General features: G+C 49.4%; 53 protein-coding genes and 1 pseudogene (2 of these 54 only partly in view). 33 read left to right on the top strand and 21 right to left on the bottom strand.

Translation table 11 applies throughout. The features are described from left to right. The 5 genes from BUA14_RS01745 to BUA14_RS01725 form a co-directional block, all read left to right on the top strand. Window positions 1-120, top strand: the 3' portion of a protein-coding gene (locus tag BUA14_RS01745; protein ID WP_072770994.1) for an ABC transporter ATP-binding protein. Its footprint begins 1698 nt before the window's first position; the window shows 120 of its 1818 coding nt (coding positions 1699-1818); its start codon lies off the left edge, out of view; it ends in the stop codon at window positions 118-120. Next, window positions 117-1877 carry an ABC transporter ATP-binding protein gene (locus BUA14_RS01740; RefSeq protein WP_178371593.1) on the top strand — a complete coding sequence of 587 codons (1761 nt, stop codon included), beginning with the start codon at window positions 117-119 and terminating at the stop codon, window positions 1875-1877. Before BUA14_RS01745 ends, BUA14_RS01740 begins: the two co-directional genes overlap by 4 nt. 392 nt (window positions 1878-2269) lie before the next feature. Then, window positions 2270-3769, top strand: a complete 1500-nt coding sequence (locus BUA14_RS01735; protein WP_072770993.1) for a hypothetical protein — start codon at window positions 2270-2272, stop codon at window positions 3767-3769. Next, entirely contained in the window at window positions 3766-4425 is a 660-nt protein-coding gene (locus BUA14_RS01730) for a hypothetical protein (protein WP_072770992.1), read from the top strand. The genes BUA14_RS01735 and BUA14_RS01730 overlap by 4 nt, the downstream gene beginning before the upstream one ends. After that, complete coding sequence (locus tag BUA14_RS01725; RefSeq protein WP_072770991.1) at window positions 4412-6829, top strand: ATP-binding protein; 2418 nt, start codon at window positions 4412-4414, stop codon at window positions 6827-6829. Before BUA14_RS01730 ends, BUA14_RS01725 begins: the two co-directional genes overlap by 14 nt. Before the next feature lie 169 nt (window positions 6830-6998). Here the strand turns inward: BUA14_RS01725 and BUA14_RS01720 are convergent, their stop codons facing one another. Further along, a complete protein-coding gene (locus tag BUA14_RS01720) occupies window positions 6999-7241 on the bottom strand; it encodes a helix-turn-helix domain-containing protein (RefSeq protein WP_072770990.1) in 243 nt (80 codons plus the stop codon). A gap of 164 nt (window positions 7242-7405) precedes the next feature. On the opposite strand from BUA14_RS01720, the gene BUA14_RS01715 reads away from it, so the two are divergent. From BUA14_RS01715 to BUA14_RS01685, 6 genes are all read left to right on the top strand, one after another. Then, window positions 7406-7609, top strand: a complete 204-nt coding sequence (locus BUA14_RS01715; RefSeq protein WP_072770989.1) for a hypothetical protein — start codon at window positions 7406-7408, stop codon at window positions 7607-7609. Window positions 7610-7729: 120 nt separating this feature from the next. Next, complete coding sequence (locus BUA14_RS01710; RefSeq protein WP_242954521.1) at window positions 7730-9238, top strand: sensor domain-containing diguanylate cyclase; 1509 nt, start codon at window positions 7730-7732, stop codon at window positions 9236-9238. Window positions 9239-9353: 115 nt separating this feature from the next. Further along, window positions 9354-9893 (top strand): PadR family transcriptional regulator, encoded by a 540-nt coding sequence (locus tag BUA14_RS01705; protein WP_072770988.1) that lies wholly within the window; start codon window positions 9354-9356, stop codon window positions 9891-9893. A gap of 86 nt (window positions 9894-9979) precedes the next feature. Beyond that, entirely contained in the window at window positions 9980-10699 is a 720-nt protein-coding gene (locus tag BUA14_RS01700; protein ID WP_072770987.1) for an ABC transporter ATP-binding protein, read from the top strand. Then, window positions 10696-11412 (top strand): ABC transporter permease, encoded by a 717-nt coding sequence (locus BUA14_RS01695; RefSeq protein ID WP_072770986.1) that lies wholly within the window; start codon window positions 10696-10698, stop codon window positions 11410-11412. The genes BUA14_RS01700 and BUA14_RS01695 overlap by 4 nt, the downstream gene beginning before the upstream one ends. A gap of 293 nt (window positions 11413-11705) precedes the next feature. After that, window positions 11706-12593: a DUF3102 domain-containing protein gene (locus tag BUA14_RS01685; RefSeq protein WP_072770985.1), complete on the top strand. Its 888-nt coding sequence runs from the start codon at window positions 11706-11708 to the stop codon at window positions 12591-12593. A gap of 92 nt (window positions 12594-12685) precedes the next feature. On the opposite strand, the gene BUA14_RS01680 is transcribed toward BUA14_RS01685, so the two are convergent. Next, complete coding sequence (locus tag BUA14_RS01680) at window positions 12686-13090, bottom strand: LytR/AlgR family response regulator transcription factor (RefSeq protein WP_072770984.1); 405 nt, start codon at window positions 13088-13090, stop codon at window positions 12686-12688. A 111-nt stretch (window positions 13091-13201) separates the two neighbouring features. On the opposite strand from BUA14_RS01680, the gene BUA14_RS01675 reads away from it, so the two are divergent. Continuing rightward, on the top strand, window positions 13202-13414 hold the full coding sequence (locus BUA14_RS01675) for a helix-turn-helix domain-containing protein (protein ID WP_178371606.1): 213 nt from the start codon (window positions 13202-13204) through the stop codon (window positions 13412-13414). 96 nt (window positions 13415-13510) lie between these two features. Here the strand turns inward: BUA14_RS01675 and BUA14_RS01670 are convergent, their stop codons facing one another. Beyond that, window positions 13511-14674, bottom strand: a complete 1164-nt coding sequence (locus BUA14_RS01670; RefSeq protein WP_072770982.1) for an iron-containing alcohol dehydrogenase — start codon at window positions 14672-14674, stop codon at window positions 13511-13513. 336 nt (window positions 14675-15010) lie between these two features. Between BUA14_RS01670 and BUA14_RS01665 the strand changes: the two genes are divergently transcribed. Together BUA14_RS01665 and BUA14_RS01660 are read left to right on the top strand one after the other, a co-directional pair. After that, a complete protein-coding gene (locus BUA14_RS01665; protein WP_072770981.1) occupies window positions 15011-16882 on the top strand; it encodes a sigma-54-dependent Fis family transcriptional regulator in 1872 nt (623 codons plus the stop codon). Between the two features lie 261 nt (window positions 16883-17143). Next, window positions 17144-19138 (top strand): methyl-accepting chemotaxis protein, encoded by a 1995-nt coding sequence (locus BUA14_RS01660; protein ID WP_072770980.1) that lies wholly within the window; start codon window positions 17144-17146, stop codon window positions 19136-19138. Between the two features lie 216 nt (window positions 19139-19354). On the opposite strand, the gene BUA14_RS01655 is transcribed toward BUA14_RS01660, so the two are convergent. From BUA14_RS01655 to BUA14_RS01640, 4 genes are all read right to left on the bottom strand, one after another. Next, complete coding sequence (locus tag BUA14_RS01655) at window positions 19355-19822, bottom strand: GyrI-like domain-containing protein (protein WP_072770979.1); 468 nt, start codon at window positions 19820-19822, stop codon at window positions 19355-19357. A gap of 15 nt (window positions 19823-19837) precedes the next feature. Continuing rightward, on the bottom strand, window positions 19838-20281 hold the full coding sequence (locus tag BUA14_RS01650) for a hypothetical protein (protein ID WP_143153410.1): 444 nt from the start codon (window positions 20279-20281) through the stop codon (window positions 19838-19840). A gap of 144 nt (window positions 20282-20425) precedes the next feature. After that, window positions 20426-20716, bottom strand: a complete 291-nt coding sequence (locus BUA14_RS01645; RefSeq protein ID WP_072770977.1) for a hypothetical protein — start codon at window positions 20714-20716, stop codon at window positions 20426-20428. A gap of 120 nt (window positions 20717-20836) precedes the next feature. Further along, on the bottom strand, window positions 20837-21220 hold the full coding sequence (locus BUA14_RS01640; RefSeq protein WP_072770976.1) for a winged helix-turn-helix transcriptional regulator: 384 nt from the start codon (window positions 21218-21220) through the stop codon (window positions 20837-20839). Between the two features lie 147 nt (window positions 21221-21367). Here BUA14_RS01640 and BUA14_RS01635 point away from each other — a divergent pair, with 147 nt between their 5' ends. The 8 genes from BUA14_RS01635 (at window position 21368) to BUA14_RS01600 (ending at window position 29650) form a co-directional block, all read left to right on the top strand. After that, on the top strand, window positions 21368-21841 hold the full coding sequence (locus BUA14_RS01635; protein ID WP_072770975.1) for a flavodoxin: 474 nt from the start codon (window positions 21368-21370) through the stop codon (window positions 21839-21841). 128 nt (window positions 21842-21969) lie between these two features. After that, window positions 21970-22641, top strand: a complete 672-nt coding sequence (locus BUA14_RS01630) for a response regulator transcription factor (RefSeq protein ID WP_072770974.1) — start codon at window positions 21970-21972, stop codon at window positions 22639-22641. 82 nt (window positions 22642-22723) lie between these two features. Continuing rightward, window positions 22724-23719 (top strand): sensor histidine kinase, encoded by a 996-nt coding sequence (locus BUA14_RS01625; RefSeq protein ID WP_072770973.1) that lies wholly within the window; start codon window positions 22724-22726, stop codon window positions 23717-23719. A gap of 191 nt (window positions 23720-23910) precedes the next feature. Continuing rightward, window positions 23911-24675 (top strand): ABC transporter ATP-binding protein, encoded by a 765-nt coding sequence (locus tag BUA14_RS01620; protein ID WP_072770972.1) that lies wholly within the window; start codon window positions 23911-23913, stop codon window positions 24673-24675. Further along, entirely contained in the window at window positions 24672-26702 is a 2031-nt protein-coding gene (locus BUA14_RS01615) for an ABC transporter permease (RefSeq protein WP_072770971.1), read from the top strand. Before BUA14_RS01620 ends, BUA14_RS01615 begins: the two co-directional genes overlap by 4 nt. A gap of 204 nt (window positions 26703-26906) precedes the next feature. Beyond that, window positions 26907-27296: a helix-turn-helix transcriptional regulator gene (locus tag BUA14_RS01610; RefSeq protein WP_072770970.1), complete on the top strand. Its 390-nt coding sequence runs from the start codon at window positions 26907-26909 to the stop codon at window positions 27294-27296. Window positions 27297-27303: 7 nt separating this feature from the next. Beyond that, window positions 27304-27897, top strand: a complete 594-nt coding sequence (locus tag BUA14_RS01605; protein ID WP_072770969.1) for an ATP-dependent Clp protease proteolytic subunit — start codon at window positions 27304-27306, stop codon at window positions 27895-27897. A 298-nt stretch (window positions 27898-28195) separates the two neighbouring features. Beyond that, window positions 28196-29650 carry an MDR family MFS transporter gene (locus BUA14_RS01600; protein WP_072770968.1) on the top strand — a complete coding sequence of 485 codons (1455 nt, stop codon included), beginning with the start codon at window positions 28196-28198 and terminating at the stop codon, window positions 29648-29650. A gap of 135 nt (window positions 29651-29785) precedes the next feature. Here BUA14_RS01600 and BUA14_RS01595 read toward each other — a convergent pair whose 3' ends face one another. After that, complete coding sequence (locus BUA14_RS01595; RefSeq protein ID WP_072770967.1) at window positions 29786-31507, bottom strand: methyl-accepting chemotaxis protein; 1722 nt, start codon at window positions 31505-31507, stop codon at window positions 29786-29788. A 390-nt stretch (window positions 31508-31897) separates the two neighbouring features. Here BUA14_RS01595 and BUA14_RS27740 point away from each other — a divergent pair, with 390 nt between their 5' ends. After that, window positions 31898-32041 carry a hypothetical protein gene (locus BUA14_RS27740; RefSeq protein ID WP_178371591.1) on the top strand — a complete coding sequence of 48 codons (144 nt, stop codon included), beginning with the start codon at window positions 31898-31900 and terminating at the stop codon, window positions 32039-32041. Window positions 32042-32132: 91 nt separating this feature from the next. Here BUA14_RS27740 and BUA14_RS01590 read toward each other — a convergent pair whose 3' ends face one another. Continuing rightward, window positions 32133-33338 carry an MFS transporter gene (locus tag BUA14_RS01590; RefSeq protein ID WP_072770966.1) on the bottom strand — a complete coding sequence of 402 codons (1206 nt, stop codon included), beginning with the start codon at window positions 33336-33338 and terminating at the stop codon, window positions 32133-32135. A 217-nt stretch (window positions 33339-33555) separates the two neighbouring features. Here BUA14_RS01590 and BUA14_RS01585 point away from each other — a divergent pair, with 217 nt between their 5' ends. Beyond that, complete coding sequence (locus tag BUA14_RS01585; protein ID WP_072770965.1) at window positions 33556-35655, top strand: sigma-54 interaction domain-containing protein; 2100 nt, start codon at window positions 33556-33558, stop codon at window positions 35653-35655. 14 nt (window positions 35656-35669) lie between these two features. Here the strand turns inward: BUA14_RS01585 and BUA14_RS01580 are convergent, their stop codons facing one another. From BUA14_RS01580 to BUA14_RS01540, 10 genes are all read right to left on the bottom strand, one after another. After that, complete coding sequence (locus BUA14_RS01580; protein WP_084078308.1) at window positions 35670-36530, bottom strand: methyl-accepting chemotaxis protein; 861 nt, start codon at window positions 36528-36530, stop codon at window positions 35670-35672. A gap of 193 nt (window positions 36531-36723) precedes the next feature. Then, entirely contained in the window at window positions 36724-36858 is a 135-nt protein-coding gene (locus BUA14_RS28690) for a hypothetical protein (protein WP_282433316.1), read from the bottom strand. A 17-nt stretch (window positions 36859-36875) separates the two neighbouring features. Continuing rightward, complete coding sequence (locus BUA14_RS01575; RefSeq protein ID WP_242954519.1) at window positions 36876-38057, bottom strand: uroporphyrinogen decarboxylase/cobalamine-independent methonine synthase family protein; 1182 nt, start codon at window positions 38055-38057, stop codon at window positions 36876-36878. Between the two features lie 85 nt (window positions 38058-38142). Then, complete coding sequence (locus tag BUA14_RS01570; protein WP_072770963.1) at window positions 38143-39369, bottom strand: MFS transporter; 1227 nt, start codon at window positions 39367-39369, stop codon at window positions 38143-38145. Window positions 39370-39427: 58 nt separating this feature from the next. Further along, the gene (locus BUA14_RS01565) at window positions 39428-40243 is read right to left on the bottom strand and encodes a 4Fe-4S dicluster domain-containing protein (RefSeq protein ID WP_072770962.1); all 816 of its coding nucleotides are present in this window, start codon (window positions 40241-40243) and stop codon (window positions 39428-39430) included. Between the two features lie 11 nt (window positions 40244-40254). Then, window positions 40255-42828 carry a molybdopterin-dependent oxidoreductase gene (locus BUA14_RS01560; RefSeq protein ID WP_072770961.1) on the bottom strand — a complete coding sequence of 858 codons (2574 nt, stop codon included), beginning with the start codon at window positions 42826-42828 and terminating at the stop codon, window positions 40255-40257. Between the two features lie 52 nt (window positions 42829-42880). Next, complete coding sequence (locus tag BUA14_RS01555) at window positions 42881-43219, bottom strand: oxidoreductase (RefSeq protein ID WP_072770960.1); 339 nt, start codon at window positions 43217-43219, stop codon at window positions 42881-42883. A 15-nt stretch (window positions 43220-43234) separates the two neighbouring features. Beyond that, entirely contained in the window at window positions 43235-43879 is a 645-nt protein-coding gene (locus tag BUA14_RS01550; RefSeq protein WP_072770959.1) for a cobalamin B12-binding domain-containing protein, read from the bottom strand. A 57-nt stretch (window positions 43880-43936) separates the two neighbouring features. Further along, the gene (locus tag BUA14_RS01545) at window positions 43937-44752 is read right to left on the bottom strand and encodes a methyltetrahydrofolate cobalamin methyltransferase (RefSeq protein WP_072770958.1); all 816 of its coding nucleotides are present in this window, start codon (window positions 44750-44752) and stop codon (window positions 43937-43939) included. A 23-nt stretch (window positions 44753-44775) separates the two neighbouring features. Then, window positions 44776-47043 (bottom strand): molybdopterin-dependent oxidoreductase, encoded by a 2268-nt coding sequence (locus BUA14_RS01540; protein WP_072770957.1) that lies wholly within the window; start codon window positions 47041-47043, stop codon window positions 44776-44778. A 538-nt stretch (window positions 47044-47581) separates the two neighbouring features. On the opposite strand from BUA14_RS01540, the gene BUA14_RS01535 reads away from it, so the two are divergent. Next, window positions 47582-49138: a glycosyltransferase family 2 protein gene (locus BUA14_RS01535; RefSeq protein WP_072770956.1), complete on the top strand. Its 1557-nt coding sequence runs from the start codon at window positions 47582-47584 to the stop codon at window positions 49136-49138. Between the two features lie 130 nt (window positions 49139-49268). Here BUA14_RS01535 and BUA14_RS01530 read toward each other — a convergent pair. Beyond that, window positions 49269-49544 (bottom strand): annotated as a pseudogene (locus BUA14_RS01530) (type II toxin-antitoxin system YafQ family toxin). Next, window positions 49537-49821 carry a type II toxin-antitoxin system RelB/DinJ family antitoxin gene (locus BUA14_RS01525; protein ID WP_072770955.1) on the bottom strand — a complete coding sequence of 95 codons (285 nt, stop codon included), beginning with the start codon at window positions 49819-49821 and terminating at the stop codon, window positions 49537-49539. The pseudogene BUA14_RS01530 and the gene BUA14_RS01525 overlap by 8 nt, the downstream one beginning before the upstream one ends. A 193-nt stretch (window positions 49822-50014) precedes the next feature. Between BUA14_RS01525 and BUA14_RS01520 the strand changes: the two genes are divergently transcribed. The 8 genes from BUA14_RS01520 to BUA14_RS01485 form a co-directional block, all read left to right on the top strand. Then, window positions 50015-50230: a helix-turn-helix transcriptional regulator gene (locus BUA14_RS01520; protein WP_072771200.1), complete on the top strand. Its 216-nt coding sequence runs from the start codon at window positions 50015-50017 to the stop codon at window positions 50228-50230. Further along, window positions 50217-50660 carry a hypothetical protein gene (locus BUA14_RS01515; protein WP_072770954.1) on the top strand — a complete coding sequence of 148 codons (444 nt, stop codon included), beginning with the start codon at window positions 50217-50219 and terminating at the stop codon, window positions 50658-50660. The genes BUA14_RS01520 and BUA14_RS01515 overlap by 14 nt, the downstream gene beginning before the upstream one ends. Window positions 50661-50780: 120 nt before the next feature. After that, window positions 50781-52427, top strand: coding sequence for a PucR family transcriptional regulator (locus BUA14_RS01510; protein WP_072770953.1), 1647 nt, complete (start codon window positions 50781-50783; stop codon window positions 52425-52427). 243 nt (window positions 52428-52670) lie between these two features. Continuing rightward, entirely contained in the window at window positions 52671-53336 is a 666-nt protein-coding gene (locus tag BUA14_RS01505) for a molecular chaperone TorD family protein (RefSeq protein WP_072770952.1), read from the top strand. A gap of 43 nt (window positions 53337-53379) precedes the next feature. Further along, window positions 53380-55578 (top strand): molybdopterin-dependent oxidoreductase, encoded by a 2199-nt coding sequence (locus tag BUA14_RS01500; RefSeq protein WP_072770951.1) that lies wholly within the window; start codon window positions 53380-53382, stop codon window positions 55576-55578. Window positions 55579-55592: 14 nt separating this feature from the next. After that, window positions 55593-56162: a 4Fe-4S dicluster domain-containing protein gene (locus BUA14_RS01495; RefSeq protein ID WP_072770950.1), complete on the top strand. Its 570-nt coding sequence runs from the start codon at window positions 55593-55595 to the stop codon at window positions 56160-56162. Next, on the top strand, window positions 56162-57016 hold the full coding sequence (locus tag BUA14_RS01490) for a dimethyl sulfoxide reductase anchor subunit family protein (RefSeq protein ID WP_072770949.1): 855 nt from the start codon (window positions 56162-56164) through the stop codon (window positions 57014-57016). Before BUA14_RS01495 ends, BUA14_RS01490 begins: the two co-directional genes overlap by 1 nt. A 210-nt stretch (window positions 57017-57226) precedes the next feature. Beyond that, on the top strand, window positions 57227-57671 hold the 5' end (the start) of the coding sequence (locus BUA14_RS01485; protein ID WP_072770948.1) for a molybdopterin-dependent oxidoreductase. It continues 1598 nt past the right edge of the window; only the first 445 of its 2043 coding nucleotides appear in the window; its start codon is at window positions 57227-57229; its stop codon lies beyond the right edge, outside the window.

The following is a 57671-nucleotide window of genomic DNA, read 5'->3' as shown; positions in this document are numbered from 1 at the left end:
CTGGTAGGAGAGGGCACCCATACGGAGCTGCTGAGATCCTGCCCCCAGTACGGTGATATGGTGGCCGCCAATGAGCGGAAGGACCGCTGGCGGATTGGGAAAGGAGGAGTGTCGGCATGAACAGTTTCCAAACCTGGTTCCGCACGATTACCTTTGGTGAAACGGGGAAGTATCTAAGGATGACCCTCTGGAATTTTATCGACAGCTTTGTGGCTTCGCTTCCCTATGGGGTGATGCTGCTGGCGATCTACATGCTGCTGATACCGGTGGCGGAACCGGGCTCTCCTTTGCCTGCCAACCGGCTGTGGATGCTGTGCGGCGTCCTGCTGGCCCAGCTGCTCCTATATTATTTTGTACGGCGCAAGACCTATATCGATCTTTGCACCGGCTTTGCAGGCACCACCAGGAATGCCCGGATCGCTATGGGGGAGCGCTTAAGAAGATTGCCCATGGGCTTCTTCGGGCGGCGGGATGCCGGGGATCTTTCCACGGTTCTGCTGCGGGATTATACGGAGGTTGAGCAGCTGGCTTCCGGTCTCATTCCTCAGCTGTCCGTCATCCTGGTGCGTCTCTCTCTGGCATTGATCGTCCTGTCCGCTTTTGATTGGCGCATGATGCTGGGGTTGGTGCTGGTGATTCCTCTGGCCCTGCCCTTTGCCTTGATCAGCTATCGGAAAATGGGGGGGATCAGCGGCGAGCTGATGGCGGCTCAGCAAGGGGCCGCCTCGGGAATACTGGAGTATGTAGGGGGAATTCAGACCCTGCGGGCCTTCAATATGGCGGGGGAACAGTTTCAGTCCCTGAAGAACTCCTTCGCCAAACAACACAGGCATTCCGTAGGCATGGAGCTGGCGGCGGCTCCTGTAGGCATGCTGGGTCGTTTTATCCTCAATTGCGGGAGCGCTGTGATTATGCTCTTGGGGATATGGCTGCTCACCAAAGGTCAGCTGTCCCCCTTCTATTACATCGTCTTTCTGCTCCTCTCCCTGAACATTTATGAGCCGGTGATGATTTTGTTTGGTTTTATTGCGGATTTTGCCCGGACCAACCGGTCGGCGGTGCGCATACAGGAGTTGACAAAAGAGGAGCCTCTGCCGGAGCCTGTCCGGGGCACGGCACCGGAGAACCTGGACATAGAGTTCAACAATGTTTCTTTTTCCTATGGCCATCAGGAGGTGCTCCATGACATCTCCCTGAGTTTCCCCGAAAAAAGCATTACGGCCCTGGTAGGACCTTCAGGCTCAGGAAAGTCCACTATCACCCGCTTGGCCGCCCGCTTCTGGGATGCGGGAAAGGGGGAGATCACCCTGGGCGGCATGCCCTTGGGGCAGATGACCTCGGATGAGCTGCTCTCCCGGATCAGCATCGTCTTTCAGGATGTGTATCTGTTTCATGATACGGTGGAAGCCAATATCCGCATGGGGAGGCCGGGGGCAGCACTGGAGGAGATCATGGAGGCAGCCAAAGCGGCGGCTTGCCACGACTTCATATCTGCTCTGCCCGAAGGATATGAAACCATGGTGGGGGAGGGGGGCTCCACCCTCTCCGGAGGAGAAAAGCAGCGCATTGCCATCGCCCGGGCCCTTTTGAAAAACGCCCCCATCGTTCTGCTGGACGAAGCCACAGCCTCACTGGATCCGGAAAACGAAGTGCTTATTCAGCAGGCTATCAGCGCCCTGGTGGCAGAGAAAACAGTGATCGTCATCGCCCATAGGCTGCAGTCCGTATGCAATGCAGATCAGATCGTGGTGCTGGATAAAGGCAGGGTAAAGGAGCAAGGCACCCATGAGGAACTCCTGGCTGGGAAGGGCCTCTATGCCCGGCTTTGGGAAGAACAGTCCCGGGCGGGAAATTGGCGGATTGCCGGAAACGGGTGAGTGGGCCTGCTACAGATGCCTGAAGACAATTCGGTGATCAAAATATTTTATTTATGGGAATCCAAGATAGGGAGGGGCGGCCCAAGGCCGTCCTTTCAGTGCCTTAGTTAAGGGAGGAGAGTAAGACGTATCCATGATTCTGGTATTCTGCTTGAGTGACCATTGAATTGCCATATATTTAGTAATGAGATCGCTGTTCGGGTGATATTGGCGGTCCTTTTTGTTTGCGTAATCATAATATTCAAAAAACAACAGGATTATTGTCGGTTCGTGGCGAAGTTACCAGGAAGTAGCAAAGAAGAAAGAGTTTAGTATATCTTAAGAAATGACCTTGAATTTGACACGGTCGGATATGATTGTTCATTTATCAACGGAAATGAGGTAAGAAGGAAGTGGCAACTGTAGATCTGGATAGTTATTTACTGAATATGCACATTGGTGAAGGCCGGAGGGATGCTGCTGCAGGGGTGCGAGGCTTTTTGTTTCAGGATCTGTTGGCTATTGAAGAGTTAATCAGAGAGGAAACGGAGTATATTTGCTCTGAATTCATTGAAGATGTCTGCTCAGTAACGAGCAACAGTGTCCGTATTATTCAATCCAAATATACACCGAAGACAGATTTAGATATTAAAACTATTACCAGGGAGCTTTATTATCAGTACATTAAGTTGAAGCGATATGGTTATGGCGGAGAGATTATTCCAGTGCTGGGCTTCCATGCAGATGCTAAGACTAAGCCTGATGAAGAGATGGCTAAGCAATATTTGAACCTTACGGAGGAACGGAGAGAATTTCAAGGGACAGATGATGAGATTAAGGAGGAAGTTACAAGATGTATTATGGCAGGTACAAAGGAGGAAAGAGAAAATAATCTATTTAAGTCATTCTATCAACCTGAAGAGTTAAGCGATTTTCTAAGAATATATCAGATGAACGAAGTGAGCAAAAACATCGGTGATTATCGGAAAGAGTTAGGGGAGAGGCTTGATGAGAGCATTAGAATAGAGTGTTGTCCGATTGAGAATGAGGATGATCGGAAAGATTTGCTAATTGCCCTGGCGGTCAAATTGATTCAAGAACGCTATAATGAACCTGATCAGCCGGCGGATAATCGGGAATTGTTAAAACACCGTAAGGTCAAGCGCGCAGATTTTCTTGCTAAATTGGAAGATTTACTTGCTTTAGAGCCGTCAGTTAGCGTCGTGATACAGAGCTTCGTGGATGAGGCGTACTGTGAGTTTGTTGACGAACCCTTAACACCTCATAATCGGATCCGTTTGAACCTGTTGTATGCTTCCACCAATGAGTGGGTAAAGAGTAATTTGGAGAGCAGTGATGGTGTTATCCAATTACTAAATACGGTTAGTACAGATCGGAATGTACCAAATGGCGGTGACGGAGCGAGTGCATTGCGTAAAGAACTGTATATTTGTAAAGAAAAAATTATGACCTTTTACCATAACATTTGGAAGATTAAACTTAATTTGAAGCAAGCGACCTTTGGAGAATGCTGGTTATCTGAAATCAGAGAGTATATTGCATTTTCTTTTTATGACCAGAAGGACTGTTCAGAACGCAGTATCATTATGGGATCTATTGGCAATGATCGTCCAAGGAAAAAGATTGGATATGTTCAGGCAAGAGTACGTGCCTGGCGCGAGCGACCGAGAAAATGGTATCTCAGAAGTAATAATATACGCGGAGTTGGTGATTATTCGATTGATACTGGGAACATTGCCCCGCTAAGGCTGGACGTTACATTAATTTCTCCTGAGCAGTTTACGGTAGAGTGCATGGAGTGCATTGGTATTGATAAAGGAGAATGGGCAACCGAGGAAAATTGCGAGGAGCACATCTTCTCGAAACAATGCAAATATGGAGGTTTATCATGAATGGACAGGAGGCGTGGCGCACCTATTTTACACAAAATGGTTACCAGCCGCTGATTAAAACGGATACGGATGGTATTAAGAGCCTGACTATGGAGGAATTTTGCACCGAAGATGGAGCAGTTCCGGAGGAACTTAGAGAGATTTACTTATTATGCAACGAATCAGACATTCCTTGTGAGATGCTGCTAGTGTTGGATATCAGAGAGAGCGGGAAAGAAAATGATGAGATAAGAGCTTTGTGTAGAGAATGGGATGAGCGGATTCTAAGTTTTATAAACTTCGGTAGCTTGCCTGACCGAGAAGGGCAGAGTAAGTATCCGCTAAAATACAACGTCATGCAAATCTTGCTTTCTGATACTGTGACGGTACGTTGTGCGGCTGCTATCGCAGAGGAAAAGAGTACGGATATTTCGCGCAAGCTGTTTGTCTCAGTAGAAAATGGTGATGTGGCCGAGTCAGATCGATCTATGCTGCCGTTCTATTTCGAGCAGCTGATACAGGATAGAATTGCAGCGGGATCTGAATCCGAGCTTGCTCAGATACTTCCTGTAGGCGGTGAGTTGATGTTTCTTTATGAAGCACGTGTCAGTGAACAAACTTTTACAGAGAAAGACCTGTCGGCAGTAAGGGAGTGGCTGAGCTATGCTGAGGATTAAGGCGCTTCATATTCATATGTTTCGCATTTATAAAGACAGAAAATTTACATTTATCACTGAAAATGAGGAAGTAGCGCCATTGGTGTTGATTACCGGAGGTAACGGCAAAGGCAAAACGTCCATTATGGACGCTGTAGAATGGTGCTTTACTGGAAATATACAACATTTATACAGACCTTATGACACGCGTACCAAGGGTGATCGGCAGGTAGCACAAAGTCTTGGCCTGTTGCGCTATAAGGATTGCGGAAGTAACGAAGAAACCTGGGTTGAGCTGACTTTTGAAAAAGATGGTAAGGAATCGACTCTCCGGCGAAGCACACTAAACAATGAGCTTGGCTCAACGCACACATCTTTATCCATCACATATGCGGGAGACACACTGGATGCAGAAGCCGCTCAAGACTGGCTCAAAGAGTGTTTTGATTCCGGAGACAGGCCATTTGCGGATCTTTTTTATAAATATTTTATTTGTAATTCTCAAAAAGCAGAAGAGTTCCGCAGTAAGAGCCGCAAGGATATGACGGCGGAATTTGAGGATTTCACGCTCGAACATTCTGAAGCAAAGCAAGTGCTTGTGAACCTGGAACAGATACGTAGCCAACTGAATGAAGAAATAAATGATTTGAGCAGTAAGAGAGTTTCTGAAGACAAGATCATAGAGCTGGAAAAAGAGCAGCAAAAGTTAAAAGAGGCTGGGCAGATTCCGGCTTATGTACAACGGGTGAGCTATCCGGATGAACGGCTGGATGTGGATCAACTGAGTCAGGAAGAACAGGAAGCACAGCTTCAGGAACTTATAGCTGGAGGATATCGTGCTGTCGCTGACTGGTTGAGTGAGCTCATACGATCGAGACGTAAGTTGATGATAAAGGAGCAGTTTGCAGCATATAAAGCAGAGATTCAGCAGGCCATCCGAAAAGAACTCTATGAACCAAATACGCAGCGTGCTTTGGAGGAAAAGAAGAAGAAAATAGTGGAACAACTTCAGAAGCTAAATGATCAGACGTTGGAACAGGTTGGAGAGTTTGCTTCGGGGTTGGAGAACGCGGAACTGACACCGGCAGAATGGCAGAAGCGCTGGGGAGATTATTGCAGCTTAAATGATATTTGGCGTGGGACCGAAGCCAGCTTTGAAGATTCGCAAAAGGGTGATGAATTGCTGATTGCATTTTCACGGTTGGTAGGTGTCCGGGCGCAAATGGTTGAGTACCGCAAAGATTATCAAAAATGCCCATTGTGTGGTGCTGAAGAGCCTTTTGCATCTGCGCCGGCGGAACATCTGGCTTTGGAGGCTGAGAATTATGTCAAAGCTCACGATGTGAAAAAACTGACACTGGAACAACAGCTTAAAGAGGAAAAACAACGTTGGGACGATTTTCGGACTCTATTAAACAAAGACCTAAGGGAAATCTTGAAGGCAGCGGAAGCAAGACTAAGTGATGAACTAGGGCTGAATCAGAAAATCTTAGCTGTGACGGAGAGCTTTTTTAGGCTGATCGCAGCGTTAGAGCTGCTTCCGGAGCAGTTTGCCGACATGGATACCCTTGAAACCTATGACGGATTTGTGGGTATAGATACAGACTCGGTTCAAAAGCAAGCGGAGAAAATTAATGCTCTGCTGACCTTCCTCGGCTATCCAGGCGTAGAGCAGGTTGACACTGAACCGCAGATAGTAAGGGAGGCTATTTCTCCGCTTGCACAGAAGGTTCCGGCTATGTTTGTATTTGATGAACTGGATGTACGAGGGAAAATTGTATCTCTACGATTACGTAAGGGGAACCGACTTTTGGTTGAACTATCAAAAGATCTTGAGGAAAAGCGGAACCAGAATCGTACGCTGGATGAACAAACCCGCGAAAAGATGGCGTTACAAAGCCTAGTCAAGGGAAGGGCAGAAATGCTTCGCAAAAAACTAAACCAGATGAAAAATGATGAGGTACAGGGTGTTGCCCCCTATTTATTTCGCATTTTTAGTAAGTTGGTCAAGCATTCTACCCTTGACGGATTTCAGCTACAAGGTAATGGGGCAAGAGCGACAGAAACTAAATTGGCTTTCACCGATGAAAGTAAAAATCCAATTATGAATTTAATCAGCGATGGGCAGTTGGGCGCGTTTATGATTTCGTATTTACTCGGTAATGCATTCCTACGCAGGGAGACGGGTAGTTTCCGATGTTACTTTGTTGATGATATCACAAATAGCATGGACGATATTAATCTGGTTTCTTTTGTCGATCTTATTAAGTATCAGCTGGCGAAGAGCAGAAAAGGAGATGAAGAAGTGGCAGCGATACAGCAGTTCTTTTTTGCCACTTGCGACGGAAATCTGAAGCGGATGTTCCAATATAAGATGAAGGGGTTTGAGATTCCCGTTGCTTTAATTGATCTCGATATGCTATAACTTTCTCTCAAGAGCATGCTGCGAGGTTATTATCAAACATTAGGATGTTCTGGCGAATGATGGGGGTGCTGGATAATTTGAAGAAATGTATGGAAGAAAAACAAATGATGTAACGACTCATAAGCGGCAAAAAACCAGCGGGGAGATTTTCCGCTGGTTTTCACATACCTCATTTGATTTCCTGCTCCAAATCAGAAAACAGTTCACTGTCAAAAAAGTCCCGGACACTGATACCGAGTCCGTCACACAACTTTTTGATGGTACCTATGCCGGCGTTATAGGTTTTGCCGCTCATAATATCATTGACAGTGGATTGGGTAATGCCTGAAACATTGCTAAGCGCATTGATGCTCAAATGTCTTTCACGGCACAGTTCTTCAAGACGGCGAATCACCGCCTGGGAAATATTCATGCTATCACCCCAAAAAAGAAAACGCTATCCTTATAATTCACAGGATAGCAATTAATATGACAGATAGTTAACGGAATATCGTTGAAATTAATAGGTTGATGACATATACTAACGATATATCGTTAATTGACTGTAACTCTATGGGGAAGTGGGGGAGGCCTACCATGAAAAATGCTCTTCTGAATGAAAAGCTAGAAAGAGAAAGGACGAAGCTCAATAAGCTTGCTGATAAAGCGTGGCGAAGAGGTGTACCGCTCATTCAAGACAAGGAGTTTTTGCTGCAAAATCAAAAGGTGGATGCCTTAGTTTTAAAATATTATGAAAAAAATATAAACCGGCAAGGTAGCGCGGAGAAATCTTTGAACTGAGAGCCCGGCGGCGGTGATTGTTGGACAGAAAGGTGCCCTTGGTTTACAATGAACTGTAATACACTTGCGATCTTGAGACGCTGGGAAATGGGGATGTAGGTTATTAATCGCAAATATACCTTGACCACAATTATAATCGGCAGCATTTTGTGTGCCGTGATGATCCTGTTCTATTTGCTTTCTCTGGATAAAATCAGCGATATTTACATTGGCGAGACTCAGAAAACGGTCTACAGTTTAAAAAAGAGCTTTCTGGCCAACACCGTGGATAACCTGATCGCCATGATTGATCATCGAAGAGAGGCCAGGGCGAAAGCCATGGAGAAATTTGTGAACAGAACGGCGATCGCTATCGATCTGAAAATGGGCCTTGCCGACGCTGAATTCAAAGAGTTCCTGATTTCCTTTTTCAGGGATAACCCGGATTATAGCTTTATGCCTGTCATAGTATGGGATACCAAGGGAGACAAGGTCATTTATGATTCTCAGAATCTGGCGGGATCCACCTGGGAGAGCACTCTTGAGCAGGTAGTTCCCGGTCTGTGCGCCTATAAAGTCCTGACCCATGGGGAGAAAAACATTCTTTTTGGTGTCAGCAAAACCTACATGGAAGAGCTGATTAAGACAGAAATAGCCGATATTATCAGGAACTCAACCTTTGAAGGCAACACCTACATCTGGGTCAATGAGATCCTCAATTACGAAGGGGGGCCCGATTATGCTATCAGGAGGGTTCATCCCAATCTGCTGGAAACGGAGGGCACTTATCTCTCCACGGAGATGAGGGATATTAAAGGCAACCAGCCTTATTTGACCGAGCTTGAGGGGATAAAAAAGGATGGGGAGCTGTATTTTGAGTACTATTTTAAGGAACTGAACAGTGAAAAGGTCTCCCTGAAGCTGACCTATGCCAAACTCTATAAAGATTATGACTGGGTCATCGCCATGGGAGTCTACCAGGATGATATTCAAGCCTATATCAATGAGACCAATGAAAAAAGCCAGTCCCTGGCGTCCCGGCTTACCCTGCTTTTGGTTCTGCTGTTTGTAGCTATTCTTATCCTCAGCTTTTTCCTGATGGTGCTGATTGAGAAGAGGCACTATCGGAAATCGAGAAAACTCCTGGAATCGGAGATGAACCAGGATCCCCTGACCAAGGCCGGCAACCGCAGGAGCGGGACTCAGGAGCTGAATGCGGCCTTTAAGGAGTATCAGGCCAGCGGCTACAGTCCCGGGATTATGATCTATGACCTGGATTCCTTTAAGAGCATCAATGATCAGTATGGGCATTCTGTGGGGGATCTGGTTTTGATCGAGGTCGTCAAGGCTATCAGCGGGATGATCCGGAGTTCGGATAAAATTATCCGCTGGGGCGGGGATGAGTTCGTGGTGATCTTCTACGGGCTCCAGGAGAAAAACGCCTTGGTCTTTGGGGAGAGAATCCTGGACAAGGTGTCCGATCTGAAAATCCTGGCTGCCGAGGGGGAGGAGATCGGGATCACCCTCTCCATCGGATTTTCCTTTTTCAAAGAAACCGATGAGGACTTTGCCGAGGTGCTGAAGCGGGCCGATCAAGCCCTGTATTTATCCAAATCCAAGGGGCGCAATCAGGTCAATATCATCCTTTAGACAAGGATAGGCAGTCAACAGACAAATAATGTGAATTTGGCATGAGAGACCAAAAGCTGGACAAAGTCATTTACTCATGATAAAATACTCAATGTTGAGTAATGGGGGTGAAGAATTGACACGGCTACTTGTACTTGGCATGTTGGACGTTCAGCCAATGTCCGGCTACGATATTCAGCAGGCATTGCAGCTGACAGATGCGGAACGCTGGGGCGGTGTGTTGATTGGTTCTATCTATCATGCGCTGAAAAAAATGGAGCAAGAAGGCTATGTTGCCGTTACCAGCATAGAACAGACAGGGCACCGTCAAAAGGCGGTTTATACAATGACTGAGGCCGGAAAAACCTATCTTCAGGAACTCATTAAAGATGCACTCAAAACGTCTTCCGTACTTTATCCCTCAACCCTTTATTCCGGACTATCCTTTTATGAGAAGCTGGGAAAGGATGAATGTCGGAAAGCCCTGCAACAGCAACGCAACACATTACAAGAAGAGTATGATGCCGTAAAGCAAGGCCTGGCGGCCAAAGACGCAGCCATGGATCATAACATTCCGCCCATGGTCATGCTGGTGATGGATAACATGCTTTCCCTGATCAAGCAGCAGCAGGACTTTGTTGATAAGGCGCTGGAACTTTTAGATGCTGAGAATTAAAACCTCTCCCTCGTCACCGGGGGAGAAAAAAATACTAATATATTCAATGTTGAATAAACAACATTATATAAGAGGAGGTTATGTTTATGAATTTAATTGAGGCGAAAGGTCTACGCAAACGCTTTCGCAACCGCGAAGTTGTGAAAGGGATTGACATGGAGATTCAGCAGGGTGAAATTCTCGCTCTGATCGGCACAAACGGGGCCGACAAATCAACCACCCTGGCCATGCTCCTGGGAATATTGCCAACCGATGCCGGGAAGATCACGCGCTGGAGAGATGATTACCGGGCCCATGTGGGTGTTCAGCTTCAAGCCACCCCTTTTTTTGAGGGTTATACAGCCGAAGAAAATTTGCGGCTGTTTGCGGCATTGTATCATGTAAAGCTTGATAAGAAGCAAATAGACGCAAAATTGGCAGAATGCAATTTGCAGGAGGCCAGAAAAACCCTGGCCTCCCGTTTGTCCGGCGGGCAACAAAAAAGGCTGGCGATTGCTGTCACGACGATCCACAAGCCGGATTTAATCATACTTGACGAACCGGCCTCAGGGCTTGATCCCCGTGCCCGGCAGGAAATAAGAACGATGATTCAGCAACTGGCGAAAAACAAAGTGACTGTGCTTTTTTCTTCTCATGATATGGAGGAAGTATCCCGTATCGCCAACCGGATCATTTTGATGCACGACGGGCGAATCATCGTTCAAGGCCGGCCGGATCGTCTTTTAGAGCAGTATCATGCGGAAAATCTTGATGATTTGTATCTTGAGTTGACGGATACTGTGCCAGGAAAGGAGACACAACTATGAAAACATTATTCAGCCTTACCTTCAAATCGGCAAGCCGGGATCCCTTTTTACTGCTATGGTCGATTTTACTGCCCATCGGGGGCATGGTTGGGTTAGGAATGCTGATAAAATCCCCGGAATATCCCCAGAGCATCGTAACCGGGATGATGGCTGTCAGTATTTTGTTTTACGCTTTCACGACCACCTCTTTTGCCATCCTGGCACAACGCCGGAGAGGTGTCTATCATCTGCTGCGGGTGACGCCCCTGCCCCTTTGGCAATATGTATGCGGCCTATCAGGCGCCTGGACTTTGGTTTCTTTCCTGTGTGCACTGCTTGTATTGCTGTCGGGAGTCTTGGTATTTAAACTGAATGTCTCCCTGCCATCCATCCTGGCGATGGTGCCCATCATTTTGGTGGCAACTCTCAGTTATGTTTTCTTTAGCTTTGTCATTGCCAGTCTGAGCCGGACAGAGAACAATGTCAGTCTTCTGACAAACCTTGTTACTATGCCTCTCTTGTTGAGCAGCAGCGCCTTTTACTCCTTGAATAATGCTCCGGCATTCATTCAAGCCATCAACAGATGGAATCCTTTTCAATGGTTGGTCAATGGTTTGCGCAGTGCTTTTGATTTAGCATGGGCCGACTATTTTGCCTATATGGGCCTGACATCGTTAGTGGCGATGGCAGCGCTGCTGCTGGCCTTGAAAACATTTCGCTATGCCGAGGTTTAAGAAATTTTTGGTTTTCATATACCCTACTTGATTTGCTGCTCTGGATTAGAAAACAGCTCACTGTCAAAAAAGTCCCGAACACTGATGCCGAGTCCGTCACACAACTTTTTTATAGTATGTAAACCGATAAAGGCAGCATCAAGAAACTTGAGGAGATAATTGCAATCTGGGTTTGTCCCAAATACGACCGCGCCGTCGTATTTGGGACAACCTGTATTAAGGAGGCTTTTCACCCCTGGGGGCATGGTTCCATATGCTGAAAGTAAAACAACTAAAGAAAGGATCTGCAGCATATGGATGATTTGACCACAGAGCGGACGCCGCTCTTAATCGCAACTGAAATTAACATGATTAAACAACAGACCGGGAAAATTCTTCTGGCCGGTGCCATTGAGGTCGGCCGCCGTCTGAAGGAAGCCAAGGAGCTGCTTCCCCACGGGGAATGGCTGAAGTGGCTGGAGGAGTCCGTAAGCTACACAGACAGAAGGGCTCAGAAGTTGATGCGTATCTTCGATGCCTATGGGAGTCAGCAGAGCCCTCCTGCCAGTGCGGTTTCTCCGAAGGCCGGTGCTCTTAATTCTATTTCTGCCACCTCTGAGGACCAAATTCAAAAACAGGGGTCCCCTAATCTGAACTATACTCAGGCCCTCCTTCTTCTGGGTGTTCCGGAAGAGGAACGGTTCCAGCTTATGGAGGAGCTGGATCTGGAGAGCATGACCACCCGCGAGCTGGAAAAGGCAATCCAGGAGCGGAAGCAGGCGGCTGCGGAACGGGACCAGGCCTTACAGGCAAATGCAGAGCTCCAGAAAACCGTGGAGGATCGGGATAGTCGGGTTACCCACCTGACCAAGGAGCGGGATGGCCTGAAGGAGAAGAACGAGGAGTTAAGCAGGGAGAAGGCAAAGGATGCGGCAAAAATTGAAAAGTTGAACATGGATCTGGAAGGTCAAAGACAGAGTACTTCTGCCAAGGCTATAGAGAGAATGGGCAATAAACTTGATGCCGCCTATCACAAGGCTAAGGCTAATCGCATCGCTTTTTTATATGAAAGTATGGTGCAGAATTTCCGGGTGCTGTCTTATGAACTGAAAGAATTCGCAGCCAAGGATCCGGAGACCTATGAAGTGTATAGAGATAAGGTCGTGGACTTTTTAACGAAAGGAATGAAGGAGAAACTGTGAGCCGGACAGATGGAATTCTGCTTTAGTTAAATACCTGCTTATACCGGCAAAAGCCAGCGGGAAGCTTGATTGATAAGCTCTTCCGCTGGCTTTTATAGTATCCTATCACAATGACCCCTTTCAGCCAGAACCTTATCTAATATAGTATTGATACACTCCCGGGTAGCCGGCTTGCTTATCACGTGGAGAGGCTGGGCCGTCATGAATTGCTCATGCTCATCATCAGCGGTTACAAACACGATGCCGCATGTTGGCATGGAATCGGACTGTCGTATTCGTTGAGCGGTTTCGAGGCCGGTTAGGTTTTTCATGCTGTTATCAAGAAAAAGGAGGTCAAGAACCAGAGCATGCCTGTTAAGTTCGTTGAGAAGCGCTTCACCACTGTCAAACTGGTGGATATCAAATATAATCCCAGTTTCTTCTTCATATAAACGAATGAAGGCCTGTAATAGCTGGCGACATAAGGATCTGTCGTCGCAAATGCCGATAGTAAGCAATACGTATCTCCTCCCCATACTATTTTAAGGCTTTTAAATTATTTTAGGACAAATGGTCCTAAAAATCAATAGGACTTATCGTCCTAATATATACTTGCTTTGGTGATGCTGATGCGATTAAGAATACGTGATATTCGTGAAGATCATGATCTAACCCAGCAGCAAGTAGCGAAGTACTTAAGATGCGATCAATCTTTGTACTCCAAATATGAGCGAGGAGAGCGTGATGTTCCTCTAAATGTTATGATTAAGCTCGCAAAATTTTATAACACCAGTATTGACTATTTGGTTGGACTTACAGAAAATAAGCGGCCTTATCGATAATCAAGGAAACTGCCTAAAGAGGAAAACAGCGGCGGCATCAAGCCCCGCTGTTTTCCTTATTTATTAGTCACTGAAGATTGGTTACCGAAGGTGGATTTATAAAGAGTTCTTATAAATCTGGATAATATCTTCCAGCTTGGCTAGGCGCGGGTTGGTCAGACTGCAGGCATCTTTCATGGCATTGACGGCCATGGTTTGCAGATCCTCTTCTTTTACGCCCAGCTCAGTGAGTCCGCTGGGTATGCTGATGTCCTGGGATAAGGCTGTCATTGCCGTCAAAGCCTTTTCTGCGGCATCCCTGGCTGATAAATTCTTTACTTCCTCACCCAGAGCTTCGGCAATGTCTACGAAGCGCTCAAGGTTTCCAATCAGATTAAAGCGGGATACACGAGGTAAAAGGATGGCGTTGCAAACACCATGGGGCAGATTATAGAAGCCGCCTAACTGATGAGCCATAGCGTGAACATAACCTAAGCTGGCATTGTTAAAGGCCATACCGGCCAGGAATTGGGCATAGGCCATTTGGTTCCGGGCTTCAAAATCCTGGCCGTTGGCAACAGCACGGCGAAGGTACTTGCTGATGAGCTTAATCGCCATCAAGGCAGCTGAATCAGTAATAGGGGTAGCGGCAGTGGAGACGTAGGCTTCAACAGCGTGAGTCAGGGCATCCATACCGGTGGCGGCGGTCAGAGGGGCAGGCTTTCCAATCATCAATAAGGGGTCATTGATGGAGACGTTGGGGGTAGCATGCCAGTCCACAATAGCCATTTTAATATGGCGGTCTGTATCGGTAATAATACAGAACCGGGTCATCTCACTGGCTGTTCCTGCCGTAGTGTTGACAGCAATCATCGGTACCATGGGTTTTGCGGATTTATCCACTCCTTCAAAATCACGGATATTGCCGCCGTTTCCGGCAACCAAACCCACACCTTTGGCACAGTCGTGAGCAGACCCTCCTCCCAGTGATACAATCATATTGCAGTTTTCTTTTTCAAACACGGCCACGCCATCATGAACATTTTTATCGGTAGGATTGGGTTCCGCTCCAGGATAGATGACAACCTTTACGCCCTCAGCTTCAATAATCTCCGCGACCTGTTGGGCCAGTCCGCTCTGATTAAGGAAAGCATCTGTCACTAGAAGAGCTGTTTTGCCTCCCAGGATTTTTGCCTGTTTTCCAGCCTCCTTGGCGGCACCCGCCCCCATAAGATTGACGGTTGGCATGTAATAGCCATAGACTTGATGCACGATAGACATAGTGTATCCTCCTTGCATTTTAGTTCCCTTTCGGGATAGTTGACTTACTACAATGCAATTTACATGCCATCCGAAGCGGAGGGGAAGGGAATATATTGAATAGGCTTAATATTCAGAAATGTATGCTTGCCTCTTTGGCGTGAGAGTGCTGTTGGGCTGGTAATTTATAAAATTTCTGCTCCATTCCTGCACATTGAGCATCGACAAGTGCTCTATATTGGCACACAGGGTTATTTAGCGACAAGGTTGTTCCAGTTGCTGGGATGTGCTATTCTAATTATATAGTTGTACTTTTCGGATTTGTTTGAATATTTTATTTTAGGAGAGGGTTCACTTATGAATGTCCATTGGCGAAAATTTCTCAAAGGCGAACTTATTGAGAACGGAATCGCTCCAATGATCTACCGTTCCTGGCAACGGAGCGTAGGCTACAATGTCAATCATACTGAAATCTCTCAAAATATGATCTTAACTACCTCTCAATTACGTGAATTAAAGGACGCTCAGGAAGATATCATCCGCGCCGCTGAATCTGTGCTGCCCCACCTGGGCAAGCTGTTGCAAAGTGCCAACTACACTGTCTTATTAGGTGAAAAAAAAGGCTTCATTTTAGAAGCATTGGGAGATGGTCCGTTTCTGACCAAAGCGCAAAAGATTCATCTTTCTCCCGGGGCGAATTGGCGGGAAGATATCAAAGGGACTAATGCCATAGGAACAGCACTCACTGAGGATTGTCCCATCATAGTCTCCGGCTGTGAGCACTTTGTCCAGGAAAATCATTTCATGTCCTGTTGGGCGGCGCCTATTCATGATCTACGGGGAGAAATTGTTGGGTTTATCGATATAAGCGGTGAAACGGGAAATCATCAGGAGCAGATCATCGGGATTGCCATTTTAGGGGCAAGGCTGATAGAGCAAAATTTGCGCACCTTAGATATTGAGCGTCAGCTTAAATTCTATCGTGAAGGGGCAAAGCTGGCTATCGATCTGCTTAAGGAAGGATTCATTTCCATAGACCGGTTTGGCATAGTTACCAATATCAGCCCCAGTGGGGCATCCCTGATCGGACGCCAGCGCAACGATATTATTGGCAAGCCTGTTGCAGAGGTATTCAGTGCTCCCAAAGGCTGGATGGTTAATAATCAAGCGCTGGATCTTCATTTGAAAAATCAGTCCGGTCATGAGATCGTCTCATCCTGGCGGCGGGTTGCCGATGAGTCGGGAGACTTCCTCGGAGCATTTGGAACGGTGCAGCTCACTGAGCCGCAAACCGCGGGTCCTGTTTGGGTTGGGAGCAGTCCCAGCTCTCAACAGGTTATGGAGCGTGTTTATAAGGCGGCGGCCGCTCCCTCTTCTCTTCTTATTCAAGGGGAAAGCGGGACCGGAAAGGAAATTGTTGCCCGTATGATCCATGACTTCAGCTCCTTCAGAGAGGGTCCCTTTGTAGCTCTTAACTGCGCAGCACTGCCCAGTTCTCTTTTGGAGAGTGAATTATTTGGTTATGCTGACGGAGCTTTTACCGGTTCGCGCCGGGGCGGTCAACCGGGCAAATTTGAATTAGCTCACCAGGGAACGATTTTCCTGGACGAGATTGGCGACATGCCTTTGACGGCACAAGTTGCTCTGCTCCGCGTACTTCAAGAAAAGGAAGTCACCCGAATCGGAGGGACAAAACCACACAAGGTAAATGTTCGGATCATTGCCGCCACCCATAAAGATTTAAAATCTTTGGTCGAGGCCAAGATGTTCCGTTTGGATCTGTACTACCGGCTCAAAGTTATCACGATTGAACTTCCGCCCCTTCGGGAACGGCTGGAGGACATTAGGGACCTGGTTCCCTACTTTATTCAAAAATCCTGCACTCTGAATCAGTTTGCCTGTTTCGGAATCGAGGACAATGTCTATCCCTACCTTTACGCCTACTCCTGGCCGGGAAATGTCCGCGAATTGGAAAACTGCATCGAAAGCATGATTGCCATGGCCGATTCTCATGTCTTAACGGTTGACGATTTACCCTGGGAGCTCAGGCAAACCCCTGACTCCAAAAGGATAGAGAGTCCATCCCTTCTCGATCAGCAAACTAAACAAACGATTTTAGCTGCCCTTGCTCAGACTCAGGGGAAAATTGCTCCGGCAGCGCGGCTGTTAGGAATAGGCCGAAATACTCTGTATAGGAAAATAAAAGAGTTTGATATAAGTGTTCTTTGATTTACCATTCATTAATGATCAAGAAAAACCGAGGCTCGCCTCGGTTTTTCTTGATCATTAAACATAAGGAAAATGTCGCAACATGAAAATTTTGTCACAATTTAGGACTGATTTACCTCGATGGAGGGGACTTCTACCCTTAAATAATGGGAATTTCTTGGATTGGCACGATTATTGCAACTTTATAAAGAATAGCCGCAATTACAGTGTAAATAATTGCTCAGAATAAGGTTATGCAAGTAACCAAAAGGGAGAGATCAGGTGTTGAAAAGTCTGGCTACAAAATTTGTGTTCTTGATCAGTATTCTTCTCATCATCGTTTGTGGAAGCCTTGGGTTCGTCAGCAATCATTTTTCTTCTCAAGCGGTACTCAAAGAGGTCAATCAATCGTTGGAGATAGTTTCCCGGGAGACGGCGCTGGAACTGAAGAATGACCTGGAAAGACAGCTTGGTTTATTGGAACTCCTCGCCAACCTGGAGGCGATTAAGGACCCGGAAGTGCCCGCGGAAGAAAAAGTAAGGGTTTTGAAAAGTGAAATCCAACGGGCAGGATATATAGATTTGGGGATTGCGGACTTAGCAGGAAACTTAATCAATGGTCAGGGAGTGGCCGGGGTCAATATCGCCGATCAGGACTACTTCAAGGAAGCCATAGCCGGCAAAGCCGTAGCCTCCGATCCCAAAACAAGCAAGGTTGACGACTCCGTAATTACTGCTTATGCGGTCCCCGTCAAACATGACAGCCAAATCATCGGCGCTTTAATTGCCACCCGTGACGGCTATGAGCTGTCCAGGTTTACCCAGTCTATAGAACTGGGCGGATCCAGAGCTATTTTCGTGATCAACGGTCAGGGGACGGCCATTGCCAATGCGGACCTTGAAAAGGTTAAGACCATGGACAATATTTTCAAGAATGCTGAAAAAAACCCCGGACTGGCTGATTTTGCAGCATTGCAAAAGAAAATGGTCGCTGGGGAAGGCGGTGTGGGTTCATATACTTACGGAGGGATAAAAAAATATACAGGATACGCTCCTGTGGAGGGAACAACCTGGTCATTAGCCGTAACTGCTCCACAGAAGGAAGTTATGGCTGGGGTCGATAATCTGAGAAAAATTCTGATTATCTGTTCCTTTGCCTTCTTTCTGATCGGGATCGTTGCCGCTTATGGATTCACCCGCACTATCGTCGGCCCCCTCAACCAGTTAGTGGTTAAAATTCAGGAAGTGGCCAAAGGAAATCTGGCCGTAAAAGATGTGGAAGTCAAGAGCAGAGATGAAGTGGGCCTTGTAGGGGACGCCCTGAACACCATGCTGGGGAGTCTGCGGGACTTGGTAAACACTGCCGGCGATCTGGCCGAACAGGTGGCCGCGTCCTCTCAGGAACTGACCACAGGTGCGGAGCAGCAGGCCAAAGCGGCCAGTGAAGTGGCCAACACCATAACCAATTTAGCCTTGGGGGCGGAAAATCAGGAAAAAAGCGTGGATGAAATAACCGCCTCCGTCGAAGAAAGCTCAGCCACCATAGAACAATTGGCGGTCAACAGCAACAGAGTTGCCCAACAAACAAAGGAAGCGGCGACGGCTTCTTCTCAAGGACAGAAATCGGCGCTGCGGGCTGTGGAACAAATGAAGAATATAGGCGAAGTCTCTGTGAAGGTTCAGAGCGCCGTGGACCGCCTGGCTGTCAGTTCCCAGGAAATCAGTGAAATCAATGATGTGATTTCGGGAATAGCGGAACAAACCAATCTGCTGGCTTTGAATGCGGCTATTGAAGCCGCCAGAGCGGGGGAGCAGGGCCGGGGATTTGCCGTAGTGGCCGAAGAAGTGCGCAAACTGGCCGAACAGTCTCAGGCCGCAGCGAAGCAGATTGCCCAGCGTATCACTCTGAATCAGTCCCATATTACGGAGGCGGTGACGGCGATTGAATTAAGCAGTGAAGATATTCAATCGGGAATAGAAGTGGTCAATACCGCCGGGGGCGCTTTTGAAGCTATCGATACTCTGATGAGCATGGTATCAAGCCAGGTCGCAGAGATTTCAACCGCCATCCAGCAGCTGGCCCAAGGGAGCCAGGGCATCGTTCAAGCCGTCCGCAGTCTGGAGAGCATTACCAAAGAGAATATGGACACCTCCCAAACAGTATCTGCCGCCACCGAAGAGCAGACAGCATCCATCGAGGAAATCGCCGCTTCCAGTCAGAACCTGGCTGCCATGGCGGAAAGTCTGCAGGTAAGTCTCAGCAAATTTACGGTTTAAAACGTTGAGCAAGGAACATTCAAACTACTCATTCCCATCACCTGTATGCCTAAGAAGGGGAGCGCTGGTATAAAATTCTGATTGTCGAAGACGATGCCACCATTGCGGAGGCCGTCCGCAAACGTATCCAGTCCTGCTAAAGAAAAATTAGCCTGCCGCAAAACGTTTAACGTCGAGAGGCAGGCTTTTTGTTCGAGGAGAGCAATTGGATATTGGCTACCTGGCCAGGACAGGTACCCATAGTTCCCGCTCAACTGCGGCTCCAGGAGCTAAATAATTTTCTATACATGGCTGACTTGCCAGCTCATAGCCGGAGGCAGGAAGCCATTCTGTAGATAAGCGTTGCCAGGCATTGACAAGATCATTGGCAAAAACGGCATATACACAGGGAGGAAGAATCAGTTCTTCCATGTTGTATGGGATTTCACCATCGTATCTGCACCCCATCAGTAAATCAAAGGTTTCATCCTTAAGCGACGCTTCTTTACCAAAAATACCAAGCACTCCTTCAAGCTGGCACTTGGGGTTTTCCCAGGACATATCAATCAATTGCTGGAGAAATCCATTGGAGTGTGCCTTTGCCCATAACTGTGGAACAGTTTTAAAGGCATCGGCAGTTTTAACGGTTTCCCTTTTGACGGCAAAACGAAGGCTCCAATCAATGGTTTCAAGGCGATAATCCATCTCAAAAGCTCCTTTTTAAAATTCATGAATAACCATAGAGTGGCTTTTCAGCTGTTCCAGCAGCATTGTAAAACGGCTAGCATCGGCAGGCTTGGATACTATGTGGATTTCTGTTCCATAGTGTTCAGAAAAAAATCCATTGGCAAGGAATATGGAAAAGTAAGGCGTCATTTTATTGTATATCTCAGTATCGGCCGGTTTTGCTGTATGATGAAGCATGTCAATAAACTTGTCGTCAATGACACCTTCAATAATGGTACCAAACTCCCAATCCGTTATTTTCTCTCTACCAAACTTTAGTCCGGCTTTAATCTCTGCCGTTTCTTCTTGCCAACAATGGATTTCAAATTTTATACCGACCACGGCAAACAGAGTAATTAATTGTTTCCAATAATAATTGTCTGGGCAAGGCTGGGTCCCCATCTGTATTTCAACTTGTAAATGACTTATATGAAACACCTCACATATATCCATAGTACTTGATGATTGACCTTATATTAAGTATAAAAGCATCGTACTCCATTTTTCAAATAAAAAACGACGGTTCTGAATAATTCAGAACCGCCCATGACCTTATTGCCTTGTTGTGGCGATGGCGCTTGGTTAAGCAACAGTATAAATTTTTACATCAGGGTCGGCACTCCACAGGGGTTTAAGACCAACGAAAACATCATTTTTGAACATATCACTGGTTAAGTAGGCTTGGGCATTTTCTACGCTGTCAAAGCCATGCAGAACTTGTACATCTTCCTCACGGATAAGCAGGTCTTTGGTAAGAGCGCCTTTGATCTGGCGCAAGAAAGGCTGCCGGTAGTCAGCATAGATTTTTCCGGCCGCCGGGCGATCAGCTTCCTTAATCACCATAGTGATTTCAAGATATGCTTTTACACTCATGTTCCATTCCTCCATTGGCGTTAATTTTTAGGGGTTTGACCATGACTGGAGTATAACAAACCCACTATGAACGCTCAATATATTAGGAATTTTATGAGTGACTAATAAATTTAATAGTAACTATTTTTTAAGCTGGTCGCAAGTTTTACAGGGGGGAAGTTTTTTCTCCAATTCATCTTTGGTCTGCTGTCGTGACCATTGGCAGATGTTCTGAAGAATCGGCAACACTGAGCGCCCCTTGTCTGTCAGTGCATACTCTACTTTGGGAGGAATTTCGTTATATTGTGTCCGTTCAATTAATTCATCGGCAATAAGCTCTTTAAGCATAGCGGCAAGGACCGCATCGGTAATATTGCCCAGTTCTTTTCTGATGGCATTATAGCGAATCACTGTGTTTGTAGAAAGTACACATAAAATTCTCGCTTTCCACTTCCCGCCGAAGACATCAAGGCCGTATTCGATGGGACACATGATTTCTTTTTCGATTTTAGGTTCATATTTCATAATGATCTCCCCACTTCTCATTTACTTAGTAACTATAGCAAATGAGAGTTAAATCAGCAATGTGCTGGACACCATAAGCTATGGCCCTTAAGATAGAACAAGACCAGCATAAACTACCCAATAAGCAGGATCCGGGAGGGATTATGAATGAGTAAACTATTGATTGTATACTACTCTTATTCGGGTGCCACAAAGAGTTTAGCAGAAGATATAGCTATTATTACCGATGGAGATATCAGGGAGTTGATCCCGGAAAGATCGTATTCATTTACTTACAATGGCGCAACTAAAGAAGCAAGAAGTGAAATGGAAAGGGGATACTGTCCCAAGCTATTGTCTGGAAATGAGCCCATCGATGATTATGACTATATTTTTATCGGAACCCCCAATTGGTTCAAGTCTTTTGCACCGCCGATCCTGAGTTTCTTGCGCAGCGTTGATTTGAAAGGGAAAACGGTTATTCCCTTTTGCACCCATGGCGGCGGAGGATTTGGACAAATAGAGATCAATATAGCTCAGGAATGCCCTGATGCGAAGTTGTTGCCGGGATTGGCTGTGACAAGCGATGTTGAGGAGCAGCAGGTACAGGATTGGCTTGATGCAATTAAGATTTTAGAGTAGGGGCCAGAAAAGGGCCGGCGGCTTTTTGCCTTTCCAATCTGGAAGCGTTATGATAAACACAGCGCTTTAAACCATTCATGCCAATCACCTGTAGATGTAATCACCTGTATGTGTAAGAAGGGGATAGTTTGTATAAAATTCTGATTGTCGAAGACGATGCCACCATTGCGGAGGCCATCCGCAAGCATATCCAGTCCTGGGGTCTGGAAGCCCGCTGTGTGGAGGATTTCCGGAATGTCCTGGCTGAGTTCGCTGCACTGGACCCCCAGCTGGTGCTGCTGGACATTGCCCTGCCTTTTTATAACGGTTACCACTGGTGCGGGGAGATCCGCAAAGTGTCTCAGGTCCCCATTATGTTCATTTCCTCCGCAGGGGACAACATGAATATCGTCATGGCCATGAACATGGGGGGAGACGACTTTATCGCCAAGCCCTTTGACCTGAATGTGCTCACGGCCAAAATCCAGGCCATTCTGCGCCGGACCTATCACTTCGCCGGACAGGTCAAGATCCTGGAACATCGCGGAGCTTTGCTGAATACCGCCGACGCCAGCCTGACCTATCAGGGACAGCATATCGAACTGACGAAAAACGATTACCGTATCCTCCAGGCCCTGATGGAGAACAAGGGCAGGGTGGTCAGCCGGGATACCCTGATGCAGCGGCTGTGGGAAACGGACAGTTTTGTGGACGAAAATACCCTGACCGTCAACATGACCCGCCTGCGCAAAAAGCTGGAGGCCGCAGGGTTGAAGGATTTTATCCTCACCAGGAAAGGGTTGGGCTATCTGGTGGAATGAGGGTTATCTGATTGTGTTGATAGAGTAACTGATGGATTTGTTTGACGGGTGTGTCTGATGGAGCAAAGAGTAAGGAGCGGTTATGGGCTTGTTTTTTTCTTACCTGAAATGGCAGCGCAAGGCAATAGGGGCGTTTCTGGCCTTCTGCCTCATCTTCGCCGGGGTGTTTGCCCTTTATGAGTTGCCGGTGGAGGCAGTGGGTTACGGGGCGGTGCTCTGTGTTTTTCTGGGCGTGATCCTGGTGGTTCTGGATTACAGGGCTTTTTTTGAAAGGCATAAACGGCTGGAGGCCCTGCGCCGGGAAATCACGGTGACCGCTGCCGGCCTTCCCCAGCCTTGGGGACCTCTGGAAGAAGATTATCAGGCTGTCATCCGGGTTCTTTATGAAGATAAGCTGCAGCTGACCGACCAAATGCGGCAGCGGTATACAGATCTTGTAGAATACTATACGGTGTGGGCCCATCAGATCAAGACGCCTATCGCCGCCATGGGGCTTCTTCTGCAAGGGGAAGTAGAGGACACTCCTCACAACCGGGAGCTGAGGGAGGAGCTTCAGCGCATTGAACACTATGTGGAAATGGTCCTCTGTTATCTGCGGCTGGAGGCCCCCGCCACGGATTATCTGATCCGGGAGTATGATTTGGACGGCATCGTCAAACAGGCGGTGCGCAAATATGCGTCTCAGTTTATCCGCCGCAAGATCCGGCTGGAGTATGAACCCCTGAACTGCCGGGTTTTGACCGATGAAAAATGGCTCCTGTTCGTCATCGAGCAGATCCTGTCCAACGCTCTTAAATACACCCGGTCCGGGACCATCGCCATTGTTTTGGCAGGGCCGAAAATCCTGTGCATCCGGGATACCGGCATGGGTATCGCCCCGGAAGACCTGCCCCGCATTTTTGAAAAGGGCTATACCGGCTTTAACGGGCGCACAGACAAGAAAGCCAGCGGCATAGGGCTCTATCTCTGCCGCCGTATCTGCCGCAATCTGGGCCATGAGATCACCGCCGGTTCTGCTGCCGGCAGGGGCACGGAGATCCGGCTCGATCTGCAAAGCGCTGAATTGGCAATAGAATAAGCAACCTTGCAAAAAGGTAAGGTTAAACGGGGAAATGTAAGCCAAAGCCATGGCGGATATTTCCCTGTTTTGCGTAAACTAATAGAGTGGCATCGTTGCTTTCGGTTAAAAATGACTGAGTTAGGAATGACTCGAGTTAAGAATGACTGAAGCTAAAATGATTGAAGTTAAAGAGAACGGAGAAGAAGTTAATGACTATTTTAGAAGTTAATCATTTAGAAAAAGTATATACCACCCGCTTTGGGAGCCAGAAGATTCAGGCCTTGGCCAGTGTGTCCTTCAGCGTGGAAAAGGGAGAGTATGTAGCTATTATGGGGGAGTCGGGTTCCGGCAAAACCACTCTGCTTAATATTCTGGCTGCTCTGGACAAGCCTACCGGCGGCACGGTCATTCTCGACGGGCACAATCTGAGCAAGATCAAAGAGTCTGACATTGCCGCCTTCCGCCGGGATAATTTAGGCTTTGTGTTTCAGGACTTTAATCTGCTGGACACCTTTTCTCTTGAAGATAATATTTTCCTGCCCCTGGTCCTGGCCGGCAAGTCCTACCCGGAAATGAAAGCACGGCTCACACCTATTGCCAGGAAGCTGGGGATTGTGGAGCTGCTTGCCAAATATCCCTATGAGGTATCGGGGGGACAGAAGCAGAGAGCGGCGGTAGCCCGGGCCCTGATTACCAATCCCCGGCTGATCCTGGCGGATGAACCCACCGGAGCTCTGGATTCCAAAGCCACTGATGAACTGCTCCGCCTGTTTGGGGAGATCAACCGGGAGGGGCAGACCCTTTTGATGGTGACCCACTCGGTCAAGGCGGCCAGTCATGCCGGCCGGGTGCTGTTTATTAAAGATGGGGAGGTATTTCACCAGATTTACCGGGGGAACAGCAGCAATGAGGCGTTGTATCAGAAGATATCCGATACCCTTACCCTGCTGGCGACAGGGGGCGACAGACCATGACACGGGGACTTTATCTCAGACTGGCCCTGACCGCCATGGCCAAAAACCGCAAACTCTACCTGCCTTATATCCTGACCTGCGTAGGTATGGTCATGATGTTTTACATCATCTCTTTTTTAGCGGTCAATCCTGGGGTGGGTGCCATGCCCGGCGGAGATTCCCTGCAGATGATCCTGACCTTCGGACGGGGTGTTATGGGGATATTTTCAGTGATCTTCCTGTTTTATACGAACTCTTTTTTGATTCGGAAACGGAAAAAAGAGTTTGGCCTTTATAATATTCTCGGCATGGGCAAATGGAACCTGGCCCGGATTCTTACCTGGGAGAGCATTGTGATCGGAACTGTATCTGTGGCCGGGGGCTTGTTCTGCGGCATTCTCTTTGCCAAGGTTGCCGAGCTGTCCCTGGCTCATGTGCTCAAGAGCGCCATCCAATCCGGATTTTCCGTGGACTGGCCATCCCTCTTAGGGGCCGCTCTCCTCTTTGCCGTCATTTTTTTGCTGATTCTGCTCAATGGGCTGCGGCAGATTCATGTCGCTAAACCGGTGGAGCTGCTGCGCAGCGACACGGTGGGGGAGAAGCCTCCCAAGGCTAATTGGGCCTTGGCTTTGCCGGGAGTGATCATTCTGGCCGGAGCCTACTATCTGGCCCTCACCATTCAGCAGCCTTTGGCGGCTATGCTCTGGTTCTTTGTGGCGGTGGTGATGGTGATCATAGGGACTTACCTGCTGTTTATCGCCGGTTCCGTGGTCTTCTGCCGGCTTCTCCAGAAAAACAAGAAGTACTATTACAAGACCAGTCATTTTGTTTCCGTTTCCTCCATGGTTTATCGCATGAAACGCAACGGGGCCGGGCTGGCTTCCATCTGCATCCTCTCCACCATGGTGCTGGTGATGCTGTCGACCACGGTCTGTCTGTATATAGGAGCGGAGGACAGTCTGCGTTCCCGGTATCCCCGGCAGGTGGAGGTGGAGCTCCACTCCATCGAACCGGCTTATATCGCTGCCCTGACCGGGGCTGTGGACAAAGCCCTGGAAAAGAGGGGCATCCAGCCAGAAAATAGTCTCAGCTACCGCTATCTGGGTGTGACCGGATATCTGGAAGGGGAGCAGATGAGCTTCAAGCGCGAACAGGGTCAGACCCTGCGGAATGAGGATTCAGCCAACCTCCGGCAGTTGTTGATCATTCCCCTGGAGGACTATAACCGGCTGACGGGAGCCGGAGAAACTCTGGGCCAAAACGAGATTCTTCTGTACTCCAGCAAGGGGGATTATGCCTATGACAGACTTGGGGTGGAAGGGGCCGGCACCCTGGAGATCAAGAAGACGGTACCGAAGTTTGTGGATAACGGCATGGATTCTATGCAGGCTGTTTCTTCCTTCTTTATCGTTGTCCCGGAACTGGCCTCCCTGGACGCTGTTTTTGAGAAACAGAAGGAGATCTACGGAGACAGGGCTTCCAGCCTGTATCATTATTACGGGTTTGATTTGAACCTTCCTGAGGAGATGCAGATCACCCTGAGAGAGGATATTGCGGAGTCGGTCAGCCGGATGCAGCTGGAAGATCCCCAGTTTCCGGCAGCAAGTATCCAGGCTGTTGCCCAGAAGCGGGCCGATTTCTATGCTCTGTATGGGGGATTGCTTTTCCTTGGGGTTTTGCTGGGGATCGTCTTTATTCTGGGAGCGGTGTTGATTATGTATTATAAGCAGATCAGCGAAGGCTATGAGGATCAGGCCCGCTTTGACATCATGCAGAAAGTAGGCATGACGAGAAGGGAAATTCGCAAGAGCATCAATTCCCAGGTGCTGACGGTGTTCTTTCTGCCCCTGGCTGCCGCGGGCGTTCATATAACCTTTGCCTTTCCCATGATTTCCAAGCTGATGGCGCTGTTCAGTCTGACCAATACAAGTCTGCTCGCTGCCGTAACGGTAGGCTGCTATCTGGTGTTCACCTTGTTTTATGTGCTGGTGTATGTTTTTACCTCCCGGGCTTATTACAGTATTGTCAGCGGCGGAGTGGATCGTTAGGACACATATCCTGACGTGCCCTCCCTGCTTGGAGACCCCACCCTTAGACGTTATCGGGCTTGCCTGGAAAAGAAGAGCGTATCGCCCAATGTTCAGCCTGGTTTGAACATTGGCGGTACGCTCTTTACTTAAGCAAAAATTATCAAGAACGAATTGCCGTTAGAGTATATAATGATGACAGATTCTTGGGAAAGGAGAAAGCATATGGATTATCGCTCCAAAGTGTATGATTCCCTTGACTATATTGAAGAAAATCTGGATGACAGGATTGACCTTGAGGATCTTGCCCGGAAAGCCTACCTGTCGAAATACTACTATCACAGGCTTTTTCACAAAGTAACAGGCGAATCCGTCACCAGATATATAACCAGGAGGCGGATGGAGAAGGCTGCCGAGGAGCTTGTTGGGACAGAGCAGCCCATCATTGATATCGCCCTGAAATATCAGTATGCTTCTCAGGAATCCTTTACGCGAGCCTTTATGAGGATCTATGGACTGGCACCCGGGAAATACCGGAAAATGTACGGAGGAAGAAAAATCAATAAGGTTATCCAATTCGGCTCTGGCAATACAATTATGAATAGGGCTGCGTAAACAGTCTATGGAGGTTAATATGAACCATCTTGTACCTATGGTAATCGAACAAACATCCCGCGGGGAACGCTCTTGTGATATTTTTTCCAGACTGCTGAATGACCGCGTCGTCATGCTTAATGGCATGGTAACCAATGAATCAGCAAGCTTGATTATCGCCCAAATGCTTTTTCTGGAATCTGCCGACTGTGATAAGGATATCCATTTCTACATTAACAGCCCCGGTGGTTCCGTAACGGACGGATTGGCCATTATGGATACGATGAACTATATCAAATGCGATGTTTCCACCATCAGCATAGGCCAATCGGGGAGTGCCGCCTCCTTGCTGCTGGCAGCAGGGGCGAAAGGCAAACGCTTTGCCTTGGCAAACAGTGAAGTGCTGATTCATCAGCCGTCACTATCCGGCGGGCTCCAGGGACAGACCACCGATATAAAAATCCATAGTGACTGGCTGATCAAAACCAAGGAGAAGCTGAATGAGACCTATAGCAGGCTTACAGGCCAGCCTCTGGAAAAAATCCAAAAGGATATGGAGAGAGATTATTATATGACGGCTGGGCAGGCCCAGGACTATGGATTGATTGACAAAATCCTGTGATATCTGCGGGTTAAAACGAGTACTCTGTAACACTTAAAACTTGCATTGCCCGGAAATGTGAAGAATTAGGTGTTACAGAGTACTAAATAGCTTATCTATAGGGAGTCAGGACTTGTCTGCCCAGATTGAACATGCATTCAATCTGGGACAGACTGCTCAGGACACCTTATTTGTTTTTAAGGGCCTCGACAAGTTATTCCTTGACAGGGGTGTGAACCGCTCATATAATGAGAACGGCCTTAATCCCCATGGTGGTTCCGGCCACTGAGACATGATAAAAAGATAGGAACACAAGATTATGAGTATAAAAAAAACACCTTTGATTATATCCCTTATGCTGTCTATGTTTTTAGCGGCGGTTGAGGGAACGATTGTTACGATGGCTACGCCCACTATCGCCAAGGATTTGCAGGGATTTGAATTCATCAGCCTGGTTTTTTCGGTGTATTTATTAACGTCGGCCTTATCGACACCGGCTTATGGCAAACTTGCCGATTTGTACGGCAGGAAAAACATCCTCTCCGTCGGCATTATCATATTTTTGGCGGGCAGCTTTTTATGCGGATTAGCCCAGAGTATGGTTATGCTGATTGTCTTTCGTGCCATTCAGGGGCTGGGAGCGGGCGCTATATTTACGGTTTCCTTTACCATCATCGGCGATGTTTTTTCACTGGCGGAAAGAGCAAAGATACAGGGGGCCTTAAGCACGGTATGGGGAATCGCCAGTCTTGTCGGTCCGTTTTTCGGCGGATTTTTAATCGATGTGCTTTCCTGGCACTGGATCTTTTTTATCAATATTCCCTTTGGGCTGCTGTCAGTCATTCTGCTGCAAAGCTCCTTGAAGGAAACCTTTGCCAAGAAGAACCCCAGCATCGATTATGCCGGGACGCTTACCCTATCCTTAGCCATCGTGGTCTTCTTAAGCATCTTTTTATTCGATCGGAGCGCTTCACCCTATCCCTCTTTATGGGTGGCCGGGCTGCTCCTGTTGACGTTCTTTCTGCTTTATGCATTTTATAAAATCGAGAAAAAAGCGGCGGAACCCATCATTCCTTTTGCGATCTTTACCAGAACGACGATCCTGGTCAATCTGATTTCCTTCCTGATCTATGCCGTGCTCATGGGCGTCAATGTTTATCTGCCCATTTACTTGCAGAATATTTTGGGATACCGTCCCACAGCCGCCGGTTTAGCCATGCTGCCCATGTCGGTGTCCTGGTTGATCGTCTCCTTTATCCTGGGCAAGCTGTTGGTCCGGTATGGAGGGAAGAATGTTATTCTGGCCTCCAATGCGGTGCTGCTGCTCAGTACCCTGCTGCTGTTCACGCTGGGAATAAATACTCCCCTGCCCATCATTCTCGCCTATGGCTTTATTATGGGGATCGGCTTCGGCGGAGCCAGTGCGGCCTTAACCATCATCGTTCAGGATTCGGCAGAGTACAGCCAAAGAGGAGCCGCGGTCGGAACCAATTCCTTGCTCAGAACTCTGGGCCAGACCATCGGCATCAGTGTGTTCGGGACTATTTTTAACCTGTATATTACTAAATATTTTACCCAGCAAGGCATAGAAGGGATCAATCCGGGCAACCTTTATCAGCCTGACCTATCCCATACCGCCCTTGCGGCGGAGCAAATAACCCTCTCCTTAAACAGTTCCATGCATGTCCTGTTTACCGCGTTTATTATCATTACCCTGCTGTCCATGATCTTAGCTATGACCATGCCTGGAAGGAAAAAAGAAGCGAAAGCCTGACTTGATTTCACTGTTTTGGACGTATATTTGGGGCAGGAAGTTAGAAAGACAGATACCACATTTTGCGGTGTGGCATCTGTCTTTTGCTGTATAAGGGTGCAAGTTAATCATGAGCTGCAGCCAAGTTTTAAAAGTCTAGTATTTAAATCTGGCGATCTCATTTTGCAGATTTTGAGCGAGTTCGGATAAGGATTGGCTGGAAGAGGCGATCTCCTCCATGGAGGCCAGTTGTTCCTCAGTGGCAGCGGAGACGGTCTGAGTTTCGGATGCCGTAGTATTGCTGATTTGGTCGATGCTTTGCACAGAGCTGAAGATTTGCCGGCCGTCGGAATCCATGGCCTGAAGACCTGTGGCGATCTCCTGCAATTGGCCTGAGACCTGGGTTACCAGGTGGGCGATCTCCCGGAAGGACTGGCCTGCGGCATCCACCGCCTCCGTCCCTGCTTTGACTTCCCGGGTTCCGTGATTCATGGCCGCAACGGCTTGTTCAGTATCGGCTTGAATCTCGCTGATCAGGAGGGCGATTTGCCGGGCCGCTTCTTGGGACTGCTCGGCAAGCTTGCGAACTTCATCGGCCACTACGGCAAAGCCCCGGCCTTGCTCTCCGGCCCGGGCCGCTTCGATAGCGGCGTTGAGGGCCAGAAGATTGGTCTGGGCCGCAATTCCGGAAATGGTGTCCACAATCTCCCCGATTTCCTGAGACCGTCTGCCCAGCTTGGCGACCACATCGGCAGAGGAATTGACTGTGCCCTCGATTTGAGTCATCTGGGCTACCGCCTTTTCCACAGTGGTGATGCCTTGATTGGCCTGGTCATTGGCATGGCTGGACTGGGAGGTCACCTGATTGGCTTTGGCGGCGATTTCCTGCATGTTCAGGGTCATTTGCCCGACGACGGCAGCCGTTTCATTGGCAGCTGCCAATTGCTGTTCGGCTCCTAAGGCGATCTGGGAAATGGAGGCGGCCACTTGCCCTGCCGCCTGGGCGGATTGCTCCGAACTGGCCGTAAGCTCCTGGCTGGAGGCCGCTACCTGTTCCGCGGAGGTGGAGATTCCTTTGATCAAAGGACGGAGATTATTCTGCATGGCGGCTAAGGCCTGGTACAACAGGCCAATCTCATCCTCTCTACCGGCACCGCTTCTCCGCTGTTTATCCCGGAAATCTCCGGCAGCAAAATCATTGCAGACTTCGACCATTGTCCCCAGGGGTTTGGTTATGGAAGAAGCGATGATATAGCCGCTTCCTGCCAGCAAGAAGAGGGCGGCGGCAACAATGGCTCCCATAAACCACAAAGTATGTTTAAAGCTTGCTTCATAGTCCAGACTGGCCTGGAGGGAAAGGCCGGCGTAGTATTCTCCCAGAGCCCGCATATCTTCCACTAATTGGTCTGACAGATGACCACCGGAGGTTTCATAGAGGTTATAGGCCTTGTCATTGAGATTTGCCCTGGCAAAGGCAACGATCTGATTTTTGGTTTGGTCGTATTGTTTATGGGAGGCTTTAATCTTCAGAAACAACTCTTGGCTTTGCGGATCCAGGCTCAGGTCCTCCAGTTGGCTGAGCTTATCTTCAATTCCCTGCCCTTTTTCCTGAATAGAGTCCAGAAGGGTTTGATTTTTGCCCCGATCAGCGGTCAGCATTGATTCCAAAAGGAAGCCGTTCATAGCCCGGATATCGGAACGGGTATCGTAGGCGATCTTTACCGGGATTAAGCGCTCTTCATACATTGTCTGCAAATTATCATTGGCAATTTTCAGATCGTAATAGCCTGTAAATCCGACGGAACCTAAGGAAAAGAAGGCAATGATGACAAGAATCCCCAACTTGTAAACGGTTTTTATATTTTCCACCCATTTCATCTGCTTGTCCCCCCTATATTTTTCTCTGTTAAAAATCCTAGTGATTCGCAATATTCGACAAATGTCAACAAAATCCTTCGTTTCCAGTAGGAAGGGAGCAAATTAATCACATGATTCCCTCAATGGGACGTAATATGTTAACATTCAGCCCATAGGTTTTTCACTATGCGAAAAGGCTGTTGCAGCAATGAGATAGAATGAGAAAGCTGGATAGCTCACAGGGGCATAGCTTGTAATCCTTTAGCTTTAGAATACAGTGAAAAGAGGCATTTCCTGATGACTTGAAACAACTGAGCCTTCCGATAATCTGAAAGGCCTGGGTGGCATGAAATTTGCATTATTACATAGAATGACAAATTTTTTATAATAATCACGAGGAGGAATTAGACAATGTGTTTTAGACCACCCAGTGCTCAAAAACCGGTGAAATGCCCCCAATGCGGTGCCCTTAATCCCGCCATAAGCAAGAAATGCATCAAATGCAAAACGGAGTTGGAGAAAGAGCCGGAGTCAAAGGCCGAGAATAAGGACTAAAAACAAAGGCTAAAAACAGAGAATAGACAAGGCGATTTTTTCTCCTTGTCTATTCTTTACTTGAATGAAAGTTTCTGCTTTTTAAAGACCTTTAAGCAGCGGGCGTAGTTTCCTTGGCTTTGGCAGCCCGTCTGAGTTTGGTGCTGAAAGGAACCGCGACGATCAGGAGGACGACGGCCAGCAGAAGGGCGGCCAGATAGGCTGTATAGGCGGGAGCGCCCTCACCGGCAGCTATGGAGATGATTTGCAGAAAAGGGCTGGTGAGAAAGGTTCCCACATTCATACAAATGATAGAGGCACTCATGGCAGCGGCGACAGCAGCCTGGGGCACCGCGATGCTTAACATCATAGCAACCCCCGTGCTGCACATGTTCGTAGCCAGCCCGCAGCACACCGCCCCTAAAAATAACAAGGGAATAGAAGCGGAAAGGCCGCCAAGATAAAGCAGGGCATAGCTGATGACCACAAGGGCTGAAGCAAGCAGGAGGATATACTGCTTGACCAGGCGGTACAATGGGCCGAAGCAGAGAGCGATCACAATGCAGGCGATGCTGAAGGCGGTCATCATGGTGCTGGCCAGAATGGGTGTACCTTGGATTTCCGCTACCACATAACTGATATAAGAAGAAAACACCCCAAAGATCAACTGAGCCAATACGAAAAAGCCCATAATTCCGAAAGCTTCCTTGGGGATGTGCAGCTTTGCTTTTTGGCCTGCCGCTTCATTGACCGGTTCTTTCATAAAGAGGGCTACTAAAACAAAGGAAATACTGCCGAGGAGATAAAAGGCGAAGGTATAACGCCAATTCAATGCGCCCAGGATACCTCCGGCCATAATGCCGACGATCAGCCCCACATTGAAGAGGGCCATGCCAAGACCGAGGATATCGGCCCGCTTAGCTTCATCGTCGTACATTTTGGCAATATAGGACTGGCAGATGGGAAGCCAGCAGCCCAGACCCAAGCCAAAGACAACCCGGGTAAACATCAGCGCCCCGAAAGACATAGAGAAGAAGAAAGGCATTCCCCCGAAGATCACGTAGATCCCAATGGCAATGAGGGACAGCCCCCGGAAGGAAAGCCTGCGCCCCAGCACCACCCCCGTTACCAGGGCCCCGGCCATCTGGGCCAGACTGACCGAGGTGAGCAAATAGGTAATACCGGCCATGGAAATGTGGGGATAAGATTCGGAGATTTTGCTGAGAATGCTTGAGATGATGAAGAAATCCGGGATAAAGATGAACATCGACATGATGGCCACAAGGGGTCCTAATGTCTTGTTGGGTTGAGAGTTCATTGAGTAATCCTCCTTCGCAAGTTAGTGAGCGGCCTCACATGCTTCTCATATGCTGCAGATGGCATGCTGCCGACAGGTTCAATGAATCTGGGATTTATGTCATGTGATTCCTATCGAAAAATGGTAGAATGATATTGATCAAAAATTTTTATTCACAAGGAACAGTGCTCCTGGCTAAATCAGTATCTGACCTCAAATTGCTTTGGGAGGGAAACTTATGCAAGCGAAGTCGTTTAATCTAAAAAAATTCGATGACGTATTGAACCAAATGATCGTTCCCAATTTTCAGCAAGCGCCTCTGTGGGATGTGGACAACCGGCCGATGACCAAAGACCGTTGGGAGGCTACCGTTCGCTGTAAGAAGTCCCTGCTGGACGGAGACCTCGATGCCGTAATGACCTCTGAATATCCGCGCACCGAGATCAAAAAAATTTGGATCGAATCCTACAAGCTGGGCTTACGGCCATCAGATAAGACCCATGATCCAGAGGAGGATATGCTGAGAAACGAAAATCTCATGCCCTTTGCCCAGATTGTCTTTCCCACCATTCATGATCTCGGGGATTTCAATAAGATTCCCATCTTTATGAACATTCACGACCGGCAGGGAACTTTCTTTTTTCAAAAGACAGCAAGCGGTATCGAGTCTTATTTTGTTCAGGAGTTTCTTTTTAGCAATGAACCCAGAGAAATCCGCAAGAGCGGCCTGACGTCCCACCTGCTCTGTAAACGTTCCATGTGTCCGGCAGTATTGCTGGGGCCCGAGCATTATTTGGAGAGCGATCTCAATATCAACAGTGCTTCCGCCCCGATTTTTGACGCTAAGGGCAATCTCGATGCCATTATTACCCTGGCTTATCGGGAAACGGGAATTCCCTGGGAAAAGGATGCTGCGGAGAAAGTGTCCACCATCCTGACTCAAGTGCTGTTATTGGCACACCGGATTCAGACCAGTATCCGCCCCCCTGCGGAGAGAGCCGTTCTTGTTGCCCGGGAAGAAATCCCTTGCCCCGACCTGACCAGCGATCCGCCCATTATTGTCGTTGACCCGGCAGGAATGATCATGGGCATTAATCCGGCGGGCCGCCGCTTTTTTCCGACCCTGCCCACCGATGGTCAAGCCGGCAATATCAGAAGGTATCTTCCCGCCAATTCCCAACTCCTTCCTCTTATCCAAACTCAGGCACAAGGGATCATCAGCGAAGTGATTGGTTCCCCGCCGACCACCGGGCTTTATTCTGTTCAGATCAGGCCTTTTGAAGCGGCGGGCAGGTCCTGTTCGATTCTGCTTTTTGCCAATGCCCAAGAGTCCGGCCAAACTGCGGCTCCGGGCAAATACTTACCGTCTGCCGATTGTTTCAACAGCTTGATTGGCGAGAGCTATGCTTTCCGCAACGCCATTGATCAGGCTGTGTGCTTCGCCAACTCCAATGGCAATATTCTGCTGACCGGGGAAAGCGGTACCGGCAAAGAATTGTTTGCCAAGGCCATTCACAACTGTCAGGATCGAAAAGGGCCCTTTGTGGCCATCAACTGTGCGGCAATTCCTCGTGAGCTGATCAGCAGTGAATTGTTTGGCTATGCTTCCGGCTCTTTTACCGGCGGCGACAGGAAAGGGCGCAAGGGAAAAATCGAAATGGCTGATGGGGGTACCTTATTTTTGGATGAAATCGGCGATATGCCCTATGAACTGCAAGCGGTTCTATTGCGCGTTCTCCAGGATAAGCAGGTCACGCGGATCGGTGATCATGTCTCCCATCAGATTGAATTCAATTTGATCACGGCCACCAACCGCAACCTTAAGGATCTGATGGAGAGCGGCCAGTTTCGTCCCGACCTCTTCTACAGAATCTCCATGTTTCCCATCAATATCCCGCCCTTACGGGACCGCAAAGGGGATATCAAGCTGTTTGTCTCTTATTTTATGGACAGCTGCGGGCAAAACAATCCGGAAGCACTGTCTATTTCCCATGAAGCCCTCCGGATCCTGGAGGAATACGATTGGCCAGGCAACGTGCGGCAACTGGAGAATGTCATCCTATATATGATGACCATAGCCAAAAGCCGGAACAGCAAGGTTCTCCTGCCGGAACATATCCCCAATATTGTCCTCCAGTCATCTCCGCCCTCCTTTGCGCCGGGAGAGGCAATGGATACTGAAAAAGCGGAGGCTTATGGCACCATTCATCAAGTGGAGAAAGTCATGCTGGAAAAAGTGCTGAAAGAATTCAATCACGACATTCCCTTAGTGGCTGAAATATTAGGGGTAAGCAAATCAACAGTCTACCGCAAGATTAAACGATATAATCTGGCCTAAGCATAGGAGCGGCCTCAGTGCTTCTCGATCTTAATCTTAGCGTGTTCTACTAAAGCTTGAGAATTGTCGCTTATTTCCTCCAGGGCCGCTGTAATCTCTTGGGTAGAGGCCGCTTGATTTCCGGCAATACCGTTGATTTGATCAACTTCCCAAAGGATGCTCTCGATGGAATCCTTCATCTGGGTGAGTATTTCTGTAACCATTTTCGCCGAATCTTTGCTTTGAGCAGCAAGGGTCCGCATCTCCTCCGCCACAACGGCGAAGCCCCGCCCTTGCTCTCCGGCGCGGGCGGCTTCAATGGCGGCGTTTAAACCCAGCAGGTTGGAATGGGCGGATACATCGGCAATGGCACGGATGACCTGATTGACTTCTTTAATTTTTACCGCAGAGTCATTGGCCGAGCGTACCACGCTGTTAATTTTAGACGAAAGTATCTGGGAACCGGAGGCGATCTCCTCCAGGCCGGCATTCACCTCCTGGAGGCTGGCAGCCAGGCTTTGTGATGCTTCCTCCAGATTGGCCTCTTTTTCCATACTCCGCCCAATCGATACACAGCCGATTATTTCCCCCCGGCTGTTTTGAATGGGGGTGGTCATGGCCAAGAAAGGAACACCAAAGGCTTCTTTGGGGCGCAACTCCGTATTGGATTCTCCGGTTCTGACACACCGGCCCAGATCATCGTCCGCAGGTAATTCGAGGCCGACCAGCTGCATATGGGACCCATTCAGTTTGTATCCGGGATAAAAATATAGAATATGGGTGTTGTCGGTTATTATTACCATCAGGTCTTCTTTGATCAGTTCTTTCAGTCGTGATAATATTGCCGCATAAGCCGCCAACAGTTCCTCATCACTTTGCACAGCTAAGTTCATCATGATTCGCCCCTTTTTTAGATATATCGGAAAAGACAACCTTTTCCGACCTTAAGTTGTGAATGGCCTACCAAGAATAGTGTGAGGGCATATACCTCCATTGCTTTAAATCAGATTAAACAGAGCAACGAACCGGCCGACATGGATTCAGCAGTCTGCCGGTTCGTTGTTTTACAGCAAAAGCCTGCCCCTATTGCTAACAATACCAAACGTTTAGCGACATTTTAAAACCTTCTATCCATTGCGCTCTTTTGTCTGGGTGCTTTTCCCAGGAATCATCAGCTTGCAGCAGGGCAAATAATTCGGCGACGGTATACTTTTCTGCAGCCACGGATATCCCATCCCTTCTTATTTTTTTCCATATTCGTTGGCGAATTCATAAACGGCAATAATATTCTCCGGGTTGGCATCATTGGCACTGAGAAGGGGTCTGTCCTGCATGAAGATAAATCCGCCGCCCGGGGCAAAGGTATCGTAGCACTTTTTGACATAATCGATGCACTGCTGCTTGGTTCCGTACTTTAAAAGGCTGGCGCTTATACCCGTGGCCAGTGTGCACCAGTCACCCACCAGTTTGTGGACCTCGAAAGGATCATCTTCCTCCAGCATAATAATCATGCTGCCCTTGGGTGTTTGTCGGTACCTTTCGATGGTATTGAGGAACTTGCCTTCACCTTTGAGGAAGAACTTCAGGCCGGCCTGCATATAAGGTTCGTATACTTCCAAAAAGGGCTTCATGAAGAATTCATCGAATTGCTTTCCGCTCAGGAAACACTCCACATGATACCCGGTCAGTCCCACCTTAAGCCCCGGCATCCTGGCCAGATCTTCAGGCTTCAGGGGAAGTGCCGCCTTATCTGCTGCCAGGAGTTGGGCACAAGCCGCTCTGACCTGATCGGGCCGTCGGCGTAAGTCAATCAGAGTGTCTTTCATTCCTCTGACTTTGTCGAAAAGAAGCTTTAGAGGAGAGTTGAAAACGAGAGGAACATTGACCAGGGTATAGACGGATCTTGCAGCCAATCCCTGCAAGATCAATTCGTTGGTCAGGTCAAACTGCCGGAATTCCAGCATGCCTTGACGAAGGGCCTCATAGGCATCTTCTTTGCGCTCTTGGTCAAGCTTGGGCAGCTTCCTTTTCAGTAAAATCTCATTAATATAATAATAGGGATCTTTGCAGAATTCATCATATTCGTCATCTTTCATATAGACGTCAGCTGTCTGGTTGTGTGCCACTGTGGTCTGATCATTGGCCAGGTAAAAAGAATGGGAACCAAGAGCCTGAAACGCTTTGTAGGGATTGGGCAGGGATGCCATTCCCCAGGTGTAGTCAAGGTGGATATCATCCAAGAAACGCAGATAGCTTTGGGCAGTGAGCCGGGGATCGTGAGCAACCTCTTGATAGGTTACACCGGCGTAGGCAAAGGGCCAGTAAGTAAATTCCATACCCACCGGTACTTTTTGGGGTTCCCGGAAATTTGTCGCATCCCAGAGATTTTGCTGGGTTTCCTGAACCAAGGATAGTGAAGCCAAGCGAATTCCTCCCTTCATTGGGCAGCGGCTGCCTTGGGGCCGGCCGCTGCCTGGTAGTATCCTAACAGATTTCTCCTAATAAATTTCACAGGGAATTCAGCTCTTGCTTTTGGTCTTTGGCCAATTTAGCGTCCCGTGTGCTGGTGATGAAGACGATAACCGTAAAGAGCAGCGCCACCACCAGCCCGAAGAGAAAAATCGTGTTCATAGGCGCATCTTCGCCCACAATCTTGAAGAAGAGCTGGCCCACCGGCGAAGCCAGGAAGCTGCCGAAGTTCTGAAAGGCGAAGAACAGCCCCATTGCCGCGGCAATGGCCGAGGCCGGCACGGTCAGGGACAGGCTCATGGGGATGCCCGCCGTGAACATAACGCTGGCAAAGCCGGAGAGAAAAAAGCCGATGCCGAAAACAAACAAGAGGGAGGTGGAAACAGAGGAGCTGGCCCCATAAATAATCATAAAACTGAGGGAAACCATGATCATGGCCACAAAAAGAATATAGTTCTTGAAGAAACGATAGCAGAAACCATACGCGACACCCCCCAAGACCGCTCCCACAGTAAAGCAGGTGACAATCGTTCCGATGACGGCGCTGGAATAGCCCATATCCGTAAGAATAAAGGCAATATAATTCCAGCAGAACTGAGTGAGAAGCATCACCACGAGGAGGAGAAAGAGGTAATAAAAAGCAGTCTTGGGGATCTTGATTTTTTCCTTTTGGGCTTCCTGGACGAATTCAGGTTCTTTGTAGAAGATCACGAAGAAAACCAAGGGGATAATCCCGAAAAGATAAAAGACATAGGTGGTTTGCCAGCTGATCAGGCAGAGAATCCCGGCGATAATGTTGCCGATGGTGGCGCCGAGGCTGAAAAAGACGTCTTTAGCTCCCATCATGAAAGCCCGGGTGTTTTCCTTGTCAAAGAGGTAGGCAATGGTGGAATTGACAATGGGAGAGAAAGCGCCCAGCCCCAGACCAAACAGGCAGCGGCTGGCCAACAGGGTTCCAAAGGAAAGGCCGTCTCCCATCAGGAAGGGGAAGCCGCCGGCCACCGTAAAGAGAAGCAGAGAGATGATGCCTGCCGTTTTGTATTTCAGCTTGCGCCCGATCAGAACCCCGGCACCGATGGAGGCGACAACTTGGGCCACATTGACAACGGCGGTAACATAAGTAAGGGCAGAGGCGGAAACGTTAGGATAGGATTCGGCCATGGCGGCGAAGGTTGTCGCCACAATTCCATGGGTGGGGATAAAAAAGTTCATGAACATGATGGCAAAGACGATGCCATAGCGGGTAACGCGGTTCATTTCATTCATGATTTTTTACTCCTTTTATTCTTATAGTTTGGGGAGCCGCTCCTATAGGACTCCCGGCTTACAGGGCTTTCCGCTTCTGCAGCGGGAAATCCCCCAGATTCAGGCTTTCCTTCAAGCTGATGGCGCTCTTCTCCACAGGCTCATACCCTGCGGCTTCAATTTTTAAGGAATACACCCCCGCCGCCAGCTTCCTGAACCAAAAATCCCCGAAATCATCCGTGACAGTTCTCAGGCTTTCACCTCCGGGGAAGCTCAGGCTGACCGTGGCTCCTTCAATAATCTCGTTGGCTTGGGGGTCCCACACTTCACCGGCCAGAAAAAGCCTGGGCAGATTAAGATAATAGACCCGGGGCCGGCAGCCCTTTTCCGGCAGCATGGTCTCCGCTCTGGCAATCTCCTCGGCAAACTCTTCCTCCTCTCCAAAACGCAGGCCTCCGGTGGCGCACAGATCCACACAGTGGGGGAGCTTCCCCTCATCCACCAGGTGGGCGCAGCCGGTGCATTTCTGGGCAACATCCAGCTCGTCATTCCAGAAGATGGCCTGATAAGGGCAGGCCCGGACAATTTCTTTTCTGCCTTTGATTTTTTCCGGATCAAGAATGACCAGACCGTCTTCCCGTTTATAGCCCGCTTCCGGTACCGCTTCCAGGCAAGCCGGTTTGTCGCAGTGCATACAAGGCCAGGGAGTATATTCCACCGTCACTTTAGGCACCTGTCCGTGGTCCTTTTCTTTAACCCGCATCCAGAACTGGCCCGTATTGGGCTGGGGCAGAGCGTAGGGCAGCCAGGCATTGCCCACATGCTCGTCCTTGCAGGCAATCTGGCAGCCATAGCAGCCATTGCAACGTTCCATATCCACGATAAATACTTTCATGTCAGGCCTCCTTATTCTGCCAGCCAGGCGTCGACGATTACACCGGTCTCTGGATCATACTTGCGGGAGAAGGCTTCCGGGTATTGGCGGGCCAGTTCAAAGACATCCACCTTTTCGATCCCCACTAAGTAACCGCTGGTGACTTCCCCGGCACAATTTTTAGAAGTGATTTTTTTGGGGGCGATGAGATTGTTAGAGCCGCCCCGGTCGCTTTCTCCCAGCACGATAGGGTCGATCCTGGCGCCGTGGTCCTGGAGAACCACCTGGGGTCGGATGCGCTCCGTGATGTAAGCTCCGCCAAGCACCCAGCCGCCTTCATTGAAAAGCTTCACGATATCTCCCTCTTTAATGTTAAGCCTTTGGGCATCCACAGGGTTAATCCAGACCGGCTCATAAGCGTAGCTGTCGGGGCCTTTGACTTTGCAGGTCTTGATCTCCCGGAACCAGGCACAGTCGTCCATTTGGGAATGAAGCCGCCAGTGGGGATGGTTGGACACCAGGAGGAAGGGATAGCTTTCAGACCTGGGGGTACTTAAGCGTTCATCGGGATGGGTCTCCCCTTTTTCGATCCACTTGGGATAGGGTCCCCGCTCCGTGTCCTCGGGGAAGGATTCCGCCAGGCGCTGGGAATAGTACTCCAGCTTGCCGCTGGGCGTGCTGAGAGGGAAACTCTCCGGATCCGTGTAAAAGGCATAAAAGCCCGCTACATCCTCTTCCCAGTCTGCCGCTGCCGGGACCACGTAGCACTTCTGCTCCTTGAACTCTTCAAAGCTGATATAGTCCTGGACACCGGAATTCATAAAGCCTTTTTTGACCTTATCCTCAATGGATTCACCGCCGGTCAGCTCCTGAAGCACTCCCAGCTTGGCGGCCACGGCCATGGCGCATTCGTAATCGCTCTTGGACTCACCCAAAGGAGGGATGGATTGCTCTTCGATGAGCAGCATATTGTAATTGCCGGAGGTGATGTCGCAATTGATATCATACTCCTCAAACTTCGTATTGACCGGGAGAATAATATCGGCCAGCAGACAATCATCTTCCATCCAAATATGCTGAGCCACCACACATTCAATGTGCTCGCTGTGGAGAGCGTCTATAAATTTAAAGCCGCCGTTCCAGGAAGAAGTCCATTTGGGTGAGTCGGTCCAGACCATGTGGATGCGTTCGCAGCCCGGAGCCGGGTACTCAATTTTGCGGAATTGATCTTCCACGGGAACTCCCGCACAGGTGCAGCCATACCAGGTCAGGGGGTTTTCCCGGGAATAATCCCCGGCCAGGGCTTCCGGGACCAGGGTTTCCGTAACCAAGGATTCCCGGGTATCGGCGGCATAGGGGAAGAGAATGGAGACCAGATCAGGAATGAATTGCGCCCGGGGAGCAGGCATCTGGGAATCCAGGCTGAACAGCTGGTATTCCATCATCTTCAGCTGGTTGCGGCCCGGTTTGCCCAGGGCCTGCATGCCCAGCAGGGCTACTTCCAACCGCGCCGGTTCATGGGAATAGGTGGAGCGGATAAAGGAGCCGCCGTTGCAGTGGGCAATGGACGTATTCTGTCTGGCCCAGGAACGGGCCAGGGCCTTAATGGTCCGGGCCGGAACGCCGCACACGGTTTCCGCCCATTCCGGGGTTTTTTCGATGCCGTCGTCCCGTCCCATGACCTGATCGGCAAAGAATTCAAAGCCTACGGCGTGGGTGGCGATATACTCCTGATCATAAAGACCCCCCTTAAGCCAGGTGTGGGCAATAGCTAATTGCAGGGCTGAATCGGTGTTGGGCAGAATCGGAATCCACTTATCGCCGTGAACTGCGCAGCCGTAGTTGACATCCGGGCAAATATACACCTGGCGCACCCCAATATCCCGGAGGAAGAAGCAGTAGCGGCTGGGAAAGTGCCCGCCCCAGCCCCAGGGGGTAGTCACCACATCACAGCCCCAGAAGAGGACCATATCCGAGTGGCGGGCTACATCCAGAAACAGATTGTTTTGATTGCCCTGTCCTACAGGGTCCTGGCCCCAGATATGCTTGGCCCCCCAATACCAGCCTTCCCAGCTGTCCGGGTTGCGGGCCTGCAGGGTATAACCCCCTAAACTATCCAGCAGGGCGCCTTGGGTTCCCCGGGGGCCGTGGATGGTCTTGACCGCATGATGCCCGTCGGATTGAACGAAGATGGAATTCATGCCGTATTTTTCTTTGATGCGCAGCACTTCCCCGGCAATGATATCGGTGGCTTCATCCCAGGAAATCCGCACATATTTGGATTTGCCCCGGTTTTGAATGTTTCTTTCCCCCTTGGGGTCGAAATCCACCCGTTTCAGCGGGTACAAAATGCGGTTGGGGGAATAGACCCGCTGCTTATAGGCCAGGGCAAAGGGGGAAATTTCCGATTTCTCCTTGGCCCGGAATTCCTTGCCCCGGGCTTTGATCGTCCAGGCGTTAAGTCCCTCCTTGGGAGCATGATCGGTATAATGAAAAGGACGTGTGCGCAGGATTTTTCCGTCTTTCACATCGATTTCCGCCGGATCGGAAGCGGTGCAAGGGCCGCAGAAACCCAGGGTCTTGATGGTGGTTTTAATGTCCGACATGTTAAGCGACTCCTTTCAGGTCCATTCAACAAGTGATGGGTAGCATAATTGCTCAAGGAACGAAGAGCGAGACCTGGCGGCCTTTACCGGCCATTTTCGCGGTCAGCTCTTCCAGGGGACCGTATTCCATGGCGCTGGCCAGGCAGTGCAGCACGCAGGAAGGCTGCCCCCCGCCGGCCACCCGGTCCTTGCAGAGATCGCAGTATTGGGTAGGAACAGGGATGTAACGGTGTTCCCAATGCTTGTCGTCCATCAGCTTCCAGGGACCCAGCTCCAGAAGCTTGATGCCCCACTGACCCAACGGCAGCATTTTTTCATTTTTGCAGGCCACTTCACAACTATGGCAGCCGGTGCAGTATTCATTGTCAATCAACAGTCCGTATTGTGCCATTTTTCTCATCTCCCTTTAAAGTGATTCTGTCCAGCCCTTGCAGATCTTTACCCCTTCCGCCGCATTAACAGTGAAGGCGTCGGCGCCAATATGCCTGCAGGCAATCTCCGTAACCGGATTGCCCCCGATGATTACTTTCAGATCCTTGCGCAACCCGGCTTGCTCAAGGGCATTCACGACCTTCTTCATGGAATCCAAGGCCAGGGTCAGAACACCGCTCATCCCCACAATCTCCGGTTTAACCTCACTGACCTTCCGGACAAAAGCACTGGGCGGCTGATCGATGCCCAAGTCATAAACTTCAAAGCCTGCCGCTTCCGCCATCCCTTTAAAAATATTTTTGCCGATGTCATGGAGATCCCCTTCCACAGTGCCTAAGACAATCGAACTGGCCTTAGCTCTGTTGGCTGTTCCTAAAACGGGTTTCAAGATATTCAGTGCCGAGGATAAAATCTCCCCTGAAAAGATCAGATCCCCCACATAATACTCATTCTGTTCATACAGGTCCCCCACGATGGCCATACCCTTCTGACAGGCAATGACGAGAGCCTGGGCTTCTTCTTCCGTGGGGTTGGCAGCCACAAATTCTTGCAGAGTCTTGATTACCGTAGTTTCATCCAAATCCCCAATCGATTGAGTAAACTTTTGCAAATCAATCATACATTTCCCTCCCAAACGCACCAAAATGTCATCAAAATGTCAATCAGAACCGGCCCTTCAATCAGCCGCTCCTTTTACTGGCCCGATCGTGTTCTGACGATAAGCATTGGCATAGTTGCGGCAGTGGCGATCGTGTCCCAGCAAGGCCTCCACAGCCAGGATCGTAGCGATAATATCTCTATTTAAAGGATCTAAGATGGCCGAATTCATTCCCGCAAACATCCCAAGGGCCAGGAAGTTTTGGTTGATGATTTTCCTGAGAGGCAACCCAAAGGAAATATTGCTCAGACCCGAAGTTACGTTAATATCCGGGTAAAGCTCCCTGACTTGCCGGGCTGCCGCCGCGAAGTTTAACAGGGACTGATTGTCCGCCGGCAAGGCGGTCACCAAGGGGTCGATATGAATTCTGTCCGGGGTGATAGCATAAGCCTGAGCTTTTTCAACCATGGCTACGGCGATCCTTACCCGGCTGAGGACATCTTTAGGGATGCCGTCGTTATCACAGGTTAACGCCACGACCTGCCATGGCGTCCCTTCAATCAAGGGAAAAATGACCTCGCATTTATCTCCCTCCAGAGACACTGAGTTGATCAGCCCCGGACGCTTAACGCAGTTAAAAACCGCTGCAATGGCATGGGGGTTAGGGCTGTCAATAGAAATAGGGGTATCGGTTGCCTGCTGGACAATGTCGATCAGCCAGGCCAGTGTTTCCGCTTCAAGTTCGGGAGCAGTGCCCGCACACACATCAAGATAAGCTGCGCCGGCCTGTCCTTGCTTCAGGGCAAGATCATGGATAAATTCCTTATTTTTTGCCGCAATGGCCTGCTTGACGCTGGGAATAGTGCCATTAATTTTTTCGCCGATGATAATCAATGGTCAATCTCCCTCTCCTTTCCTTAATCAGCCCGGTAGATAGTGCAGGGCATGCTCTTGAAGTGGGTGCCGAAACCCAGTTTGCCGTTTTCTTTATTGGGGATGAGGTTGTTAATATTGCATTCCCAGACATCAAACATTTTTTCCGCACCTCTTTCCGGATACCACCAGCCATGATCGATGGAGACCACATTTTCTTTGACGATAGGGGTTAGGTGGGCATACAGCTTGGCCTTGTTCCAGGGGTTTTCCACATAGATCCAGGAGCCTTCGCTGATTCCTTTGGCAGCAGCGGTTTTGGGATGGATCTCCGCCGTGGGCCAGGGGTGAATTTCCCGCAGAGTCTTGATCTGGCGGTGCTCAGAGTGAAAGGAGGTAAAGCGCCGGGCACCGGTCGTCATGATCATGGGATAGTCCTCAGCTAGATCCGGCCTGGAAGCGGCACTGAACTTAGGCTCCATATAATAGGGAAGGGGGTCCTCACCCAGGGCCTCCAGCATGGTGCTGTACAGTTCAATCAGGCCGGTGGGGGTATTGACCCCCGGCTGACCGTCGGGACGCAGCAGGCCTTTTTCATATTTGCGGTATTCCAGCTCATATTGGGCAATGACCCGTTCCTTCAGTTCAGGAAAGGAGACATCCACGCCGGGCACGGGGGCCATATCATGGCTGAGATAGCTGTCCGTATCCTTCCATCTGGGGTCTTGGCTGTCCGGATGCAGGCGGTGATGCAGATCCAGGAGGATTTCCAGATCGCTTTTGGTTTCCCCAAAATCCTCGATGATTTTGACCAGGGCGCCGTACTGGCCGGGCTGGGAAGCCATGCTGTTCATAACGATGCCGTCGTGTTCCAGGGAAGTGGAGATAGGCAGCACTAGATCCGCCAGACCGGCAATGGTCGGATTCATGAAAATATCGGACGCTACAATAAAGTCCAGTTTGCGCATGGCCTCATACCACCGCTTGGGCTGAACTACAATCGAGGAAGCCAGGAAGTTAGTGCTTTGGATAAAAGCAAACTTGATCGGATAGGGTCTGCCGGTCTCCAAAGTATCCAGGGTGCAGTCGGGATGAGTGGTATTGACGATCATGGGGATAGCGGGAAATTCTTTGTAGCCGATCCCTTCAAACTCTTCTTCTGCTTCGGCAGTCTCCTGACTGGCATCGTTGTTCACATCCCCGGCAAAAAAGGTGGGCTGCCCCATAAACAAACCGCCGGGAATATCCAGGTTGCCGGTAATGGCGAAAATACTGTAGAGAGCATGTCCGATCTGGATGCAATTGGGGTTTTGGTCGATAGCCAGACCGATGCAGGCACTAGAAGGTTTCTCCACCAGGCACTGGGCTACGGCGTAAATATCTGCCGCCGCCACACCGGTGATCTCCTCGGCCCATTCCGGAGGATACTGGTTGGCTCTCTCCGCCAGCTCCTCAAAGCCATAACACCATTTCTCCACAAATTCCTTGTCGTATTGACCGGTTTTGATGACAGCGTGGAGCAGTGCCAGGGCTAAAGCAGCGTCGGTGCCGGGACGGAGCTGGAGATGGTATTCCGCCCGGGTGGCCAGCCAGTTGGCCCGGGGATCCACAGAGATCAGCTTGGTGCCCCGCTTCATAAGCTCGATCATAGAGTGGCCCCAAAGACCGTCCGCATTGCAGCGCAGCGGGTCCCGGCCCCAGATCAGCATGTACTTGGGAGGTTCCCAGCGCGGATCATCATAACGCAGAGGCAGACCGTTGGCGTAGTCATATTCCACGTAAGCGCTGCCCAGCATCCAGCTCATCACCGCCATGCGGGGAACCAGGCAGGACCAGCCGCTGTTGGGATGGACGATAGTCTTGCTGCCGAAAACGTCCAGGCAGAGGGGAGTCTGGTAGCGGCAGGCTTCCCGACCGGTGCCGGACCAGACGGAGACGGAATTGACGCCCCATTGTTCCACACAGTCATGGTATTTTTCCACGATGATGTCGTAGGCCTCGTCCCAGGTAATGCGCTCCCACTTATTCTCCCCGCGCTGGCCGACACGCTTCATGGGATACTTGATCCGGTCAGGATGATAGAAATATTCCTTCATGGTCAGGCAGCGGACGCAAAGACGGCCTTTGGTGATGGGGTGATCCGGATCGCCTTCCACTTTCTGAAGCTCGCCATTTTTGACGAAAATACGCAGGCCGCAGCCCACCCCGTGACAGCCCGGGGGAGACCAGGCATTCGTACGGTAGACTTTGGTGCCGTCCGCCAGCTCGGTCACAGCGGGGGCGGCGTTTTCGTTCCAATGTAATGTAGCCATGGGTTTTCCTCCAATCATGATGTTTTGAAGATGAATTTTTGCCTGCTCTTTTGTATTGCAAAATGTGTGCCATGTTAAAGGTCGGTTCCGGCGATCAAAGGGATTACTCCTAAACTGTCCCACCGACCGACAGTGGGGGTCTTCGCGTAACCAAAGGTCCTTCTTTCAACCAGATTTTTTGTTGCATCAATCGCACTTATGCGATGAGACTTTCGCATTATGATTTTCTGTCGAACAAGCAGGGACGACAAGGGTTGATAAGGTGGAGCATCCCACTATAGGCAGTGATTTTGGCAAGAAAAAATGCCCTGAAAAACAGGGCTGAAGTTTGATTTATAGATTTAGGCGGCGGCAGTGTCAGCGGCATATTTACCATAGAATCTGTCAAGGGCTTTCCCCGCAATACGGACATGGTTTTGAGCTTTGTTTGTAGCCCTTCGTGTGTAGCGAAGGTGGCAGAATTAATCACATGACTTGCCAATGGGACGTAATATGTTAAGAAGCAGTGTGCTTAATAAGTTGATAACGGGAGAAGGTTATGGAGAAAAAAAGAGTATTGATTGGCAGTCCTATACGGCAAAACCCCCATATACTGAAAGAATTCCTGGATTCCCTGAGCGGCCTCGAGCAGGGAGATCTGGAATTGAGCTATATCTTTGTTGATGATAACGAGTGCGAAGAATCCAGCCGATTGCTGCTGAATTTTAAAGAGAAGGGATTGACTACCCTGATCAAAGGGGACAAGGGGGAGAAAAGGCCGGGGGACTATGTATGCGACGATATCACCCACCATTGGCGGGATCACCTGATTCAGAAAGTAGCCGGATACAAAAATTTAATGATTGAAAAAGCCCTTGAGTGGGGGTATGATCATCTGTTTCTGGTTGATTCGGACTTAATCCTGCATCCGGCTACCCTCCGGCACCTTGTGGGCGCCGGCAAAGATATTATTTCGGAAATCTTCTGGACCTCCTGGTATCCGGAGCGTCAGGAGCTTCCCAATGTATGGCTCTATGATCACTACGATATGTCCCCTCGGCAAAGGGGAGAAAAATTAAGCCAGAAAGATCTGGATATAAGAATGCAGGGGTTTATCGATCAGCTGAGAATACCCGGGGTCTATGAGGTGGGGGGACTGGGAGCCTGTACCTTGATGAGCAGCAAAGCTTTGCAGGCAGGAATCAGTTTCAGCGAGATAAAAAACCTGACCCTATGGGGAGAAGACAGGCATTTTTGTGTAAGAGCCAATGCCTTAGGCCTAAGCTTATGGGTGGACACCCATTATCCGGCTTACCATATTTACCGGGAATCATCAATGGCAGGGGTAGAGGAATTTAAGGCCGTTTGTAAAGGGGAGAAACTGCCGCAGCAGAGGAGCTGTGTCGTTCAAAAGCAGCATAAACCGAAACTGACCTTGTCCATGGTCATGAAGAATGAAGCAAACAAAGATTTAGCAAGGGTGCTCCGGGAGCACCGGCACTATATTGATGCTGCGGTGATCATCGATGACGGAAGCACGGATAACAGCATAGAGCTGTGCCTGAGCATACTTCAAGGAATTCCCCTTCAGATCATTGGGAATTCCGCTTCTAAATTTGCCAATGAGGTAGAGCTGAGAAAGCAGCAATGGCAGGCAACTGTGGCAACTAACCCGGAATGGATATTAAACCTTGATGCCGATGAAGTGTTTGAGAACAGGTTCAGGCAGGAGGTCAGGATGTTGATCGAGGATCCTGACACAGATGTATGGTATTTCCGGCTTTATGATTTTTGGGATGAGGACCATTACCGGGAAGATGAGTATTGGAATGCCCACTCCACCTACCGGCCCTTTTTGCTGCGCTATCGGCCGGGCTTTGTTGCCGAGTGGAATGAGGTTGCCCAGCATTGCGGCCGTTTCCCGAAAAGCATAACCACCCTTCCCTACAAACTATCGTCATTACGACTAAAACACTTGGGCTGGGCCGATCCCAAGAACCGCATGGCTAAATATCAGCGCTATATGGAATTGGATCCGGAAGCCCGCTATGGTTGGAAAGAGCAGTATGAGTCCATTCTTGACCCTAATCCCAGGCTGGTGAAATGGGAGGAGTAAACTTATTGAACCATACCCCAAACCGATACGGAAGCAAAGAGATAGGCACTGCCCCTTGGGACAGCGCCTATCTCTTTGCTAATGCTTTGAACATACGAAGCCCCTCTTATAACCATTGTCTGCGATTGCCTTATCCGAACAAGTCGCTGTGGGTTCCGGTGCGGGTGAGAGTCAAAACGAGTATGTCATCCTCAACTTTATAAATGAGCAACCAGCCCGGTGTGACGTAGCACTCCCGATGCTTTGACCAAACGCCGTTCAATGCATGATCCTTATGCTTTTCAGAAAGTGGTTTTCCTGAAGCCAGTGTTTGAATGACTGCCGTAAGCAGGCGCATATCATAGCCTCTGCGCTAGATATATTTCAGATCACGCTTAAAGCGACTGGTCGACTTCACTTCATACATCGGCCAAAAGCTCCTTCATCATCTGGTCGACATCAGTATAGCCTTTAACCGAAGGGTCACGACTGATAAGCTCAGCTTCTTCCATGGCAGCAATCGTCTCGGCATTCGGATTCTCCAGAGCAATGTCAAAGGGAATTCTCTGCTGACGCACGGCCTGACGCAGGAAAATATTGAAGGCCGTCGTCATGTTCATTCCGAGCTCAGAGAAAAGCTGCTCAGCCTGTTTTTTTAATTCAACATCCAAACGAATACTTATAGTTGTGTCTGCCATAACCATCAACTCCTTTGCTTTAGCATATTCAACATATCACAAAGCGCATCGTAAATACAATGCAAGAGAATAAAGGCCGCCCCTTTGCATTGGTTTTTGGGGGCTTAAGAACAAATGTAAAGGAACCTTGACAAACAAGATGGAATTGAATTACAATAAAAATGTAAAGGAACCTTGTCATTGCATTGGGGGTGCTTGCTTGGAAAATAAAGTAGAGCAGTTGAGAAGGGAGCGGGGGCTGAATCAGGAAGAGTTTGCCAAGGCCATTCGTGTTTCCAGGCAAACGGTCAGTTCAATCGAAAACGGAAAATATAATCCGTCTTTAGAGCTGGCCTTTGCTATAGCAGATTTCTTTGAAAAGCCCATAGAAGAGATTTTTATCTATGAAAGGAGAAAAGAGAATGAAAAAAAGTAATCTTTGGGCAGGAATGCTCTTTATACTAGGCGGTGTTTTGTGTCTGTCTACAGCTCTGATGCTGGATACGAGATTGGATAGCCTACTAATTGGATTTGCCGGTGGTTTAATCGTTCCCGGAGCGACTATGATCATTAAATATTTTTATTGGACTGCGCCCCAAAACAGAAGCAGATATGCTGAGCGGTTGGAAAATGAGAAGATCGAACTGGGTGATGAGCGTAAAGAAAGATTGAGGGATAAATCGGGAAGATATGCTTATTTGCTGGGGCTGGCGGTGATCAGTGTTTCTGTAGTGCTTTTTTCCATACTGGGAAAATTGGAAGTGATTAAGAATGCTGAACTGATAATTTTATATTTGGCGGGGTTTTTTGTTTTTCAGTATGTTGCCGGGGTGACTATCTTCAGGCATCTTAATCATAAATATTGAAGCGGTCCTAACTGATTCTTGTTTTTTTAAAAATGTTAAATATAATTTCACTGGGCATTACCCGCTTTATAAGTGAAATTTATAGTGGCTGCTTACTAAGGATGATAAAATAAGGTTAGAATGTCTCGTAGGAAGGTGAGCAGCTTGGACCATAGTTTGCCTGAGGCAGTGACCCTGGGGCGTTTTCTTGAACAGCAGAAGCTGGAGCCTCTTCGTGAAGATCCCCTTTTTCAGGAAGAGATACTGGCCCTGTCTATCCAGACTTTATCTTTCAGCAGTCAGGAGAGCGGGCTCCCCGAGGGCGGGAGCAACGGACTCCCGGGCAAGTCCCTGAGCTTGCCCTTAGCCGGCAGTCATGTGCACCTGGAGGATCAGGGAAAATACCTTCGCCTTCGTATAGCGGAAGGTGAAGAAAAGACGCCCCGCACACAGGGCAGTTTCCTGTGCCTGCTCTCCGGGACTTGGGAGGACTTCTGTACCCAGGCCGCGGACTGGATGGAGCGGGAAAAAGGGAGAATCCTGGGCGCTTGCGAAGCGTTCACCAGGAATTTAACCGAGCAGATTACCCAGGGATACGGGTTGAGCATTCTTGCTGAGCTCAAAAAAACTCTGGGAGTCGATCTCTTTCTTTTGGATAAACACTTTAAGGTCTTGTCCTGGGAAGGAGGGGAGCGCTTCCCCTTTCACCCTGTTTCCTTTGTAACGCCGAAGCTCTCCCATTTCAAATCCATGGATTTACTGCTGGAGACTCCCTTGGGCATAGGGAAATGGAACGACTCCCAGTATAAAGACCTCCCTTTAAGCTGGTATCCTTTGGCAGGTCATCAGGGGGTGCTGGGATATATTGGCTTGGGAATCGGGCAAGGGGAGCTGGATCCGGTGGGGAGACTCTTCCTCTATAAGACGGCGGTCCTGCTTTACTTTGAGCTGGCCAAAGCCCAATCCGTAGAGGACACGGAGCGGCAGCATTATCGGGATTTCCTTTTTGATCTTCTCTATAATAATTTTGACTCTCTGGAAGTTGTGCAATCACGGGGCAAGCTTTGGGGAATGGATCTAACCAAACCCCACCTGGTGGTCGTTGGGGAGATCCCCGGCTATGACCCGGACTCCATAGACCAGCTGGCTTTTCAGGAACTTCTGGATACCGTGTCCACGGCCTTGCGCAACCAGCCCCGGACCATTTTCCTGGAACGCAATGATCAGATCGTACTTCTTTATCCTTTGGAAGGGATGATACCCCTCAGCCAATGGGAAGCCACCGCCAAAAAACTTCTCAGTCCTCTTTTAATCCTACTGGAAAACCTGGATGAAGAGCGGTCCATGATGTTTGGGGTGGGCAATCTTTATCCCTCCACCCGCTTTATCCACCGCAGCTTTCAAGAGGCTAAGTCCGCTTTGGAGCTGGGGCAATTGTTTAACCTCCAGGAGCGGGTAATCCTGTTTCAGGATTTGGGGGTGATGCGGCTTTTGCTCAATCTTGAGCAGCAGGAGCTGGAGGATTTTCGCAACGAAGTCCTGGGGCCTCTGCTTAAATTCGACCAGGAGAACAATCTGCACCTGGAGGAAACTCTGCTGGCTTATCTGGCTTCGGACGGAGATTTGAATCTGGCGGGAGACCGGTTGTTTCTCCATCCCAATACCCTGCGTTATCGTTTGAAAAAGGCTGCCGAGGTCCTGGATCGGGATCTGAACAGCCTGGAAACCCGGATGAATTTATTTATCGCCTTAAAAATCGGCCGGCTGAAGTCCCTCTGGCAGGAATAACATTTGCGGTTGCCTTTGCCACGTTTATGGTATTTGTCACAACTAAAAAGAAATAGAGACCCAGGCCGGAAGAGTCTAAAAACTTTGAAAATCCTGACAAACCTTTGCACCACATGGGGTGCAAGGGTTTTGTTTTTTATTACAAAGGAAGCGGAAGATTTTCATGAAGTTTTATAATGCCGAACAAGTAAAGTGAAGCTAGGAAAAAGAAAAAATTCACGACGTACCAAAACCAAAGGAGGGATGCTTATGGCAGAGCTCGTCTGCTCACCTGAAGGGTCTGCGCAAACACTTCATCTTCAAGCCCGCATCGCCACGCTGATGGCTCTAAGCGGGGTTTTCTCAGCAGGTGGGGAGAATTTCCAGCGGACTCTGACCAAGTTGTCTGAAGCCTATGCTCAGTGGCTGGAGGAAAAGGAAGGGGTATTGGCTGAGGAAGAAGAGATTCTGAGTCAACTGCTTCAGGCCCAAAAAGTAAAAGAGAAAAAAAGTCTGGGGTATGAATTCAACCGGCTGTTTGTAGGGCCTCAATCTCCAACCGTTCCCCCTTATGAGTCCGTCCATCGCCATGGGGAACGCCTGGTTATGCAAAAATCCACCTTGGACGTTCGCCGGTGGTATCGCTCGGAAGGGTTAGCCTTGGCAGGAGCAAGCAAAGAGCCTGACGATTACATTGCTACGGAGCTCGAGTTTGCCGCCTACCTTCTCGCCAAGGCCTGGGAAGGGTTTCAGAAAAACCAACCCGGAGAAGCCGAAATCTATCTAAAAAACTACAATGCCTTTTACCAGGAACATCTGACAATTTGGCTCCCCCGTTTTGTGACAGGCCTTTTCACCCACGCCAGAGAACCCCTGTTTCTTGCCCTGGGTGAGATGATCCTAAAAACGGTAAAGCCTGTTCCATCTTAAAAATTACCCCACCCATGGAGTTGCACAAAAAAGGAGGTCTACTATGAAAATCACACGTCGCCAATTTATTGGCGGAACCGCTGCAGTCACCGCCGGGGCCGGGTTGTTCGGCTTTAACATGCTGGCTAAATCGGATTTTGCCAAGGCTGCCGGGGCTGAAGCCGGAGTTAAGACATTCCGCAATGTCTGTCCCCGCAACTGTTATGACACCTGTGCCCAGATCTCGTATGTAGAAGACGGGGTGCTCAAAAAAGTAGAGGGAGATCCCAAGAGCACCTATACCAACGGTAAACTCTGTCTCAAAGGCTATAACTATACCCGCCGTGTCTACAGCCCGGACCGGATTAAATACCCCATGAAGCAAACCCCCCGGGGTTCAGGGAACTGGGAGCGGATCAGCTGGGATGAAGCTATGAATACCATTGCCGAGAAGGTTCTTGATCTGAAAAAGCGTTACGGCTCCACTTTGCCCATCTGTATGAATAAGTACTCCGGCAACTTTGGCATTACCCACTACGGTATTGAAGGAACCATGTCCAGCATCGGCTACACCACCAGAGCCGTCGGAACTCCCTGCTGGCCGGCGGGCATCGATTCCCAAACCTATGATTTTGGGACCATCGTCAACAATGATCCTGAGGATTTTGTCAATGCCAACACCATCATTCTTTGGGGCTCCAACTGCGCCTGGACGGGAGTGCACAGCCTGCCCTTCATCACCCAGGCTCAGGAGAGAGGAGCCAAACTGGTGGTTATTGATCCCGTTCTGACCTCCACAGCCTCCAAGGCGGATCTCTATATCCAGATCAATACCAGTACCGACGGGGCTCTGGCCCTCGGCATGGCCCGCTATATACTGGATCACGATTTGGTGGATCGGGATTATATCCAGGCCAACAGCATCGGCTTTGAAGAATGGGCGGAGTATGTGCGCAACAACATCACCCTGGATTGGGCCGCGGAAAAGACCGGCATTCCCAAGGATATCATCATCCAGCTTGCCCATGAATACGCCACTGCCAAACCGGCCTCCATCTGGGTGGGCTACGGTATGCAACGCCACACCAACGGCGGGCAGAATGTCCGCATCATCGACGCCTTAGGCCTGATGACCGGCAATATCGGCAAGTCCGGCGGCGGAATCAACTATGCTCATCTGGAGACCTGGGGGTTTAACTATCATGCCATGGTCATGCCTGCTCCGGAAGGCTCGGTAGGGATGGCAGGACCTAACGGCACTTATACGGACCGCTCTGTCAATATGAACAATTTTGCCGCCGATGTTCAGGCTCTGACGGATCCCCCGGTAAAAATGCTCTGGATTGCCGCCCGGAATCCTGTGTCCCAGGATCCCGATACCAACGATATTATCAAAATGTTTAACTCCATGGAGCTTGTGGTTACTGTAGACTCCTTCTTCAACAAGACGGTGGAGCTGTCGGATATCGTCCTGCCCGCCACCACCCATTTTGAGGACTGGGATGTCATGGCCAGCTACTGGCATCACTGGGTCGGGGTCAATCAGCGGGCTATCGATCCCATGTACGAGTCCAAGAGCGATGTGGAAATCGCCATGGCCCTGTCCAAGGCCATGAATGCTCTGGAGCCCGGCTCCTGCACCTACCCCACTGAGGGTGATCCCGAAGAATGGACGGCTAAGGAATTTAATGACGGAGTCTATAACATGCTGGGAATCAGCGATTATAAGGAATTATTGGCTGGACCCCGCAAAGCTAAATTCTCGCCGGCAGCCTGGGCCGATGGTAAGTTCCGTACTCCATCCGGGAAATTTGAAGTCCACAGTGAGCGCGCCGCCCAGAATGGCCTGCCTGCTATCCCCATCTGGGTGGAGGAAATGAAGGCTCCCACCCAATATCCCATTCGCTTTATGACACCTCATCCCCAACATGGCATCCACTCCCAATTCCAGAACCTGGACTGGATGATGGCTGCCAATCCGGAGCCCCTTCTGGAGATTCATCCCGTGCTGGCTGCCCGGCACGGCATCACCGAAGGAGATCAGGTCCGGGTCTACAATGACTTAGGTGAAATCACAATTAAGGCTCATCTGACCAGAACCACCTCACCGGATGTGATCGTCAGCTATGAGGCCTGGTATAAGGACTCTCCCTTCAATGTGAACTTTACCGTGAAGGCCATTCCCGCAGATATGGGCAAACTGGCCACCGGGATGGACGGCATTGCCTTCCATGATAATTTTGTGGCCATTGAAAAGGCGTAAGGAGGGGATAAAACATGAGTAAGCAATTAGGTTTCCTGCATAATTCAGAAAAATGTATCGGCTGCAGAGGCTGTGAGATGGCCTGCAAGAATGAATACCAAAGCGATGCCTCAGTCCGTTGGCGTCAGGTCTATCAGCTGCGGGAAAAGGATTTTTCCCTGCCCACCCGGATGTTTATCTCCGTGGCCTGCAACCATTGCCAGGACCCGGAATGCCTGAGGGTCTGCCCGGTCAGGGCTTATACCAAACGGGAGGACGGCATTGTCATCCATGATCAGGAGCGCTGTATCGGCTGCAAGCTCTGTACCATGGCCTGCCCTTATGACCGCCCCCAATTCAATACCGTTGTGAAAAAAGTAGAGAAATGCAACTTTTGTTATCAGCGCCTGGATCAGGGGCAAGAGACGGCCTGTGTGGCGGCCTGTGTTCCCCAGGCTTTGCAGGTGGTGGAGATGACGGATGAACTGGATTTGAAGACCGGAGTTCTGACCACCTTGCCGGGAATGCCTGATCCGGCAGTCACCCATCCGTCCATACGGTTTATCGGCCCGAAACAAGGGAAGCAAATAAGGAGGGATGTATAATGGGACATTGGGAATGGCCATTAGTGCTCTTTACCGTTCTCGGTCAAACATCCGTGGGAATCATTTTCTGTCTCTGGCTGCTGGAAAGGAAACGGGGTAAACAGGCTGTACAGGCCGGCCCCGAGTATCAAAAATTTATCCAAGGCTCCGTCCTGGTCTCAGGAGTGCTCCTGGCCGTGGCCATGATCGCCTCCCTTTTCCACTTAGGGCATCCCTTGGCTGCTTACCGGGCCTTAACCCATCTGGGCACCTCCTGGTTAAGCCGGGAAATTCTCCTCTTCGTCTTTACCTTTGGGGCTTGGGCCTATCTGGCCCTTCTCTCCAGGAGACCTGGAGGCAAGCTCACCGGAGTTTTAGCTCTCACTTCGGCCTTAGGCTTCCTGGGGATCATCAGCAGTGCCTTGATTTACACCCTGCCCCGGGTTCCCGCCTGGAACAACTTGGGACCGGTCATTTTCTTCCTGATGACGGGCATGATCTTAGGGACTCTCGTCACGGCAGTCTTAGGCCGCAAAGCATTGTCTGGGGGAGAGATGAAGCAGCTCCTCGGCATTGCCTTAGGCAGTGTTATGGGCAGTGCCATCCTTTATCTCTTTTACTTCTCCGGTTTAAAAGTTACCCCAGAGGGAGCAGCTACAGCCCAAGCTCTCTTAAGCAGCCCCGTCTTCTGGCTGAGGGCGGCGGTAGGCTGGATTCTCCCCATCCTTCTTATCCTCAATCTCATCAGCAAGCAGGATAATCCCCAATCCCAGCTCATTGTTCTGGCCCTCACCTGCGGTGTGGTGGGCGAGCTCCTGGGCAGAGGACTCTTCTATGTCAGTGCGGTAGGAATGCATATCACGGCCTTGATGTAAGAAGTAGGGACACCCCCGGATTCCTTCATGTTCGCTGAGGAGTCCGGGGTGTTTTTCAAGCCTGCGGTCAGGGTGTGAAAGGCATGATAAAAGTATATATTTAAAAAATGGAAACATACTATTGCCGTATTTTTTAAGCAGGGAAAACCTCTTCTTTAGCGAAGATAAGGGTAACCAATGAACCAGTGAGGATTGCAGGGGGGATTTAAAATGGATAACTTGCATTATCATATCTGTCCCCGGAACTGTTATGACACTTGCAGCATGATCAGCACCACCCGCCATGGCCGGCTGGTAGCCATCGAGGGCAATCCTGCCCATCCCTATACCCGGGGCAAGCTTTGCCCCAAAGTTATGGACGAAATTCATAAAGTCTACAGCCCCCAGCGGATCCGCTATCCCCTGCGCCAGCGCAAACGCTTTTCGGGACAGTGGGAACGGATCACCTGGGATGAAGCGCTGGAAACCATCAGCCGGAAGATTCTTGACCTTAAAGATAAGTATGGAACAACCCTGCCCCTTGCTCATAATAAATACTCCGGCAACTTCGGAATCCTTCATAATGCCCTGGAGGCTTTTCTGACCGGGCTTGGCCCCACCACCCGGGCCGTGGGCTCCCCTTGCTGGTCGGCAGGGGTGGAGGCTCAGGTTTTCG

It is taken from the genome of Desulfitobacterium chlororespirans DSM 11544, assembly GCF_900143285.1.
GTDB classification, from domain to species: domain Bacteria; phylum Bacillota; class Desulfitobacteriia; order Desulfitobacteriales; family Desulfitobacteriaceae; genus Desulfitobacterium; species Desulfitobacterium chlororespirans.
Note: the sequence above shows the minus strand (reverse complement) of the source record. Positions and strands in the feature narration are given on the sequence as shown.

What these genes read in the sequence shown, in the direction of transcription:
- BUA14_RS01495 (WP_072770950.1), top strand. Translation starts at nt 55,593, where the DNA reads ATGAGTAAGCAATTAGGTTTCCTGCATAATTCAGAAAAATGTATCGGC.
- BUA14_RS01715 (WP_072770989.1), top strand. Translation starts at nt 7,406, where the DNA reads ATGAAAAATGCTCTTCTGAATGAAAAGCTAGAAAGAGAAAGGACGAAG.
- BUA14_RS01645 (WP_072770977.1), bottom strand. Translation starts at nt 20,716, where the DNA reads ATGAGTGTAAAAGCATATCTTGAAATCACTATGGTGATTAAGGAAGCT.
- BUA14_RS01515 (WP_072770954.1), top strand. Translation starts at nt 50,217, where the DNA reads ATGAAAAAAAGTAATCTTTGGGCAGGAATGCTCTTTATACTAGGCGGT.
- BUA14_RS01590 (WP_072770966.1), bottom strand. Translation starts at nt 33,338, where the DNA reads ATGAACTCTCAACCCAACAAGACATTAGGACCCCTTGTGGCCATCATG.
- BUA14_RS01740 (WP_178371593.1), top strand. Translation starts at nt 117, where the DNA reads ATGAACAGTTTCCAAACCTGGTTCCGCACGATTACCTTTGGTGAAACG.
- BUA14_RS01490 (WP_072770949.1), top strand. Translation starts at nt 56,162, where the DNA reads ATGGGACATTGGGAATGGCCATTAGTGCTCTTTACCGTTCTCGGTCAA.
- BUA14_RS01510 (WP_072770953.1), top strand. Translation starts at nt 50,781, where the DNA reads ATGTCTCGTAGGAAGGTGAGCAGCTTGGACCATAGTTTGCCTGAGGCA.
- BUA14_RS01700 (WP_072770987.1), top strand. Translation starts at nt 9,980, where the DNA reads ATGAATTTAATTGAGGCGAAAGGTCTACGCAAACGCTTTCGCAACCGC.
- BUA14_RS01550 (WP_072770959.1), bottom strand. Translation starts at nt 43,879, where the DNA reads ATGATTGATTTGCAAAAGTTTACTCAATCGATTGGGGATTTGGATGAA.
- BUA14_RS01540 (WP_072770957.1), bottom strand. Translation starts at nt 47,043, where the DNA reads ATGGCTACATTACATTGGAACGAAAACGCCGCCCCCGCTGTGACCGAG.
- BUA14_RS01570 (WP_072770963.1), bottom strand. Translation starts at nt 39,369, where the DNA reads ATGAATGAAATGAACCGCGTTACCCGCTATGGCATCGTCTTTGCCATC.
- BUA14_RS01535 (WP_072770956.1), top strand. Translation starts at nt 47,582, where the DNA reads ATGGAGAAAAAAAGAGTATTGATTGGCAGTCCTATACGGCAAAACCCC.
- BUA14_RS01655 (WP_072770979.1), bottom strand. Translation starts at nt 19,822, where the DNA reads ATGGATTATCGCCTTGAAACCATTGATTGGAGCCTTCGTTTTGCCGTC.
- BUA14_RS01685 (WP_072770985.1), top strand. Translation starts at nt 11,706, where the DNA reads ATGGATGATTTGACCACAGAGCGGACGCCGCTCTTAATCGCAACTGAA.
- BUA14_RS01605 (WP_072770969.1), top strand. Translation starts at nt 27,304, where the DNA reads ATGGAGGTTAATATGAACCATCTTGTACCTATGGTAATCGAACAAACA.
- BUA14_RS01695 (WP_072770986.1), top strand. Translation starts at nt 10,696, where the DNA reads ATGAAAACATTATTCAGCCTTACCTTCAAATCGGCAAGCCGGGATCCC.
- BUA14_RS01640 (WP_072770976.1), bottom strand. Translation starts at nt 21,220, where the DNA reads ATGAAATATGAACCTAAAATCGAAAAAGAAATCATGTGTCCCATCGAA.
- BUA14_RS01565 (WP_072770962.1), bottom strand. Translation starts at nt 40,243, where the DNA reads ATGAAAGTATTTATCGTGGATATGGAACGTTGCAATGGCTGCTATGGC.
- BUA14_RS27740 (WP_178371591.1), top strand. Translation starts at nt 31,898, where the DNA reads ATGTGTTTTAGACCACCCAGTGCTCAAAAACCGGTGAAATGCCCCCAA.
- BUA14_RS01500 (WP_072770951.1), top strand. Translation starts at nt 53,380, where the DNA reads ATGAAAATCACACGTCGCCAATTTATTGGCGGAACCGCTGCAGTCACC.
- BUA14_RS01665 (WP_072770981.1), top strand. Translation starts at nt 15,011, where the DNA reads ATGAATGTCCATTGGCGAAAATTTCTCAAAGGCGAACTTATTGAGAAC.
- BUA14_RS01585 (WP_072770965.1), top strand. Translation starts at nt 33,556, where the DNA reads ATGCAAGCGAAGTCGTTTAATCTAAAAAAATTCGATGACGTATTGAAC.
- BUA14_RS01675 (WP_178371606.1), top strand. Translation starts at nt 13,202, where the DNA reads ATGCGATTAAGAATACGTGATATTCGTGAAGATCATGATCTAACCCAG.
- BUA14_RS01620 (WP_072770972.1), top strand. Translation starts at nt 23,911, where the DNA reads ATGACTATTTTAGAAGTTAATCATTTAGAAAAAGTATATACCACCCGC.
- BUA14_RS01555 (WP_072770960.1), bottom strand. Translation starts at nt 43,219, where the DNA reads ATGGCACAATACGGACTGTTGATTGACAATGAATACTGCACCGGCTGC.
- BUA14_RS01505 (WP_072770952.1), top strand. Translation starts at nt 52,671, where the DNA reads ATGCTTATGGCAGAGCTCGTCTGCTCACCTGAAGGGTCTGCGCAAACA.
- BUA14_RS01610 (WP_072770970.1), top strand. Translation starts at nt 26,907, where the DNA reads ATGGATTATCGCTCCAAAGTGTATGATTCCCTTGACTATATTGAAGAA.
- BUA14_RS01730 (WP_072770992.1), top strand. Translation starts at nt 3,766, where the DNA reads ATGAATGGACAGGAGGCGTGGCGCACCTATTTTACACAAAATGGTTAC.
- BUA14_RS01615 (WP_072770971.1), top strand. Translation starts at nt 24,672, where the DNA reads ATGACACGGGGACTTTATCTCAGACTGGCCCTGACCGCCATGGCCAAA.
- BUA14_RS01595 (WP_072770967.1), bottom strand. Translation starts at nt 31,507, where the DNA reads ATGAAATGGGTGGAAAATATAAAAACCGTTTACAAGTTGGGGATTCTT.
- BUA14_RS01635 (WP_072770975.1), top strand. Translation starts at nt 21,368, where the DNA reads ATGAGTAAACTATTGATTGTATACTACTCTTATTCGGGTGCCACAAAG.
- BUA14_RS01725 (WP_072770991.1), top strand. Translation starts at nt 4,412, where the DNA reads ATGCTGAGGATTAAGGCGCTTCATATTCATATGTTTCGCATTTATAAA.
- BUA14_RS01670 (WP_072770982.1), bottom strand. Translation starts at nt 14,674, where the DNA reads ATGTCTATCGTGCATCAAGTCTATGGCTATTACATGCCAACCGTCAAT.
- BUA14_RS01600 (WP_072770968.1), top strand. Translation starts at nt 28,196, where the DNA reads ATGAGTATAAAAAAAACACCTTTGATTATATCCCTTATGCTGTCTATG.
- BUA14_RS01625 (WP_072770973.1), top strand. Translation starts at nt 22,724, where the DNA reads ATGGGCTTGTTTTTTTCTTACCTGAAATGGCAGCGCAAGGCAATAGGG.
- BUA14_RS01560 (WP_072770961.1), bottom strand. Translation starts at nt 42,828, where the DNA reads ATGTCGGACATTAAAACCACCATCAAGACCCTGGGTTTCTGCGGCCCT.
- BUA14_RS01525 (WP_072770955.1), bottom strand. Translation starts at nt 49,821, where the DNA reads ATGGTTATGGCAGACACAACTATAAGTATTCGTTTGGATGTTGAATTA.
- BUA14_RS01720 (WP_072770990.1), bottom strand. Translation starts at nt 7,241, where the DNA reads ATGAATATTTCCCAGGCGGTGATTCGCCGTCTTGAAGAACTGTGCCGT.
- BUA14_RS01580 (WP_084078308.1), bottom strand. Translation starts at nt 36,530, where the DNA reads ATGATGAACTTAGCTGTGCAAAGTGATGAGGAACTGTTGGCGGCTTAT.